The 57,411-nt window shown below is 73.8% G+C and carries 47 protein-coding genes (2 of these 47 running past the window's edge); 26 read left to right on the top strand and 21 right to left on the bottom strand.

What is annotated here, in order from left to right; all coding sequences use genetic code 11:
* Positions 1–971, bottom strand: partial view of a cytochrome P450 gene (locus tag ACFPZN_RS01775; protein ID WP_378279411.1) — the 5' portion only. Its footprint begins 361 nt before the window's first position; only the first 971 of its 1,332 coding nucleotides appear in the window; its start codon is at positions 969–971; the stop codon falls past the left edge of the window.
* A 304-nt stretch (positions 972–1,275) separates the two neighbouring features.
* Here ACFPZN_RS01775 and ACFPZN_RS01770 point away from each other — a divergent pair, with 304 nt between their 5' ends.
* From ACFPZN_RS01770 to ACFPZN_RS01735, 8 genes are all read left to right on the top strand, one after another.
* Positions 1,276–2,322 (top strand): polyprenyl synthetase family protein, encoded by a 1,047-nt coding sequence (locus ACFPZN_RS01770; protein ID WP_378279409.1) that lies wholly within the window; start codon positions 1,276–1,278, stop codon positions 2,320–2,322.
* A gap of 10 nt (positions 2,323–2,332) precedes the next feature.
* Positions 2,333–3,442, top strand: coding sequence for a UbiA family prenyltransferase (locus ACFPZN_RS01765; protein ID WP_378279407.1), 1,110 nt, complete (start codon positions 2,333–2,335; stop codon positions 3,440–3,442).
* A complete protein-coding gene (locus tag ACFPZN_RS01760) occupies positions 3,439–4,155 on the top strand; it encodes a ubiquinone/menaquinone biosynthesis methyltransferase (protein ID WP_378279406.1) in 717 nt (238 codons plus the stop codon). Before ACFPZN_RS01765 ends, ACFPZN_RS01760 begins: the two co-directional genes overlap by 4 nt.
* A gap of 5 nt (positions 4,156–4,160) precedes the next feature.
* A complete protein-coding gene (locus ACFPZN_RS01755) occupies positions 4,161–7,391 on the top strand; it encodes a thiamine pyrophosphate-binding protein (protein WP_378279404.1) in 3,231 nt (1,076 codons plus the stop codon).
* Entirely contained in the window at positions 7,388–8,074 is a 687-nt protein-coding gene (locus tag ACFPZN_RS01750) for a transmembrane-type terpene cyclase (RefSeq protein WP_378279402.1), read from the top strand. The genes ACFPZN_RS01755 and ACFPZN_RS01750 overlap by 4 nt, the downstream gene beginning before the upstream one ends.
* Positions 8,071–8,301, top strand: a complete 231-nt coding sequence (locus ACFPZN_RS01745; RefSeq protein ID WP_378279400.1) for a ferredoxin — start codon at positions 8,071–8,073, stop codon at positions 8,299–8,301. Before ACFPZN_RS01750 ends, ACFPZN_RS01745 begins: the two co-directional genes overlap by 4 nt.
* A 15-nt stretch (positions 8,302–8,316) precedes the next feature.
* Positions 8,317–9,516 (top strand): cytochrome P450, encoded by a 1,200-nt coding sequence (locus ACFPZN_RS01740; RefSeq protein WP_378279398.1) that lies wholly within the window; start codon positions 8,317–8,319, stop codon positions 9,514–9,516.
* Positions 9,517–9,627: 111 nt separating this feature from the next.
* The gene (locus tag ACFPZN_RS01735) at positions 9,628–10,404 is read left to right on the top strand and encodes an aldo/keto reductase (RefSeq protein WP_378279396.1); all 777 of its coding nucleotides are present in this window, start codon (positions 9,628–9,630) and stop codon (positions 10,402–10,404) included.
* A gap of 18 nt (positions 10,405–10,422) precedes the next feature.
* Here ACFPZN_RS01735 and ACFPZN_RS01730 read toward each other — a convergent pair whose 3' ends face one another.
* On the bottom strand, positions 10,423–13,755 hold the full coding sequence (locus tag ACFPZN_RS01730) for a DUF4132 domain-containing protein (protein WP_378279394.1): 3,333 nt from the start codon (positions 13,753–13,755) through the stop codon (positions 10,423–10,425).
* A 75-nt stretch (positions 13,756–13,830) separates the two neighbouring features.
* Positions 13,831–14,760, bottom strand: coding sequence for a VOC family protein (locus ACFPZN_RS01725; RefSeq protein WP_378279393.1), 930 nt, complete (start codon positions 14,758–14,760; stop codon positions 13,831–13,833).
* Positions 14,761–14,840: 80 nt separating this feature from the next.
* Here ACFPZN_RS01725 and ACFPZN_RS01720 point away from each other — a divergent pair, with 80 nt between their 5' ends.
* The gene (locus ACFPZN_RS01720; RefSeq protein ID WP_378279391.1) at positions 14,841–15,419 is read left to right on the top strand and encodes a TetR family transcriptional regulator; all 579 of its coding nucleotides are present in this window, start codon (positions 14,841–14,843) and stop codon (positions 15,417–15,419) included.
* A 12-nt stretch (positions 15,420–15,431) separates the two neighbouring features.
* On the opposite strand, the gene ACFPZN_RS01715 is transcribed toward ACFPZN_RS01720, so the two are convergent.
* From ACFPZN_RS01715 to ACFPZN_RS01680, 8 genes are read right to left on the bottom strand one after another with little or no spacing between them, the layout of a single operon-like run.
* Positions 15,432–16,061, bottom strand: coding sequence for a LysE family translocator (locus ACFPZN_RS01715; RefSeq protein WP_378279389.1), 630 nt, complete (start codon positions 16,059–16,061; stop codon positions 15,432–15,434).
* 39 nt (positions 16,062–16,100) lie between these two features.
* Entirely contained in the window at positions 16,101–16,868 is a 768-nt protein-coding gene (locus tag ACFPZN_RS01710) for an SDR family NAD(P)-dependent oxidoreductase (protein ID WP_378279387.1), read from the bottom strand.
* Positions 16,865–17,302, bottom strand: a complete 438-nt coding sequence (locus tag ACFPZN_RS01705; protein ID WP_378279385.1) for a nitroreductase family deazaflavin-dependent oxidoreductase — start codon at positions 17,300–17,302, stop codon at positions 16,865–16,867. The genes ACFPZN_RS01710 and ACFPZN_RS01705 overlap by 4 nt, the downstream gene beginning before the upstream one ends.
* Positions 17,303–17,325: 23 nt before the next feature.
* Complete coding sequence (locus ACFPZN_RS01700; protein WP_378279383.1) at positions 17,326–18,087, bottom strand: sugar phosphate isomerase/epimerase family protein; 762 nt, start codon at positions 18,085–18,087, stop codon at positions 17,326–17,328.
* Position 18,088: 1 nt separating this feature from the next.
* Positions 18,089–19,090 (bottom strand): TIGR03621 family F420-dependent LLM class oxidoreductase, encoded by a 1,002-nt coding sequence (locus tag ACFPZN_RS01695; RefSeq protein WP_378279381.1) that lies wholly within the window; start codon positions 19,088–19,090, stop codon positions 18,089–18,091.
* Entirely contained in the window at positions 19,087–20,283 is a 1,197-nt protein-coding gene (locus ACFPZN_RS01690) for a DUF1214 domain-containing protein (RefSeq protein ID WP_378279379.1), read from the bottom strand. The genes ACFPZN_RS01695 and ACFPZN_RS01690 overlap by 4 nt, the downstream gene beginning before the upstream one ends.
* A 5-nt stretch (positions 20,284–20,288) precedes the next feature.
* Positions 20,289–21,431, bottom strand: coding sequence for a sulfotransferase family protein (locus tag ACFPZN_RS01685; RefSeq protein WP_378279377.1), 1,143 nt, complete (start codon positions 21,429–21,431; stop codon positions 20,289–20,291).
* Positions 21,432–21,436: 5 nt separating this feature from the next.
* Positions 21,437–22,354: an NAD-dependent epimerase/dehydratase family protein gene (locus ACFPZN_RS01680; RefSeq protein ID WP_378279375.1), complete on the bottom strand. Its 918-nt coding sequence runs from the start codon at positions 22,352–22,354 to the stop codon at positions 21,437–21,439.
* Positions 22,355–22,439: 85 nt separating this feature from the next.
* On the opposite strand from ACFPZN_RS01680, the gene ACFPZN_RS01675 reads away from it, so the two are divergent.
* The gene (locus ACFPZN_RS01675) at positions 22,440–23,342 is read left to right on the top strand and encodes an acyl-CoA thioesterase (protein WP_378279373.1); all 903 of its coding nucleotides are present in this window, start codon (positions 22,440–22,442) and stop codon (positions 23,340–23,342) included.
* A 20-nt stretch (positions 23,343–23,362) separates the two neighbouring features.
* Positions 23,363–23,938, top strand: coding sequence for a VOC family protein (locus ACFPZN_RS01670; RefSeq protein ID WP_378279371.1), 576 nt, complete (start codon positions 23,363–23,365; stop codon positions 23,936–23,938).
* A 23-nt stretch (positions 23,939–23,961) separates the two neighbouring features.
* On the opposite strand, the gene ACFPZN_RS01665 is transcribed toward ACFPZN_RS01670, so the two are convergent.
* The 6 genes from ACFPZN_RS01665 to ACFPZN_RS01640 form a co-directional block, all read right to left on the bottom strand.
* Entirely contained in the window at positions 23,962–24,630 is a 669-nt protein-coding gene (locus ACFPZN_RS01665) for a GntR family transcriptional regulator (protein WP_378279369.1), read from the bottom strand.
* A 143-nt stretch (positions 24,631–24,773) separates the two neighbouring features.
* Positions 24,774–26,699: a sulfate adenylyltransferase subunit CysN gene (cysN, locus tag ACFPZN_RS01660; RefSeq protein ID WP_378279367.1), complete on the bottom strand. Its 1,926-nt coding sequence runs from the start codon at positions 26,697–26,699 to the stop codon at positions 24,774–24,776.
* A complete protein-coding gene (cysD, locus tag ACFPZN_RS01655; protein ID WP_378279365.1) occupies positions 26,699–27,598 on the bottom strand; it encodes a sulfate adenylyltransferase subunit CysD in 900 nt (299 codons plus the stop codon). Before cysD ends, cysN begins: the two co-directional genes overlap by 1 nt.
* Positions 27,599–28,339: 741 nt before the next feature.
* On the bottom strand, positions 28,340–29,707 hold the full coding sequence (locus tag ACFPZN_RS01650) for an NtaA/DmoA family FMN-dependent monooxygenase (protein WP_378279363.1): 1,368 nt from the start codon (positions 29,705–29,707) through the stop codon (positions 28,340–28,342).
* Positions 29,704–30,810: an LLM class flavin-dependent oxidoreductase gene (locus ACFPZN_RS01645; RefSeq protein WP_378279361.1), complete on the bottom strand. Its 1,107-nt coding sequence runs from the start codon at positions 30,808–30,810 to the stop codon at positions 29,704–29,706. Before ACFPZN_RS01645 ends, ACFPZN_RS01650 begins: the two co-directional genes overlap by 4 nt.
* Before the next feature lie 175 nt (positions 30,811–30,985).
* Positions 30,986–32,218 (bottom strand): hypothetical protein, encoded by a 1,233-nt coding sequence (locus ACFPZN_RS01640; RefSeq protein WP_378279360.1) that lies wholly within the window; start codon positions 32,216–32,218, stop codon positions 30,986–30,988.
* A 142-nt stretch (positions 32,219–32,360) separates the two neighbouring features.
* On the opposite strand from ACFPZN_RS01640, the gene ACFPZN_RS01635 reads away from it, so the two are divergent.
* The 11 genes from ACFPZN_RS01635 (at position 32,361) to ACFPZN_RS01585 (ending at position 45,474) form a co-directional block, all read left to right on the top strand.
* Positions 32,361–33,341 (top strand): ABC transporter substrate-binding protein, encoded by a 981-nt coding sequence (locus ACFPZN_RS01635; RefSeq protein ID WP_378279358.1) that lies wholly within the window; start codon positions 32,361–32,363, stop codon positions 33,339–33,341.
* Complete coding sequence (locus tag ACFPZN_RS01630; protein WP_378279356.1) at positions 33,338–34,348, top strand: FecCD family ABC transporter permease; 1,011 nt, start codon at positions 33,338–33,340, stop codon at positions 34,346–34,348. The genes ACFPZN_RS01635 and ACFPZN_RS01630 overlap by 4 nt, the downstream gene beginning before the upstream one ends.
* Positions 34,345–35,421 carry a FecCD family ABC transporter permease gene (locus tag ACFPZN_RS01625; RefSeq protein ID WP_378279354.1) on the top strand — a complete coding sequence of 359 codons (1,077 nt, stop codon included), beginning with the start codon at positions 34,345–34,347 and terminating at the stop codon, positions 35,419–35,421. Before ACFPZN_RS01630 ends, ACFPZN_RS01625 begins: the two co-directional genes overlap by 4 nt.
* A 60-nt stretch (positions 35,422–35,481) precedes the next feature.
* Positions 35,482–36,342, top strand: coding sequence for an ABC transporter ATP-binding protein (locus ACFPZN_RS01620; protein WP_378279352.1), 861 nt, complete (start codon positions 35,482–35,484; stop codon positions 36,340–36,342).
* A gap of 76 nt (positions 36,343–36,418) precedes the next feature.
* The gene (gene amiA, locus ACFPZN_RS01615) at positions 36,419–36,535 is read left to right on the top strand and encodes a streptamidine family RiPP (RefSeq protein WP_378279350.1); all 117 of its coding nucleotides are present in this window, start codon (positions 36,419–36,421) and stop codon (positions 36,533–36,535) included.
* 114 nt (positions 36,536–36,649) lie between these two features.
* Positions 36,650–37,555, top strand: coding sequence for a hypothetical protein (locus ACFPZN_RS01610; protein ID WP_378279348.1), 906 nt, complete (start codon positions 36,650–36,652; stop codon positions 37,553–37,555).
* The gene (locus ACFPZN_RS01605) at positions 37,552–39,111 is read left to right on the top strand and encodes a CocE/NonD family hydrolase (RefSeq protein ID WP_378279347.1); all 1,560 of its coding nucleotides are present in this window, start codon (positions 37,552–37,554) and stop codon (positions 39,109–39,111) included. The genes ACFPZN_RS01610 and ACFPZN_RS01605 overlap by 4 nt, the downstream gene beginning before the upstream one ends.
* Entirely contained in the window at positions 39,108–40,535 is a 1,428-nt protein-coding gene (locus ACFPZN_RS01600; protein WP_378279345.1) for a YcaO-like family protein, read from the top strand. The genes ACFPZN_RS01605 and ACFPZN_RS01600 overlap by 4 nt, the downstream gene beginning before the upstream one ends.
* A 15-nt stretch (positions 40,536–40,550) precedes the next feature.
* Complete coding sequence (locus ACFPZN_RS01595) at positions 40,551–41,999, top strand: nitroreductase family protein (protein WP_378279343.1); 1,449 nt, start codon at positions 40,551–40,553, stop codon at positions 41,997–41,999.
* Positions 41,996–43,717 (top strand): ABC transporter ATP-binding protein/permease, encoded by a 1,722-nt coding sequence (locus ACFPZN_RS01590; protein ID WP_378279342.1) that lies wholly within the window; start codon positions 41,996–41,998, stop codon positions 43,715–43,717. Before ACFPZN_RS01595 ends, ACFPZN_RS01590 begins: the two co-directional genes overlap by 4 nt.
* Positions 43,718–43,734: 17 nt before the next feature.
* Positions 43,735–45,474 carry an ABC transporter ATP-binding protein gene (locus tag ACFPZN_RS01585; protein WP_378279340.1) on the top strand — a complete coding sequence of 580 codons (1,740 nt, stop codon included), beginning with the start codon at positions 43,735–43,737 and terminating at the stop codon, positions 45,472–45,474.
* A gap of 18 nt (positions 45,475–45,492) precedes the next feature.
* Here ACFPZN_RS01585 and ACFPZN_RS01580 read toward each other — a convergent pair whose 3' ends face one another.
* The 3 genes from ACFPZN_RS01580 to ACFPZN_RS01570 all read right to left on the bottom strand — a co-directional run bounded on the left by ACFPZN_RS01580 (position 45,493) and on the right by ACFPZN_RS01570 (position 52,462).
* Positions 45,493–46,908: a tetratricopeptide repeat protein gene (locus ACFPZN_RS01580; RefSeq protein WP_378279338.1), complete on the bottom strand. Its 1,416-nt coding sequence runs from the start codon at positions 46,906–46,908 to the stop codon at positions 45,493–45,495.
* 84 nt (positions 46,909–46,992) lie between these two features.
* A complete protein-coding gene (locus tag ACFPZN_RS01575; RefSeq protein WP_378279337.1) occupies positions 46,993–48,933 on the bottom strand; it encodes an arabinofuranosyltransferase in 1,941 nt (646 codons plus the stop codon).
* A 1-nt stretch (position 48,934) separates the two neighbouring features.
* Positions 48,935–52,462 (bottom strand): bifunctional glycosyltransferase/CDP-glycerol:glycerophosphate glycerophosphotransferase, encoded by a 3,528-nt coding sequence (locus tag ACFPZN_RS01570; protein ID WP_378279335.1) that lies wholly within the window; start codon positions 52,460–52,462, stop codon positions 48,935–48,937.
* 220 nt (positions 52,463–52,682) lie between these two features.
* Between ACFPZN_RS01570 and ACFPZN_RS01565 the strand changes: the two genes are divergently transcribed.
* Genes ACFPZN_RS01565 through ACFPZN_RS01550 form a run of 4 tightly spaced genes read left to right on the top strand, consistent with a single transcriptional unit; the run spans position 52,683 to position 56,540 of the window.
* Complete coding sequence (locus ACFPZN_RS01565) at positions 52,683–54,995, top strand: hypothetical protein (RefSeq protein WP_378279333.1); 2,313 nt, start codon at positions 52,683–52,685, stop codon at positions 54,993–54,995.
* A 44-nt stretch (positions 54,996–55,039) separates the two neighbouring features.
* Positions 55,040–55,402 carry a metalloregulator ArsR/SmtB family transcription factor gene (locus ACFPZN_RS01560; protein WP_378279330.1) on the top strand — a complete coding sequence of 121 codons (363 nt, stop codon included), beginning with the start codon at positions 55,040–55,042 and terminating at the stop codon, positions 55,400–55,402.
* Positions 55,399–55,902, top strand: coding sequence for an SRPBCC family protein (locus ACFPZN_RS01555; protein WP_378279328.1), 504 nt, complete (start codon positions 55,399–55,401; stop codon positions 55,900–55,902). Before ACFPZN_RS01560 ends, ACFPZN_RS01555 begins: the two co-directional genes overlap by 4 nt.
* A complete protein-coding gene (locus ACFPZN_RS01550) occupies positions 55,899–56,540 on the top strand; it encodes a class I SAM-dependent methyltransferase (RefSeq protein ID WP_378279327.1) in 642 nt (213 codons plus the stop codon). The genes ACFPZN_RS01555 and ACFPZN_RS01550 overlap by 4 nt, the downstream gene beginning before the upstream one ends.
* Before the next feature lie 21 nt (positions 56,541–56,561).
* On the opposite strand, the gene ACFPZN_RS01545 is transcribed toward ACFPZN_RS01550, so the two are convergent.
* Positions 56,562–57,411 carry the 3' portion of a hypothetical protein gene (locus ACFPZN_RS01545; RefSeq protein WP_378279326.1) on the bottom strand. 155 nt of this gene lie beyond the right edge of the window, so the window shows 850 of its 1,005 coding nt (coding positions 156–1,005); its start codon lies beyond the right edge, outside the window — the gene reads right to left on this strand; its stop codon occupies positions 56,562–56,564.

The raw sequence follows: 57,411 nt of genomic DNA, 5'->3' as shown, positions 1-57,411 counted from the left end.
AAGGTGAAGTCCTCGGCCGCCTTGCGGGCGCCGGCCATCGCGGGCGGGTGGAGGCGCAGCGTCTCGGAGGTGACCCAGTCGAGGTACGGGAGCCCGCGCAGCAGGCCCAGTTCCGGGGTCCGCGCGCCGAGCCGCTCCCGGACCTCGGACCTCGCCGCGGCCCAGGCCCGCCGGTCCGACCACAGGGCGTAGACGGCCCAGGACAGGGCGGCGCTCGTGGTGTCGTAGCTCGCGACGATGAGGCTGACCACCATGTCGCGGAGCTCGGTGTCGGTCATGGCGGGCCCGCCGCCGTGGGCGCCCAGCAGCAGGCCGAGGATGTCGTCGCCCGGGTTGCCGGCGTCCCGCCGCCGGGTGATCTCGGCGCGGACCCGCCGGTCGATGCGGGTGAGGGCGGCCTTGGCGCGCCGCCAGAGCGGGTTGGGGACGGCCTGGAGCAGCTGCTGCTTGGGCGGTGAGTAGTTCAGCAGGCGGAGCACCTCCTCCAGGTCGGCGCCCAGCGGCGCCTGCTGGGCCGCCAGCTCCGGTCCGAAGAAGCCCCGGACGGTGGACGAGCGGACCAGCGAGCGGAAGGTCCGGTAGAGGTCGATCCGGTCCCCGGGGCGCCAGGAGTCGAGCGTGGCGTCCAGCTTGTCCAGGAGGACCGCGAGGTAGCCGGCGACCGGCTCGCGGTGGAAGGCGGGCTGGACGAGGGTGCGCCGGCGGTCGTGGCCGGGCCCGTCGCTCACCAGCAGGGCCGTCTCGCCGGCGAGCGGGATCAGGGTCTCGAAGCCGCCGCGCCAGCGGAATTTCGCGGAATTGCGAAAGAGGAACTCGTTGGCTTCCGGCCCGAAGAGGAACGTTGTTTTCAAAGGCCCGAAACCGTAGGTCGCGACCGGTCCCGAGCGTCGACTCAGATCGCGCATCGCATAGGCCATCCGCCGGTCGAATTCCCGGGCCAGACGAAGGTCGTCAAGAAGGGTGAATTGCATTCGGGCACCTCTCTCCGAGAGTGATTCGAGCGCAGACACGGGCAACGTTTCCACTGTCCACACGCCCTTTGCCCGAGTCAACGCCAGACATTTCTCGCTCCTCGGCGAGTTTACAGCCAGATCTTGCCATGTTATTTGTGTGCGCGATTATAGGGCATTTTTGTTAACGTCACGGAAACCTTTTCGCACCGCCTCAGGCAATTGCAATCCGCGAAATATCGGAGGTAATATCGCTGGCGTTGTTGATCAAGGGAGGTGCAACGTGGATTCCTTGTTGCAGGCAATGCCGCCCTCACCTGGGAATGTGGGGGAAGAACCCGGCGCGCACGTTCTCCGGCTGCTGGGGCTCGAACCGCACCGGCTGGTCGCCGGCTTCGCCACCGAGGAACGGCTCGCGGCCGACCTGCGCGCGTGCGTCGACCTGGTGCGCGAGGAGGCCGGGAGCGGGGACGAGCTGATCGCCCGCTCGCTGGCCGGCGTCGTGTCCGGCGGCAAGCGGCTTCGCCCGCTGCTGGCGCTCGCCACCGCCTACGCGACCCGGATCGGCGCGCCGGGCCCGGACCGGCCCGCCGACCGCGAACGGGCCGTTCGCGCCGGGGCGGCGGTGGAGCTGCTGCACGTGGCCAGCCTCGTCCACGACGACGTCATGGACGAGGCCGACGTCCGGCACGGCGTGCCCACCGCCAACGTCCGCGAGGGCAACATCCGCGCCGTGCTGGCCGGGGACTTCCTGCTCGCCCGCGCGGTCGCCGTCGCGTGCGGGCTGGGACGGCGCGAGGGCGCGCTGGTCTCGGAGACCTTCGCCCGGCTCTGCGACGGGCAGGCGCGTGAGTCCGCCCTGCTCTTCGACGCCGCCCGCACCGAGGGCGACTACTACGACGCCATCACCGGCAAGACCGCGGCCCTGCTCGCCACCTCGTGCCGGCTGGGCGCCCTGGCCGCGGGCGCCGAGACCACCGAGGCCCTCACGTCCTACGGGCACCACCTCGGGCTCGCCTACCAGCTGGTGGACGATCTGCTCGACCTCACCGGCTCGGAGGAGCGGCTCCGCAAACCGGCCGGCCACGACGTGGCCATGGGCGTCTTCACGCTTCCCGTGCTGTACGCGCGGGAGGAGGACGCGCGGCTCGCCGGCCTCCTGGACGCGGTCCGGCCGGAGGACGGCGGCACCGTCCGCGAGGTGGTCGACCTGGTCAAGGACTCCTCCGCGCTGCGGCGGACGCGCGCCGCGGTGGAGGAGCAGACCCGGCACGCCGTGGGCGCCCTGTCGGGCGCCGCCGCCGGGCTGACACCCGCCGGGTCGGCGATGCTGTCGGAACTGGTGGCATGCCTCGCCCGCCGCGCGCACTGAGGGGGCGTCGATGACGACCTCGACCCCCTCCGCGCCCCCGGCACCGCTCACCGCCCGCGGCTTCGTGGCCCTGCCACCGGCCGAGCAGGTCGCGGCCATCCGGGCCCAGGGCGGCACGGCGTCGCCGGGCACCGTCCTGCGGCTGCTGGTGGCGCTGGGCCGCCCGCGCACCTGCGTGCCCGGACTCGTCGCCTACGCGCTCGGCCTCGGCTACGCGCCCGCGCCGGTCCCGCCGGGCCATGCCGTGCTGGGCGCGGTGCTGGCCCTGCTCGTCGGCTTCTCCGCCAACCTCCACAACACCTACACCGACGTCGAGGAGGACAGCCGGAACCTGCCGGGCCGGATGTGGATGCTCTACCGGCTCGGGCTGCGGCGGCTGGCCTGGACCCTCGCCGGGCTCAACGCGTTCATGGCGGGCGCGGCCGTGGTGTACGGGCCCGGCTTCGTGGTCTTCATGGTGATCGGGCTGATCGGCCTGCACCAGTACTCGTTCCGGCCGCTGAGGCTGAAGGCGCGGCCGCTGCTCGGTCTGTACGTCTTCGCGCAGGCCGTCGCGGGGCCGTTCCTGATCGGCTGGTTCATCGGCCAGGGCGGCATGCGCGCCCTGCCCGGCCCGGTCTGGGGCATGTTCGGCTTCCTGTGCGCCTGGTTCGTCGCGAAGGGCCTGGTGAAGAACGTCCCCGACTTCGACGGCGACCGCGCGGCCGGGCTGCGCACCTCGGCCACCCTGTTCCCCAGCCGGGCCGCCGCCGCCCGCTGCGCCGCGCTGGTGACCGTGGCGGCGTACCTGTGCCTGCCGGTGCTGCCCGTCGCCGGCGCCTCCCCGGCGGCCGTGCTGTGGGCGCTGCCCTGGACCCTCGTCGCCGCCTACCAGGGCTTCCGCCTGGTGCGGTCCGGGGACGCGGCCGCCGCCAACGCCGTGCTGCGCCGCGACATGGTGCTGTCGAGCGGCTTCCTGGCGACCGTGCTGCTGCTCCAGGAACCGGGCTGGAGCAGCGTCGCCGTCATCGCCTCCGGCGCCCTGATCATCGCCGCGAGCGACCTGCTCGCCGTGGATTCCCGCCGCGACACCGACACCGGCACCGGTCCGACCCCGACCCGTGAGGAGCCGACCGCATGAAACCCCCGACCGGAGCATCCGCCCGTCCCGCCACCCCGCAGGAGCTCTTCGACCGGATCGCGCCCCGGTACGACCTGTTCAACTCGCTGCTCAGCGCCGGTTCCGACCGGCGCTGGCGCCGCGAGGCCGCCCGCCGGCTCGCGCCGCCCCCGGAGGGGGACGTCCTGGACGTGGCCACCGGCACCGCGAGCCTGGCCATCGCCGTCGCCCGGCACCGCCCCGGCGCCCGCGTCGTCGCCTGCGACATCAACGCCTCGATGCTCGCGGTGGCCGCCAGGCGGCTGGAACGGCAGGGCCTCTCCGGCCGGATCACGCTGAGAACGGCGCCCGGTGAGCGGCTCCCGTTCCCGGACGCCTCCTTCGACGCGGTCTGCATCGCCTTCGCCATCGACGACATGGCGGACCGGCGGGCGTGCGCGGCGGAGATGGCGCGGGTGCTCCGCCCCGGCGGGCGCCTGGTCCTGCTGGAGCTCGGCGTCCCCGAACAGCCGCTGCTGCGCTCGCTCTACCTGGGCGGGCTGGGCGTGATGAGCCTGCTCGGGCGGGCCCGCGGCATGAGCGGCTACCGGCACCTGCGCGAGGAGATCACCACCTACCGGGGACCCGAGGCCGTGCGCGCCCTGCTGCTGGACGCGGGCCTCACCGGATACACGCGATTCCCCCTGACCGGGGGCATCGCGGTCGTGCACGCCGCCGTCCGAGAGAAGGGCTGACCGGGATGCAGGCCAACCGACATGTCTACAGCGAACTGGCCGGACGGCGCAGGTTCGCCGACGCGCTGGTCGCGGCACTGGCCGGCGCGGGCGTGAGCGCGGTGTTCGGCATGCCCGCCGAGTCGCTCAACGCCTTCGTCGACGCGCTGCGGCGCGACGGCCGGATCCGGCTCGTCGGCGTGCGCCACGAGGGCGCGGGCGCGCTCATGGCCGCCACGTACGGCAAGCTCACCGGGCTGCCCGGCGTCTGCATGGGCACCGCCGGGCCGGGCGCCACGCATCTGCCGCTGGGCCTGTACGAGGCGCACGCCGACCGGGCCCCGCTGCTCGCCGTCTCCGGGCAGGTCCCGGTCGAGCAGGTGGGGCTGGAGTCCTTCCAGGAGATCGACCCGGTGGCGCTGATGGGCGAGGCCGCCCTGTACAACCGCCACGTCGCGGCGCCCGGGCAGATCGGGATGGTGCACCGCGCCATGGCCGAGGCGGCCCTGCGGCGCGGGCCCGCGCACCTCGCCATCTCCTCGGACGTGTTCGCCGCGCCCCTTCGCGGCGCCCCCGAACCCGTGGTCCGGCGGCCCCCCGCGGCGGGCGGCGCCGCCGACAAGGCCCTCCTGGAACAGGCGGCGGACCTGCTCTCCGGGGCCAGGACGGCCGTGATCGTCGGCGCGGTGCCGTCCGATCTCGCCGGGGACATCGACGCGCTCGCCGAGCGGATCGGCGCGCCCGTGCTCGTCCTGCCCGAGGGTTACCGCTACTTCGCGGCGCCGCACGACGACCGCGCCCTGCCCGTCCTGCAGGGCAGGACCGCCGACTGCGCACGGGTCCTGGAAGGCACCGACCGGCTCCTTCTGGTCGGTGCCTCCAGCTCCGCCGCGCGCGGGCTGGCCGGCGGGCACCCCGTCCTGCAGGTCGCCGACGGCGCCGAGCGCTCCCACCCCGGCCGCCCCGGCTGGACGCGGCTGCTCGGCGACCCGGCCGAGATCCTGCGGCAGCTGCGCGCCCTCTCCCCCGCCTCCCCTGACGGTGACCTGGCCGCGGACGTGGACGGCCTGCGGACCGAGCCGTCCGGCCTGCCCTTCTGGGAGGCTCTCGACCGTTCACTGCCCGCCGACGCCGTGGTCGCCCTCGAACCCGGACGGATGCTCGACGGCGCGTTCGGCGCCCTGCCGGTCCGTGACAGGGTGCTGACCTCGTCCTACGGGCTGCGCGTCGCAGGCGCCGCCCTGCCCGCCGCCATCGGGGCGTCCTTCGCCCACCCCGACCGCCGCGTCCACGCCGTCACCACCGACCGCGGCCTCCAGGACTTCGCCGCCGAGCTGCTCACCCTGGCCCGCTACCGCCTGCCCGTCTCGCTGGTGTGCGTGGAGGAGGACCGCCGGACGGACGTGCGCCGCCTCGCCGCCGGGGGCGGGCTGGCCGCCGAGCGCGCCGCCTCGGTCGCCGACCTGGAGCGGCTGCTGGCGGCGCCCCCGGACGGGCCCTCCGTGATCACCGTCCCGGCGGACGGGCTCGTCGAGCCCGCGCGCGAAGAGGTCACCCTGACGACCCCGGCCGCCGGTTCGACCCGATCCGTGCTCGCCGAGGTCCTGGCCGGTCTCGACGTCGCCGCCGCCTACGTCCGGCCCGGCGCGGGCACCGAGCCGCTCGCCGCGCTGTGCCGCGACGCCGGGATCACCGTGCACGCCGTCCACCATCCGGAGTCGGCCGCGATGACGGCCTCGGCGGTCGCCAAGCACACCGGACGGCTCACCCTGTGCCTGACGGCCGCGGACGCCGACACGGTCCTCCAGTTGAACGGCCTCTACGACGCCTCGTTCGACCACGCCCCCCTCGCCGTCCTCGGACCGCCGGGCACGGTGGTGGACGGCACCAGCCTCCTGGCCGACGCCGCCCGCACGCTCCGGGTCGGCGACGACCCCGGCGCCGTCGCGGAGGCCGCCCACGCGCTCGGCACCGCCGCGTCCGAGGGCCGCGCCGTCTACCTGGAGATCGACCCCGCCGTCCTGGACCGGCCGGTGCGAGGGCCCCTCCCGGCCCCCGCACCCCCGGCCGCCACGGCCGTCCTGCCCGGGAACACCGAACTCGACGCCGCCGCCGCGCGCCTCGCCGGCGCCCGCCGGCCGGTCATCCTCGCCGGGCGGGGCGGCCGGGGGGCCGGGGCGGAGATCGCCGAACTGGCCGGCGCGCTCGGCGCGCCCGTCGTCAGCACCATGCCGGGCCGCGGCGTCCTGCCCGACCACCACCCGCACTACGCCGGGGCGGTCGGCTCGTCCGGCCACCAGTGCGCGACCGAGACCCTGGAGGCCGCCGACGTCGTCGTCGCCTTCGGCGTCTCACGGCGCGGCGCCTCCGCCTTCGACCTGCCCGGCGGCTACTTCCTCGTCCAGGTCGACCACGACCTCGGCCGGCTCGGCGGCGCCGCCCGCGCCGACGTGGCCCTGCACGGCACCGCCCGGCACACCGCCCAGGCGCTCGCCGAGCGGATCGGCACCGCCGCCCCGCCCGAGGCCGGCCGGCAGGCGTTCGTGCGCGCCCGGCACGACAGGTTCCTGGCCACCCGGCGGCGGCGCAGCCGCATACCCACCCGGGCGAGCAGCCCGATCAGGCCGTCCGCGCTGGCGCTGGCGCTGGCCGACGAGCTCGCCCGGGGCCCCGCCGCTCCCCTGATCACCGTGGACGTCGGGCTCACCACCCTCTGGATCTACCGCTACCTCACCGGCCGGCAGGACTTCGTGTGGACCAGTTCGTTCGCCACGATGGGCTTCGCCGTGCCCGCCGCCGCCGGCATCGCCGCGTTCACCGACCGGCCCGTGCTGGCCGCCGCCGGCGACGGCGGAGTCGCCGTCACCCTCGGCGAGCTGGCCACGCTGCGCGACCTCGACCGGCCCGTCGTCGTGGTGGTCTTCGACAACGGGCGGCTCGGCGCCATCAAGTTCGAGCAGGAGATCATGGGCTGGCCCGAGTACGGCTCCGCCCTCCACAACGGCGACCTCGCCGAGATCGCCCGCGGCTACGGCCTCGCCGCCGAACGGGTCACCACGATGGCCGGGCTGCGCGCCGCACTGCGGGTCGCGCGCCTGGCGCGGCGCCCCTACCTGATCGACGTCGTGTGCGACGACAACGAGATCCCGGCGCCCGCGCAGCAGCGGCCCGCCGCCGCCCAGATCGTCGGCTACGCGCTGGCGCTGGCCCGCGAGGCCCGCCGGGGCCTGAGCCGATCCGGAGGTACGACGCGATGACCGGCATCATCATCCAGTCCCTGGCGGGCGTGATGTGGACGCTCGCCTACATCCTGATCATCCTGCGGTCCCGCCGCGACCGGATCTACGGCATGCCGCTGGTGGCGCTGTGCGCCAACCTGACCTGGGAGTTCTACTACACGCTGGTCGAGCTGCCCCCGCACGACGACCCCACCAAGCTGGCCGCCCAGTTCGTGGTCAACTTCGTCTGGCTGGTCTTCGACCTGGTCATCCTCGTCCAGGTGCTGCGCTACGGGCCGCGCCAGTTCGGCTGGCTCTCCCCCGCCACCTTCTACGGGCTCTTCGCGCTCACCCTGGCGATCACGGGCCCGACCATCGTCCTGCTGAACAAGGAGTTCGACGACATCTACGGGGTCCGCGCCTCGTTCGTGCAGAACCTGGCCATGTCCGCGCTGTTCCTGGTCATGCTCAACGCCCGCAGGTCGGACGCGGGCCAGTCGGTCGGCATCGCGGTCTGCAAGATGACCGGCACCGCCCTGGCCGCCCTCGGCGTCTACCTCTACCCGCCGGCCCCGGTCTACGACGAGTCCGTCCTGCTGCCGTTCCTCTACCTCGCCATCCTCGCCCTCGACCTCGTCTACACGGTCATGCTCGTGCGGATCCGCCGCGCACGGGCCGCCCGGGACGAGGCGTCGCCCGCCACGGAGGCGGTGCCGGCGTGAGCGAGGCGAACTGGAACGTCGAAGTGACCGCGGCCTGCATCGCCAGCGGGATGTGCGTCGGCACCGCACCCGGCCACTTCGAGCTGGACGGCGACCGCAACCGGTCCGTTCCCCGGTCGGCGCACCCCGCCCCCTCCGACCTCCTCCTCGCCGTGGCCGACTCCTGTCCGCTCGAAGCCATCCGCGTCCGCGACGCCGACGGCACACTCCTGGCACCCCTCGACTAGAAGGGCATCACCACCGTGACCGACAACGCCCCCGGCTACCCCTTCGGCGACGGAACCGGCCTCGCCCTCGAACCCGAATACGGGCACCTGCGCGCCGACGAGCCCGTCAGCCGCGTCCAGCTCCCCTTCGGCGGGCCGGCCTGGCTCGTCACCCGCCACGCCGACGTGCGGAAGGTGCTCACCGACCCCAGGTTCAGCAGCCGGGCCACCACCGCCAACCCCGACGGCCCCAGGTTCACCCCGCAGCCGCTGTTCCCGGCGGGGGTGATGAGCATGGACCCGCCCGAGCACACCCGGATCCGCAGCCTGGTCTCCAAGGCGTTCACAGGCAACAGGGTGGAGGCGCTGCGCCCCCGCATCGCCGAGATCGCCGGCGGCCTCGCCGACGCGATGCTGGAGCACGGCCCGCCCGCCGACCTGGTCTCCATGTTCGCGCTCCCGCTCCCGGTGACGGTGATCTGCGAGCTGCTCGGCGTCCCCTACGCCGACCGGGACCGCTTCCGCGAGCTGTCGGACGCCCTGCTGTCGACCACGGCGCTCCCGCCCGAGGAGATCTTCGCCGCGGTCATGGCGCTGAACGAGTACCTGGCCGGCCTGATCGAGGAGCGGCGGGCCGGGCCCCGCGACGACATGCTCAGCGATCTCGTCCGCGCCCGCGACGAGGACGACCGGCTCTCCGAGCAGGAACTGGTCGAGTTCGGCGTGGGCCTCCTGGTGACGGGCCACGAGACCGCCGCCACCCAGATCGGCAACTTCGTCTACATGCTGGCCCGCAACCCCGGGCAGCTCGCCGCCCTGCGCGCCGACCCCGCCCTCGTGCCGCGGGCGGTCGAGGAACTGCTGAGGCACACCCCGCTCGGCGCCGTCAGCGGCATCCCCCGCGTCGCGGTCGAGGACGTCGAGCTGTCCGGCGTCACCATCCGCGCCGGCGACTCGGTGATCCCGTCCATCAACTCGGCCAACCACGACGAGTCGGTGTTCGAGGACGCCCACCGCCTCGACGTCCACCGCCCGTCCAACCCCCACATCGCCTTCGGCCACGGCGTCCACTTCTGCCTGGGCGCCCAGCTGGCCCGGGCCGAACTCCGGACGGCCCTGGAGACCCTTCTCGTCCGCTTCCCCGGTCTCGAGCTCGTGGCCGGCGACGACGCCGGGCTCGCCTGGAAGAAGGGCCTCCTGATCCGGGGCTTCTCCGAACTTCCCGTCACCTGGTGAAACCGCCGCATCGGGCGCCCGGTCCGCACGGACCGGGCGTCCGATGCGGATCGGCGACAGGCGCACCGCCGTTGCACCGAACCGGAGGTGCCAGGGGGCACAATGCGGTGCATGATCCGCACTGTGAACCTGCCCGGCGGCACCGCGCTGCCGTTGATCGGTTTCGGGACCTGGGAGCTGCGGTCCAAGACCGCCTACGAGTCGGTGCGCGCGGCGCTCGATATCGGTTACCGGCACATCGACACCGCGACGCTGTACAAGAACGAGTCGGAGGTCGGCAGGGCCGTCAAGGACGGCGGCGTGGACCGGGAGCAGGTCTTCATCACCACCAAGCTGCGCCCCCAGGACGCGCGGCACGCCCGCCGCGCCCTGGAGTCGAGCCTCCGGCTGCTCGACACCGGCTACGTCGACCTGTGGCTGATCCACTGGCCGCCCGGCCGGGACGCGCTCGTCCCGGCGTGGGAGGAGCTGCTGGCGGCCCGGGACGCGGGACTGGCCCGCAACGTCGGGGTCAGCAACTACAGCCCGGCCCAGATCGACCTGCTGACCGAGGCCACCGGGCGGCGGCCGGCGGTCAACCAGATCCCGTGGAGCCCGGGACAGCACGATCCGGCCCTGCTGGACGAGCACCGCCGCCGCGGCGTGGTCGTCGAGGGCTACAGCGGCCTGAAGAACACCGACCTGAACGACCCTGCCCTCACCGAGATCGCCCAGCGGCACGGTGTCACTCCCGCGCAGGTCGTCCTGCGATGGCACCTGGAACACGACATCGTGATCCTCCCCAGGTCCTCGCACCGGGAGCGCATCGCCGCCAACTTCGACCTGGAAGGCTTCGACCTCACCGCCGAGGAGGTCGCCGCGATCGACACCCTCACCCGCACCGGCTGATCGGGCCCGGCGGTGCGTTCACTCCGCCGAGCCTTTCAGCTGGATCAGGTCGTCGAGGAGCTCGGAGGCGACGATCGGGTCGAGGTCGCCGAACCGCAGGGACGTGGGCTCGTCTCTCCGGTAGTGGTAGGGGTGCTGGGCGAGCCGGACGTCGACGAGGGTCTGCGGGCCGTTCTCGTCGGGCATGCCGATGCTCATGCCGGGATCGAGGGTGAGGACCAGGTGCCGGTCGTCCGCGACACGGCGGGAGATCCAGTGCTCGATGCCCGCATCCATCGGCGCCCCGCGCTCCCAGCCGCGCCGGACGAGGCCGAGAAGGGCACCGGCCGGGACTTCGAGACCCTCGAAGCGGGTCAGGCGCCCCGCGTCGCGCTCGTCCTCGTCGAGGGTGTGGACCGGATGCTCGAGCTGCGGGAACGGCTGCAGGATCTCGTAGTCGGCGAACAACTCCTTCCAGGCGGACAGGTCGTCGCCGAGGTCGATGGGGTGCGCGACGCCGATCCGCGCGGTCTCGGGGAGGGTGACGGTGTCGTCGACGGCGTTCGCGTACGTGCCGTCCTCGGCCACGCGGAAGGCCGCGGTGGCCCCCTCGCCGTTCTCGGCGACCCAGACCAGGCGGCGGACGATGTGCCCGACCAGCGGGTGCGCGACGAGGAACTCCCGGAACTCGCCACCGGGCCAGCGGCGGCCCGTGACCATGGCGGTCCTGAAGCGGGTGAGCTGGTCGGCGGCGGCCGTGCGGACGTCCTTCTTGAGGTCCGAGAACCGCTTGTACGCGGCGGGTGCCAGCTCCGGATCGTCTCCCTTTCCCGGCTTCGGGAGCGACCTGCGGGGCCTGCCGTCCTCGTCGGCGACGGTCGGCCTGAGCGACTCGTCGAACCCGATCACGAAGCGGCGGGGGCCGTAGTCCAGGAGCATCGTGCCGGACGCGGCCAGGCCGAAATCGGGGACGAGACGGTCGGCGAGCTGGTCACCGGTGAGTTCGAGCCCCGCCGCGACCTCCTCGATCTTCTCCCGGGCGCGGGCCTTGAGGCCCTTGAACTTCACCCGCTGGGAGATCGAGTGCAGGTGGATCAGTGCGCTGCCGGTGCCGATCGCGGCGAGGACGTCCAGGCCCGTCACCGCCCTGGCGTGACCGCCGTCGCCGGGCCACGCGCGGATCAGCGGGGTCAGGCGGCGGACGGTCCCGTCGTCTCCGGTCAGCCCCAGCTGGGTGAACGCCCAGTTCTCCCTTGAGTCGGCGCCGCACAGCTCCCACCAGCGGAACAGCGCCCACCCGAACTCGGCGAGCGACGCCGGGTCGCACAGCTCGCGGACGACCCGCACCCCCGCGTACACCTCGCGCGGCTTCGACATCGCCAGCATGGTGAGGACGTGCCCGACGGCGTCGTCCGGGAGGGTCTGCGCGCGGTCGCGCAGGAGGATCCGCGGGAGCATGCGCGGGTCGACCCAGCCGACGGCCGGGACCTTCGCCGGCACGTTGTCCAGCGGGCCGTCGGGGAGCATGGCCTCGATCGCGTCGGCGGCCTTGTCGCCGTGGCGGCGGGCGGCCTCGACGATCGGGGCTCTGCCGTGCCGCTCGGCGAGCATGCGCAAGGCCCCTTCGGCCGCGCGGCGAGCGGGGCCGGCCTTGCCGAGCGCGTCCGGGACGAGCGCGGGGACGGCGGCGAGGCCGTGCCGGGCGAACCAGGCGCGGGCGGTCTTGTCCAGCTTCTTGCGGCGGACGAGCCAGTCCGCCATCGTCCGCGCGATCTCGTCACTGAGCAGAGGCATCAGGGCCGCTCCGTCGGCGGCCTTGTCGCGGCGGGCGATGAACAGGGCGCAGTCGGCGGCGTCGGCCCCGAAGCGCGCGACGATGGCCAGGATGAACCGGTTCACGTGCCAGATGGCGCCGGGTTCCCAGCGCGCGAGCAGCGGGCGGGCCAGCTCGTCGGATCCGTTCATGAGGACGGCGGCCTGGTGGAAGGAGGAGATCTTGTCGAACTCCTCGGCCCACTCCTCGATGAGGTGGTCGGGTTTGTGCTCGGCCTCCGCCGCCCACGACTCCCGCTCGCCCGGCTCCCAGGCGGTCGCGCGGAGGCCGGGCATGGGCAGATCCCTGATGACGACGGGCTTGGCCTTGGGGCGGGTCCACGGCGGCGCGACGAGCAGGGGCGGCAGGTCGGTGGCGCTCGGGAAGCGGGTCGTGGCGTCCAGGATCTCCCGGACCCTCGCCCCGGCCTCGGCGGGAAGGCCGGGAAGCACGGTCTCGGCGAGGGACGGGTGGACGCGGACATGCGCGTTGAGGAGGTCGGCGGCCCGCGGAGCCTTCGACCGGGGCAGCAAACGCATCGCACGGGCGGGGTAGCGGCGGGCGGCGGCCACGAGAGCGGGCCCGACGTCCAGGTCGGGGCCTCGGTCGATGAGGGCCTGGAACGCCTCGTCCAGGGGGAAGGTGAGGAGGATGTCCTGCGGAGGCGGGGCGTCGTACCCGACGGCCGACCGGTCCACGGCATCGGCGAGGAGCGGCACGGCGGCCTCGGGGCCGACGCCGTCGATCAGCGAGGCGATGACGTCGATACCGTGCCCGGCGTCGAGCCGCAGGCCCAGCTCGGCGGGCTGGTGCGGCCCACCGAGTGCGCAGAACGGCATCCACCGCTGGAACGTTTCGGTCGCCGACGGTTCGGTGTTCGCGCACAGGTCGTCGACCCAGTCGTCTCTGGTCGGCACCAGGTAGGCGGTGATGAGCCGCTGCAACTGGTGCCCGCGTCGCGCCTCAAGGCATTCGACGGCCTCGGAGTAGACGTCGTCGGGCGCGGCGGCGAGAAGGGTGCGCAGCCACTTCACGGGCGTGCGGTTCAACCACCAGCCGGCCCGATGCTCGTTCGCGTTCCGGTACCGCACGCCCGTCCACCGGAACACATCGCGGAACGGCTCTCCCGGCGCCGGTTCCCTGACGGTTCGGCCGTCGGCCCAGATGCCGGCGAAATCCGCGTACGCGGCGACGGCGAAGGCGACGCCGTGATCGATGACCCAGGCGTCCGGGGCCGCGACAGGTTGTCCCGTCCTGTCCATCGGGCGCGCCGGGAAGGTGGCGACGAAGGCGACCGTCGCGGCACCGAGGGGATTCGGGTCGCCCTTCAGGTGGGCGCGGGCGGCGTCGGCGAGCTCCGGCACGGTGCCGGGGAGGGCGATGACCTCCTCGATGAGGTCCCGGGCTTGGTCCACGAGGGACCGCGCGTGTTCGGCGGCGGCCTCGTCCGGCGCGGCCAGCCGCGGAACGCCAGGACGGTCGCGGCGCGGGTGCCGCGCGCCGAGCCAGGAGTCCGGCATCACGAACGTGGTCTCATCGATCTCCGAGGCGTTGATCACGGTAATGACCGTAAAGGAGATCACCGACATCCCGCCGCAAATCACCGCGCGGCACCCGGCCGCGATCGGCTGCGCTCAGGCGTCCTGGCGGAAGGTGATCGCGGTGCCCAGCGCGGCGGCGGCCGGGACGAGGACTTCTCCCCGGCCGGTTCGCGTGGCCGGTACGCCGTTGCCGCGCAGCAGCCGCTCGGTGGCGGCGATGTCGCGCACCGACACCGCGTACCCGGCGAACGCGGGCAGGGCGGCGGGACGCTCGCCGGGCAGCAGGCCGGCGAGCGCCGACGCGGGCACGACGGTGAGCTTCGCCCGGTCGAGCCGCTCCCCGAAGTAGGCGCCGTAACGATGTTCCGTTTCGGGCAGGTCCCGGTCGGCGACGCACAGCACGCACCCGGCCAGGCCGGTCGCGCCGTTGGGATGGTCGATGTGCGGCTGCTCGCCCGGGGCGTTCTCGGCGAACCCGATCCTGCCCTCCGGCACGCGGCCGGCGGGCAGGCCGGGAGCGGAGATCTCCAGGTAGCGGGCCGGCTCCATCCTCGTCCCCGCGCCGGTCTCGACGGGGCGCTGGACCGCGTGCACGCCGCCGTGAACGACCCCGGCCGACGCCAGCCGCGCGGCGACGCCGTCGATGTCCGGAGTGTCGGCGATCATGATGTGGAGGCCCTCGAAGCGTTCGAGGAAGGACGTGATGTTCGCGGCGGTGGCGCGGATCGCGGCCGTCAACCGCGGCCGCTCGTCGTCGGGCACCCGCAGCGGGATCGGGCGGGCGCCGGCGGGCATGCGACCGGTGTCGTCGACCACGGCCACCAGTTCGACGAAGCCGCCGGGGAAGTGCACATGCGTGTTGGCCACCCCGAAAGGCTCGGCGGGACCTCCCGCGACGCGCGGCAGCACGGGATAGGCGGGCGCCGGCACGGTGAAGCCGAGCCGGCGGTACAGCTCCATGGCCTCACGCATGTCCCGCACGATGTGCCCCACATGATGCAGGCCGTTGATCGCGTCGCCCACCCGTCCACCTCCATAGAATTTGATAGTCGACCTTCAAATGAGAGGCTAGCATCACTTGAGTGCGCGATAGGGTTCGGCGCATGGGTGAGAGCGGGCTGCGCCAACGCAAGAAGGCCAGGACCAGGGAGACGATCCTGAACGAGGCGTTCAGGCTCTTCCGCGAGCGCGGCTACGGCGGCACCACCGTCGAGCAGATCGCCGAGGCCGCCGAGATCTCCCCCGCCACCTTCTTCCGCTACTTCCCGACCAAGGAGCACCTGGTCACGCTCGACCGGTTCCTGCCCCTCGCCGAGGCCCTGGCCGCCCAGCCGCCGGGTCCTCCGGTCACCGTGCTGCGCGGCGCGTTCCGCACGGCGTTCGCCGCCCTGTCCGCCGAGGAGATCGCCGGCGGGCACGCCCGGGAGGTGTTCGCGGCCACCGTGCCCGAGCTGCTGGTGGCCAACCTGCGCAGGAGCCCCGGCGTGATCCGCGAGGTCGGCGAGGCCGTGGCGGAGCGGGCCGCGTGCGCCGCGGACGATCCACGGCTGCGGAACGCCATCGGCGCGGTCTTCGGAGTCGTTGCCATCGTCTGGCTGCAGTGGGCGCATGACCCCGGCATGGACGGGCCCGCCGAGATCGACGCCGCGCTGGCGCACCTGGAGTCCGGCCTGAGCCCGTAGCCGGGGCGCCGGTCAGCTCTCGGCGGCGAGGGTGACGCCCATGCCGATGAACACGCTTCCGGTCGCCGCGTCGATCCTGCGGCGGACCGCCTTGCGGCCGCGCAGCCAGCCGCCGATCCGCCCGGCCAGGACGCCGACCGCGCCATCGGCCAGGAACTCCAGGACGATCAGGACTCCCCCGAGAATCGCGAACTGCAGCCAGACCGGCCCCGCGGCGGGGTCGATGAACTGCGGCAGGAAGGCGACCATGAACGTGAACGTCTGCGGGTTGGCCGCCGACGACACCACGCCGTTGAGGTAGGCGCGCCGGCCCGACATCCCGCCGGCCGCCGGATCGTCGTCCAGGCCGTTCCTCCGCTTGCGGATCATCTGCACGCCGAGGTGGATCAGGTACGCGGCACCCGCGATCCGCAGCACCGTGAACGCGACCGGGAAGGCCGTGAGCAGCGCGGCGAGCCCGGCGGCCGCGGCGGCGATGTACAGCGCGTCCCCCGTGATCACGCCGAGCGTGGCCAGCAGCCCGGCGCGGGCGCCGCCCCGCACCCCGCACCCGAGCACGAAGAGCATGTCGGGCCCCGGGGTGATGAGGGCGACGATGGTGGTCACCGTGAACACGGCGAGCAGCTGCGGGTCGATCGGCATTCCCTGATGATCTCACCCTCCCGCCCGTTGCGCCCGCGCTCAGCGCATGGTCGCGCCGCCGTCCACGCTGAGGATCTGGCCGTTGACCCAGGCGGCGTCGTCGGAGAGCAGGAAGGCGACGGCGGCGGCGATGTCCGCGGGTTCGCCGAGCCGGGTGGACGGCAGCGCGGCGAGGGAGCGTTCCAGGACGGTCGTGTCCCCGGCGGCGCGGGCGAGGACGCCCTCGGTCAGGACGTGGCCGGGCGCCACGACGTTGGAGCGGACGCGCTGCTTGCCGTAGGCGTGGGCGACGTGCCGCGACAGCGACAGGATCCCGCCCTTCGACATCGCGTACGCGCCGCGCCCCGACGTGCCGGTGACGGCCGCCGCCGACGCGGTGTACACGATGCTGCCGCCGCGCTCGCGCAGCTCGGGCAGGACGCGTCTCGTGACGAGGAGATGGCCGCGGAGATTCACCGCGATGGTGCGGTCGAAGACCTCCAGCGGCACCGCCGCGGGGTCGGCGTCCCGCCCGAGCGTGCCCGGCAACAGGTCGGCGGCGTTGACGTGGACGCCGTCGACGCGGCCGAAGGCGTCGAGCGTCCGCCGGACGAGCGCGTCGACCGACGGCTCGTCGGCGATGTCGAACGGCACGGCGATCGCGGAGGCGCCCTGCCCGATCCGGTCCGCGACCCGTTCCGCGTTCCCGGCGTCGAGGTCGCCGACGACGACCGACGCGCCCTCCTCGGCCAGCCGCACGGCGGTGGCGGCGCCGATCCCGGAACCGCCCCCGGCGACGATGCAGACCTTCCCGGCGAGGCCTCTCATCGCGGACTCAGCACCACGACGGGGATGATCCGGTCGGTGCGCGCCTGGTAGACGTCGTAGTTCGGCCACAGGCCGGTCATGATCTTCCAGAGGCGCGGTTTCTCGTCCTCCGCCGCGGTGCGCGCCGTGACCTGGAGGATCTCCCGCCTGACCTGGATCTCGGCCTCCGGGTCCGCCTGGAGGTTGAGGTACCAGTGCGGATGCTTCGGCGCGCCGCCGCGCGAGGCGACGAGCAGGTGATCGGCGCCGACGCGGCCGTAGATGATCGGGATCGTCCGCGGCAGGCCGCTGCGGCGGCCGGTGGTCGTCAGCAGCAGGGTGGGGGCGCCGTTCCAGATGTAGCCGACCTCGCCGCCGCTCTCGCGGTACGCGCGGACGTGGTTCTCGCCGAGGAGCGAGTAGTCGTGCTCGCCGGGGAAGTCGGGCTTTGTCATGACACTCCTGGTTCCACGGGGGCTCATCGCCAGTACCGGACGGTGGTCTCGAAGGCCAGTCTCGAGAATTCGGGGACGGGGAGCTCGCGCAGCCGGGCGTTGAGCACCTCGACGCTCACCAGACCCGACCAGCCCCGCTCCAGCAGGGTCGAGGCGAACCGGTCGAGCTCGAAGGTCCCGTCGCCGGGCATGACGCGGCGGTGCATCGTCTCCTTCATCGCGCCGTCCGACACCGCGGGCGGGGCGTCGTCGAACTGGACGTAGGCGATCCGGTCGAGCGGCACCCGCTCCAGCTGCTCCCAGGTGCCGTCCCCGCGGAAGAAGTGCCAGGAGTCGATCAGCACCCCGGCCCTGGCGGCGCCGGCGGCCTCGACCACGTCCAGGGCGGCGGAGATCGAGGTGACCGCGCCGAGCGGGCTGAACTCGACCGCCATTCCCGTGCCGGCCTCGGCGAGCACCTCCGCGCATCGCCGGATCAGCGGGGCGGTGGTTCCGTCCAGCGGCACTGTGAACGTGGTCAGCACCCACGGCGCCTTCACGGCCGCCGCCGCCTCGGCGAGCCGGCGCGTGTGGCGCAGCGTGGACTCCTCGTCGCCGGTCACCACCAGGGCCAGCACCTCGTGGCACCGCAATCCGGCATCGGCCAGTGCCCTCGCGCAGGCGGCATCGGCATGCCGGGCGAGCATTCCGACGGCGGAGAAACCGGCGCCGGCGGGCGCCGCGGCAAGGCCCGCGCCGTCGACGTCCCACGTGCCGTCCGGGGTCAGCGCGAAATCGATCGTCATGTCACCGCCCCGACAGCCGTTCGATGACCGGTGCCAGCGATTCGGGCCTCGCCCCGATCGGGGCCATGAGATAGCTGATCCCGAAGCGCTCCCGGGTCAGCAGGAGTCTCTCGCACACCTCGTCCAGCGTCCCGATCGCGAGCAGCGGCGAGGCGCGGAGCTCGTCCCGGGACGGGACCGCGTCGCCGAGCCGCCGGCCGAACCGCTGGAAGAAGACCTCGAAACGCTCGTCCGGGTCGTCGGTGATCGCCAGCTCCAGCAGCTGGGCGCCCAGTTCGATGTCGTCGAAGCGGTCCCCGGCGGCCTCCCGGATCCAGCCGATCCGCTCCTCGTAGGCGTCCGCGGTGAACGGGCGCGGCCCGCCCGCTCCGGCTCCCGTCGATCCGGTGCCCGCTCCCCCGAGAGGGCGGGGCAGGATCTGCACGATGTCGGCCTGGCGACCGGCGGCCGACAGCAGCCCGCGGCCGCCGCCGCCGATCATGATCGGCGGGTGCGGGCGCTGCACCGGCTTCGGCGTCCCGTCCAAGGCCGCGATGGTGACGTGCTTCCCGCCGAAGGTGAAGGGGCCCTCGGCGAACAGCCCCTTGAGGACGGCGACGACCTCCTCGAGCCGCTCGATCCGCGCCGGCGCCGAGTCGAAGGCGATGCCGGCCTGCTCGTACTCGGCACGCATCCAGCCGGCGCCGATCCCGATCTCCAGCCGGCCCTCGGACAGCACGTCCAGCGTGGCCAGTTCCTTGGCGAGCACGGCGGGGTGCCGGAAGTCCTGGTTCAGGACGGTCTGGGTGACCCGCACGGTGCTCGTCGCGTCGGCGACCGCCTGCAGGGCGAGCAGCGGGGCGAACGGCATCGTGAAATGGTCGGGCAGGGCGAAGGTCGCGTAGCCGAGCCGCTCGATGGTCCTGCCCGCCTCGACGAGCGCGGCGCGGTCGGGAAGCCTGCCCGGGCCGGCGCAGAACCGGAACGGCCGGACGGCGGCCGCGGCACGCCCGCTCCGCCTCACCAGATCCGCCGGAGCTGCGCGCCCTCACGCCGGGCGCGCAGCTGCTCCCGCCGCTCGGCCGGCGTCAGGACGGGCGTGCCGGACGGCAGGTGCTCGCGCACCTCGGCGAAGGGGACCCTGGTGACCGTGGCCTCCGGGTACGCGTTCGCCCGGTAGAAGCGCATCTGGATGATGCCCCAGCGGAAGTCCGCCTTGTCCAGCCAGTTGTGCACGCCCGGGTCCTGCTTGGAGATGACGACGCGGAGCGTGCCGTCGCCGTCGACGCGCGCCTGCAGGTCGTTGAGGCTCGACTGGCGATTCACCCAGTCGACGGTGGCGAAGCGGTCGTCGGCGACGAGGATCTGCCAGTAGTGGCACCGCTCGGGGAGGGGCACCTCGACGATCAGGGCCTCGTCGTCGCCGATCTCGTGGATCCCGTCGTAGTACGCCTGCTTCGCCAGCCCGCCCACATCCTCGATCCACTGGGAGCGCAGCAGGACGTTGATCCCGTGGTGCTCCCTGTAGTAGCGGACCAGCAGCATGTCGAACTCGATCATTCCCTGGATCCACACCGCCATGTCGGAGAAGCGGCGGGCGATCTCCTCGGGCGTCATGTCCTCGCCCGGATCGTCCAGGCGGTTGACCGCGACCCGGGCGTCCTCCTCGTGCTTCCAGTCGCACGAGCACTTGCGCATCAGCAGCCGCCGGGTGCGCGGGTCGAGCGGCCACCAGTCGCCGGTGTGGCCCTCGGGCCGCTCGGCGCTGACGATGACGCTGAAGTAGCCGTCGTCGCCGAGGGTGAGCTCGTCGAGGTCGTTGGTGACGCGCAGCGGCGGTCCGGTGCGCGGCTCGGTCAGGAGCTTCGGGGTGGTCATCTCCGGTTCCTGCTGCGTGATCTCCACGAAGCGGGTCGTCCCGCGGTACCCCGAGATCTGGTAGACGCCTTCCGGGTCGACCTCGATCATCGAGTACACGTAGTCGGGGTTGGGGCCGCCCTGGTTGCACGCGTAGTTCCACAGCGGCATGAACACGGGGCGGCGGGCGTCGGTGTACACCCGGCACATGTACCCGCAGGCGAGGATCGAGAGCGCGAGCTTGTTCATGTCCTGCACCTCGGCCTCGGTCGCGCCGTCCGGGCGCCAGGTGGCGAGGAGGTCGTCCACCACGCCTTCGAGGGCCTGCATCTGGTCGGACCAGGTCGGGAGTTCGCTCATCTTCGTCAGCCCTCCAGCGCGACGTCGAACCGGCGGATGTAGGCGTCGTAGTCGGAACGGATCTGACCGGTGCTGAGGCCGAACCGCTCGGCGGTGTACCGGTGGGTGCCGTGGGCGCCGACGCGGTTGGCCTCCTGCCAGTCGCGGATCGACTCCTCGACGGGCGGCGTGAGCTCCATGCCGAGCCAGTCGTACACGTCGCGGACGGTGCCCATGGGGTCGGCGATCAGCCGCCGGTGGTGGACGTCCAGGAACCGGTCCTCGCCGATGCGGGAGCGCGCTCCGATGGCGTGTTCCATGCCGATCCGCAGGTGGTCGCAGATCTCCCGGCCCAGCCTGGCCAGATCGCGCTCGCCGTCGGCGGGCGGGGTGATCGAGGAGACCAGGCTCGCGTACGACGGCACCACCTTGGCCGGGTCCCGGTGGGTCATGACGAAGCGGATGTCCGGATAGGCCGCCGCGAGCGCCTCCAGGTGGAACTTGTGGTGCGGTGCCTTGAACAGCCACAGGTCCGGCGGGCGGCGCGACCCCAGGAGCTTCACCACGCGCCGGTGGTAGCGGTAGGTCTCGGTGAGGTCGGCCTCCCGCCACCAGTCGCGGTAGCCGGGCACCGGCAGCACCATCTGCTGGCCGTGGAAGGCCATCCCGAGGAGGTCGGTGTCCTCCATCGTGGCGTCGAGCTCGAAGATGTGCATCGCGCGGTGCTCGGCCGACTGGTTCTCCCAGTCCCTGGCGAACTTCACGCGCCGCGGGTCGGCGGCCTCGTTCTCGCGGACCGGGGGCGGGCAGGGTCTGGCCTGCTCCCAGCCCCGCAGGCAGCGGAACCGGGGGTCGAGGGAGAGCATGTCGGCGAGCGCGGTCGTGCCCGTCCGCGGCAGGCCGTTGATGTCGACGGGGCCGCGCACGGCGACGTCCTCGACCTCGGGGTGCCCGGCGTACCACGCCTCGACCTCGAGCCGGTTGACCAGCCGCCTGCGGAAGTCCCCGATCACCTGCGCGTCGGCCTCCGGGCAGAGGTCGCCGTCGCGTTCCAGGCTGCCGAGCAGGACCTCGAGGCCCTCGCGGAAGTCCCCGGGGCCGAAGTCGGAACGACCGGCTTCCTCGATCGCCTCGGCCATCAGCCGTTCGGCCGTCGGATAGCGTCCCATCGGCCTCAGCCCGCCTTGACGCGGTCGGGGTAGAAGCGGGCGGCCATGCGGCGGAACCCGTCCCGCCAGTGCACCCGGCACGGACCGGTGATCGAGGACCGCCTGGTGTGGTCGCCGACGGAGCCGATCGACGCGCCGGGCACGGGCTCGACCACCACCTCGGCCTCGGTGCCGAGCAGCTCGGTGAAGTACGCCGACCACTGCTGCACGCTCACGGCCTCGTCCCCGGCCCAATTCACGATCGCGGCCGGCACGCCCGCCGCGTCGAGCAGCGGCTCCAGCTGGGCGCCGATGTCGTCGTCGTGGATCGGCGTGTAGGGCAGCGGATCCCAGCGGGCCGTCACCTTCTGACCCGCGGCGATGGCGTGCAGGTAGGAGGCGGGGAGGCCGCCGCGGTCGCCGTAGGCGCTGCCCATGCGGGCGATCGTGACGGGGAGGTCGAACGCCCGGGCGCAGTAGCGCGCCACGGCCTCTTCGGCGATCTTACCGATCGAGTACGGCTTCGGATGCGGCAGCCCGGCGTCGCCCAGCGGGTCGTCCTCGGCGAAGGGGTGCCAGGGATCGGGGTGCGGCTTGTACACGGTGACCGTCGACATCACCAGGGCGGCCTTCGCGCGGCGGCAGTGCGCGAGCAGGAGCCCCGTGCCCTCCGCGTTCACCCGCAGGGCCCGCTCGTAGTCGTCGCCGAAGTCGGCGGCGATGTGCAGGAGGTAGGTGAAGTCGGACGGAAGGTCGCCGAAGTCGCCGCCGCCGATGTCGACGGCGCGGGTCGTCACCCCCAGCGCCTCGACCTCCGCGCGGGTCGCGGGGTCGCCGAAGCGGGCGATCCCCCAGACCTCGTTCGCGGCGGCGAGGGACCGGGCGAGGCCGAACGCGATACGCCCGGCGGGCCCGGTCACCAGGATCTTCTCACCGCTCAGCATGGGACCACCGGACGAGACCACCGCATGAGACCGCCTTTGATCTTTGAGCTTTGATCTTTGATCCAACTTGCGCCACAATAACAGGGTGCTCACCGATATCGGCAACCCCCTCGGGCCGGCGATCCTCGCCTCGCTCGACGGCATCCTCGCGGCGCTGCGGCTGCGACCGGCCGGAGACGACAGGTTCCGGGTGCCGTCCGAGCCCGGACGGTTACAGGACCGCGTCTTCGGCGGTCAGCTCCTCGCGCAGGCGCTGCTCGCGGCGGACGCGACGGTGTCCGGGAAGGCCCCGCACTCCCTGCACGCCGCCTTCGTCGAGGCCGGCGCACCCGGCCGTACGGTCGACCTGGCGGTGGAGCGCGTGCGCGACGGGCGGTCGGTGTCGACTCGCCGGGTGACGGTGCTCCAGGAGGACCGGCCGCGGCTGGTCGCGATCGTCTCCTTCCACGCCGGCGCCACCGAGCCGGACGTCCACGCCGCGCCACCCGACGTTCCGCGCCCGGAGGAACTACCGCTGCTCCAGCACTGGGCACAGGCACTCCCCGCCGAGCAGCGGGAGGCGGGCCGCAGCTGGATCGACCGGCCGCCTCCCCTGGAGATGCGCATCGGCGAGGCGCCGACCTTCCTCGGAGGCGCCTCGGCGGACGGGCCCCGGTCGCACTGGATGCGGCTCCCGCGCGACATCGGCGACGACCGGGCGCTGCACTCCGCGCTCCTCGCCTACGCCAGCGACTTCCTTCTCATGGACATGGCCTTCCGCTCCCACCCCGGCGGGACCGGGGTGGGCAGGCTCACCGGCTACAGCCTCGATCACGCCCTCTGGCTCCACCGGCCGGTCCACTTCGACCGCTGGCACCTCCACACGCAGGAGACGATCGCCCTCACCGGCGACCGCGGCCTCACGCGAGGCGCCATCCACGACTCCGACGGGCGTCTCGTGGCGAGCGTGACGCAGGAGGTACTCGTCCGGCCCCTGACGGCACGATGAACGGGACAGGTCACGACGCGATGGGCGAAACGGCGCACCCACTGTTCGACCAGGATTGGCCGGAGGGCGAATACCGGTTCTTCCAGCTCGGCTTCCTCGTCGACGATCTCCTGGACGCCGCGGCGACGTGGGCCCGCGTCTTCGGCGTCGGCCCCTTCCACGTCCTGCCGGTCGTCGACCAGCACGCGACGTACCGCGGGAAAGCGGCGACGGTGACCCTCCAGGTCGCGGTGGCGCAGGCGGGTCCGGTGCAGATCGAACTCGTCCGGCAGCACTGCGACCGCCCCAGCATCTTCCGGGAATGGCACCGCGGCCGGGTCTCCGGGCTCCACCAGCTGTGCACCGTGACCGAGGACTACGAGGGCAAGAGGGCGCACTACGAGCGGCTGGGCTACGAACTCGCCGCAGAGAGCGACAACGGGAGCTTCCGCGTCGCCTACTTCGACACCGCCGCCGACTTCGGCTTCTTCACCGAGGTGGTCGAGCACACGCCGGGCTTCCTCGTGCGGCTGGACCGCATCGCGCGGACCTGCGCGGCGTGGGACGGCACCGACCCCGTCCGCCTGCTCACACGCGACGGCTACCGGGTCCCCTGAAGCACGTCCGGCGCCGCCAGTGATCAGGCGCCGCTGAGGACGCCGCGCCGCTCGAGTTCCGCCACGACCCGCCTGCCGGCGTCCCGGAAGTCCTCCAGCCGGTGCCGGGCCGCCTCCTCGCCGTCGCCGGCGACGATGGCGCGCACCACGAGGTCGTGCGCCTCGACGGTCCTGGCGTGGCTGCGGCCCGCGCCGACCCGGAACGCCTGGGGCAGGTATCCGTGGTAGGAGCGCAGTTCGGCGCGCAGCCGGCGCGACCCGCCGGCCCGCTGCTCCAGCGTGATGATCTGCTGCACCAGCTCGAAGACGCGGTCCCGGTCCTCGGGGTCGGCCGAGCGCAGCTCCTCGACGAGGCCCTGGAGGGCGGCGATGGTCTCGGTGTCCTGCTTCTCGGCGAGCCGGCGCACCGCGATGCCGCTCAGCACCCCCATGATCTCGAAGTCGTCCATGATCGACTCGGCGTCGAAGGGTTCGACGTAGACGCCGCGGTGGTACTTGGTCGAGACGATCCCGTCCCGTTCGAGCATCACGATCGCCTCGCGGACGGGGAGGCGGCTGACGCCGAGCGCCTCGCAGACCTCGTCCAGGTCGATCCGGTCACCCGACTTGAGCCTTCCCTCGAAGAGCTCCTCGAGCACGTAGTCGACGACGACAGCACGTGTCTTCGTTCGAACGAGACGGCGCTGTTGCACGTTCGCAGTTGCCTTCCACTCGCACACCCCGAGGGTGCTGGGCGGTTACGGCGGACAGCTGTCATCGTAGCGGGCCGGGTGACACGCCGGCCTGCGCCTTTCCCGGTCGCGATCAAGGAGTCGTGCCGGGGACGGCGGCACCCTCAGCGGTCGTCCGCGGGCGGTTGGAGCAGCCCGGCGCGGCGGAGGTGCTCGACGACGAGGCCGGCGTTGTCCTCGGCCGGCACCGTCCCGCCGGCGTCGAGGCGCAGCTCCGGCGCCTCGGGCGCTTCGTACGGCGAGTCGATGCCGGTGAAGTTCACGAGCTCGCCGCGGCGTGCCTTGGCGTACAGGCCCTTGCGATCACGGCCCTCGGCGACCTCGAGCGGGGCGTCGACGTGCACCTCGACGAACTCGCCGTCCCCGAGCAGCTCGCGGGCCAGCCGGCGCTCGGCGCGGAACGGGGAGATGAACGAGGCGAGCACGATCACCCCCGCGTCGACCAGCAGCCTGCACACCTCGGCGACCCGGCGGACGTTCTCGACCCGGTCGGCGTCGGTGAAGCCGAGGTCCTTGTTGAGCCCGTGGCGCACGTTGTCGCCGTCGAGCAGGTAGGTGTGGAACCCCTGCTCGTGGAGCCTGCGCTCGACCAGGTTGGCGATGGTGGACTTCCCGGCGCCGGACAGGCCGGTGAACCAGACGAGGGCCGGCCTCTGGCCCTTGATCCGGGCGCGGGACCGCTTGTCGACGTCGACCGCCTGCCAGTGGACGTTGTGCGCGCGGCGGAGCGCGAAGTCGATGAGCCCCGCGCCCACCGTGTCGTTGGTGAAGCGGTCGATGAGGACGAAGCCGCCCATGTCGCGGTCGTCGGCATAGGGGTCGAAGGCGATCGGCCGGTCGAGATTGATGGTCGCGACGCCGATCTCGTTCAGTTCGAGCGTCTTGGCGGCGGTGCGTTCGAGGGTGTTGACGTTGACGCGGTACTTCGGGCGCGCGATGCTCGCGCCGGTGGTGCGGGTGCCCATCTTGAGCAGGTAGGGGCGGCCGGGCAGCATCGGCCGCTCGCTCATCCAGACCAGATGGCACTCGAACTGGTCCGCGACGGCGGGCGGGTCCGTGGCGGCGGCGATGACGTCGCCGCGGCTGGCGTCGACCTCGTCGGCGAGGGTCAGCGTCACCGACCGCCCCGCGGCGGCCTCGTCGAGATCGCCGTCGTAGGTCACGATGCGCGCGACCGTCGACTCGCGGCCCGAGGGCAGCACCCGGACCCGGTCCCCGGTGCGGACGGCGCCGCCCAGGACCCGGCCGGAGAAGCCGCGGAAGTCCAGGTCGGGCCGGTTGACCCACTGCACCGGCATCCGGAACGGACGGCCCTTGGGCTCGTCGTCGATGACGACGGTCTCCAGATGGCCGACGAGCGTGGGGCCGTCGTACCAGGGCGTGTTGGGGCTGGGCTCGGTGACGTTGTCACCGCGCAGGGCGGACATCGGGACGCAGGTGATGTCGGTCAGCCCGATGCTCGCGGCGAAGCCGCGGTAGTCCGCCTCGATGGCCTCGAAGACCTGCCGCGAGTAGCCCTCCAGGTCGAGCTTGTTGACCGCGAGGACGACCTGGCGGATGCCGAGCAGCGAGACGAGGTAGCTGTGGCGGCGGGTCTGGGTCAGCACGCCCTTGCGCGCGTCGACGAGGATCACGGCGAGGTCCGCGGTGGAGGCGCCCGTGACCATGTTGCGCGTGTACTGCTCGTGGCCGGGGGTGTCGGCCACGATGAACTTGCGCTTCCCGGTGGAGAAGAACCGGTAGGCGACGTCGATGGTGATGCCCTGCTCGCGCTCGGCGGCGAGACCGTCGACGAGCAGGGCGAAGTCGAGCTCGCCGCCCTGGGTGCCGACCTTCCTGGAGTCGGCCTCCAAGGCGGAGAGCTGGTCTTCGAAGACCAGCTTGGAGTCGTAGAGGAGCCGCCCGATCAGCGTGCTCTTGCCGTCGTCGACGCTGCCGCAGGTGATGAACCGCAGCATGGACTTGCGCTCGTGCTGCGCCAGGTAGGACTCGATGTCGCCCGCGATGAGGTCGGAGCTGGCGTGCGCCATCAGAAGTAGCCCTCCTGCTTCTTCTTCTCCATCGACCCGGCCGAGTCGTGGTCGATGGCGCGGCCCTGGCGTTCCGACGTCGTGGTCAGCAGCATCTCCTGGATGATCTCGGGAAGCGTCGACGCGGTGCTCTCGACGGCACCGCTGAGCGGGTAGCAGCCGAGGGTGCGGAAGCGGACGCTGCGCATCCGGGGCTCCTCGCCCGGGTGCAGGCGCATGCGGTCGTCGTCGGCCATCACCAGCATCCCGTCGCGCTCGACGACCGGGCGGGGCTCGGCGTAGTAGAGCGGGACGATCGGGATGCCCTCCTTGTAGATGTACTGCCAGACGTCGAGTTCGGTCCAGTCCGACAGCGGGAAGACGCGCACGCTCTCCCCCGGGTGCTTGCGCGCGTTGTAGAGGCGCCACAGCTCCGGCCGCTGGGCCTTGGGGTCCCAGCGGTGCCGGTCCGAGCGGAAGGAGAAGACCCGCTCCTTCGCGCGCGACTTCTCCTCGTCCCGGCGCGCCCCGCCGAAGGCGAGGTCGAAACGGTGCAGGTCCAGCGCCTGTTTGAGCCCCTCGGTCTTCCACATGTCGGTGTGCAGCGCGGAGCCGTGGTCGAAGGGGTTGATGCCGCGCTCCAGGCACTCGGGGTTCTGGTGCACCAGCAGCTCCAGATCCAGCTCGGCCACCGTGGAGTCGCGGAAGTCGTACATCGCCCTGAACTTCCACGTCGTGTCGACGTGGAGCAGGGGGAACGGGGGCTTCGACGGGTGGAACGCCTTCATCGCCAGGTGCAGCATCACCGAGCTGTCCTTGCCGACCGAGTACAGCATCACCGGGCGCTCGGACTCGGCCGCGGCCTCGCGGAGGATCTGGATGCTCTCCGCCTCCAGCCGCTGCAGGTGGGTCAGCCGCATCGTGTTCGTCCGTGATCAGGCATGTCGCGAGTGTTCCCTTCTCCGCACCTCGGGGGAGCCCCGGCCCATCCCGAGCAAGGTAACAGATCAAAGATCAAAGATCCATGGACGCGCTACCGCCTGGTGGCGCCGCTGGGCTCACCGGGACGTGAAGCCCAGCTCGCCCGGGTTCATCGCGCCCGAGCGGCTGCGCGATGAGCCCGCCGGACCGGCGTCGGACCTGTGGTCGCCGGCCGCGCTCGGTGCGGCCCTCGCCGGGGAGGTCCCGTCGCCCGTCCGGGCGGGAGCGCCAGCGCTGCTGCTCGGGCGGCTGCTGGACAAGGATCCCGCGACGCGCATCGGAGGCCGGGGCCGCGCTGCGCCGCACCGCGGCGGGCGCCGTGGCGGCGAGCGTTCCCTTCACGCGCGGCCACGGCGCCGATCCCGAGGCCGACGGGCGGCCGTGGATCGTGATGGAGCTGCTGTCGGGCCGGTCCACGCGGGCCGCACGCCGTTCGCCAGGTCGACGGCGATGGGCGTGCTGGGCGCGGTAAGGACCCTGCCGACCGTCTCACCACCGCGCAGGCTCGGCGCGAGCTGGCCGGGCCCGCCACCCGGCCGCGTGGTGGCGGGACCTCCGGCGAGCGGACGTTCCGGGATTACGAGGCCGTCGTGGTCCTCCGTACCGGCAACCTGGTGTTATGGACGGCCGCCGCCCTGCGCACCGGATGCCCGGTGGCCTGAACGGCGGGCGGCACGTCCTCAAACGACCGGCGGCAGCCCGAGGTGTTCGCGCAGGGTCGTGCCCTCGTAGTGCGTACGGTACGCACCGCGCTCCTGCAGTTCCGGGACGAGCTTGTCGACGATCTCCTCCAACTGGGACGGGATCAGATGCGGGCCGATGTTGAACCCGTCCACCGCCCGGGTGCGAACGAACCGCGTCCACTCGTCCGCGACCTGTGACGGCGTGCCGACGAACCCGGAGTGCCGGGGCGCCACCTCGCGGGCCAGTTCCAGCAGCGACAGCCCGCGCTCTTCCGACAGTTCCCGCCAACGGGCGATGGTCCGGAACTTGCCGGTGCGCAGCTCGATCGGGATGGTGCCGCGGGACGGGTCGAGCTCGCCCTCGACGGGGTCGATGCCGGGCAGCGGCCCGTGCGGGTCGTAGCCGGACAGGTCGGTGCCCCAGTACTGCTCGAAGAACGCGATCGCGCGCACTGGTGACATCTGTTCATCGCGCACCCAGCGCGCCTTCTCCTCGGCCTCGCCGGGCGTGTCGCCGAGGATGACGCCCGCGCCGGGCAGGATCCGCACCGCGTCCACCGGGCGGCCGTGCCGGACCAGCCGTTCGCGCAGGTCGGCGGCGTAGGCGGCGGCCTTGGCATAGTCGGTGTTGGCGGAGAACACGACGTCGGCGTGGGCGGCGGCGAGCTCCCGCCCGCCGGCCGAGTCGCCCGCCTGGAACAGCACGGGGCGGCCCTGCCGACCGGCCGGGACGGTCGCCACCGCCCGGAAGTCCACGAGGTCGGTGTGCCGGGCGACCTCGCCGATCGAGCCGGGACGGGCCCAGCTCTTGGCGCCCCCGGAGTCGGCGACGGCGTCCGGCTCCCAGGAGGCCCACAGCGCCTTGGCGGCCTCGACGAACTGGGTCGCCCGCTCGTAGCGGCGTTCGTGCTCCAGCCAGCCGCCGCGCCGGAAGTTCTCCCCCGTCCAGGCGTTGTCGGTGGTGACGATGTTCCAGCCGGCCCGGCCGTCCGACAGCAGGTCCAGGCTCGCCAGCCGGCGGGCGAGGTCGGCGGGGTGGTTGTAGGTGGCGTTCTGGGTGGCGACGAGCCCGATCCGCTCGGTGGCGGCGGCGAGGGCGGACAGCTGCGTGATCGCGTCCGGGCGGCCGGAGATGTCCTGATCGTGGATCCTGCCGCGGTTCTCCCGGACCCGCTGGCCGTCGCCGAGGAAGAACGCGTCGAACAGGCCGCGCTCCAGCAGCCGCGCGACCTCGACGAACGTCTCGATCGCGACGTGGTCGGCGCAGGCCGGATCGGTCCAGATCAGCTGCGGTCCGACGCCGGGGTAGAAGACCCCGAGGTGGACCTGGGCGTTCGGGTCGTAGGGGGCGCCTGTCTCGGTCATCGGGCGGTCACCTCATTCCGCGGCCCGGCCTGTGCGGCGGCGAACCGATTCGCGGGCCGGGGCAGGCCGAGCGCGGCGCGGAGCGTCGCGCCCGGCTCGGGAGGCCGGTGCAGGCCCGCCGCCGCGAGCGCGGGCAGCACCGCACCGGCGAGTACCGGCAGGTCGGCGGCGAGGACGGCGGGACGCAGCCGCACCCCGTCCACAACGTCGGCGAGAGAGGACAGCAGGCGGGTGAGCTCCTCCGCCGTTCCGGTGAACCGGAGCCCACCGCCGTCCGGCCACGGCGTGTCCTCGTCCAGCAGAGCGGCCCGCTCGGCGGCCGTGGCACCGAGGACGACCTCGATCTCGGCGAACACCAGCGGGACGCCGGTCTCCCGGGCGCGTCCGGCCCGCTCCTCGATCGCGCCGGGATCCGGTGCGGCGACCAGAGCGATGTCGGCGCGCCCACCGAGGCCCAGCGTGTCGGGGGCCAGCACCACGACCTGGCCTTGCGGTGGCCGGGGCGTGATCAGCGGGCCCTTGACCGTGAACGTCGCACCCTCGAAGTCGACGTGGTGCACCTTGTCAGCGTCCAGGTAGCGCCCGGACGCTGCGTCCCGGATGACCGCGTCGTCCTCCCAGGAGTCCCAGAGCAGCCGGGACACCTCGACCACGTCGAGCACCTCCCGCCGCAGTGCCTCAGGAGCGGGCGGCTCGGCGCCGATCGTCGCGAACGCGTCCGGGTCGGCGGCGGCGCCCACGATCCATGCCGCACGGCCTCGGCTCGCGTGATCGAGGCTCGCGAGCTGGGTGGCGGTGTGGAAGGGCTCCGTCGTGGTGGCGTGCAGGGTGGGCGCCAGGCCGATCCGGCCGGTGACGGTCGCGGCGAACGCCGCGCGGGTGCCCGCCTCCAGCCGACCCGCGGCGTTCGGGCCGCCGGACGGGGGCAGCGGTCCGTCGTCGAACGTCACCAGCGCGAACCCCGCCCGTTCCGCTTCGGTCACCGTCGCGCGCAGCGCGCTCCCGGTGAACACGGCGCCGGGCGGGCGGCCCGAGTGCCGCCACGCGGCGGGGTGGGCGCCGTCCCCGTCCAGGTCGATGGCGAGGTGCAGAGGCCTGGTCATCCGAGCGTGCCCGGCGCGGTTGCGGATGCCCGAAGGCTCGACGTTCTCACTGAAAGGCTCTCCTCGTCAGCTGCCGACCACACGGCCCACGGCGGGACCCGGCAGGGGTGTCCGCCGACACGGTAGGCACCAAGCAGGTTACCCGTCAATACCTACCTATATAGTAGGGATACGTTCAGCGGCCGACGGTGTCCTTCGCCGAGTGGTCGCCGACTGCGACCATGGCCATGTGGCCGCCCTCGTCAAAGGGTGTGGGCAGGTCGAGTGTGCGCAGGTCGGTGCAGGCCTGGGCGTCGATGAGGTGGATCTGCCCATGTCCGCCGCGGGTGACGGCGACGAGGGGGGCGGCGGGTGAGGCGGCGATGGCGCGGCGTTGCACGCCGTCCCAGGGAGTGCCTCCTCGGCGCGGGGCGCCGTCCATCGGCGGAAGCGGGACGCGGGCGAGCACCGCGGGCCGGTCCGCGCCGACCACGATCAACTCGTCCCCGTCGGGGTGAACGCGGGTGAAGACGACGCGGTCGGCGCCGAAGGCGAGCCGGAAGACCAGGCCGGGTCCGAGGGGAACCCGTCCTGTGGTGCCCTCGTCCAGCCGGTGCCACCAGGCGTCGTTGGTCCACTGCGGCCACCGGTCCGGTTCGGCGGGTCCGCCGCGCACGGTGCTCCACAGGGTGCGGTGCGCCGCGTCGAGCCGCAGGTAGTAGCCCCGTCCCCCGCTGCGGTGCGGCGTATCCCAGGGCAAGGGCTCCTCGGGGCGCAGGTCGGAGCCGCGGAGGCGGGCGCGGTGCACGCCGGTGCCGGTGGCGGCGAACACCTGTCCTGTCGCGGGGTCCACGGCGTCTCCGTGCCCGTCGTCGGGGAGGGGAAGCCGCAGGAGCGGCTCTGCCGCCGGGCAGGCCGGGGGCGCTGCCAGCAGTTCGTGCAGGCGGTAGACGTCCAAGGAGCCCGGCATCCGGTGCCGCAGGACGACCAGGGGGTCGGGGCCGGCCAGGAGGGTGACGCCCGGTTCGCCGATGCGGGTCCGCACCCGCACCGAACGGGGACGGACGGGCCGGCCCAGGTCGACGACGGTGAGCAGGTCGCTCCAGGGCTCCCATGAGCGGCCGCAACCGCTGGTCACCGCGACGTAGCGGCCGCTGGGGTCGGCGGCCAGATGCTCGGCGGGGACGGCGACCGGGGCGGTCGCCACCACCGGCGGATCCGCGGTCCCGGCGGCGAAGGGATCGAGGACGACCAGTTCGCCGGCGAGGTCGTCGACGAAGGCGAGCCTGCCTCCGGCCAGGTGCAGGAAACCCGCGTGCTCGGCGAGGTGGCGCCCCTCGAGCCGGGCCAGTGGGCGGCCGGTGGACGGCTCGATGACGTGGACGACGCCGGCGACGTGGTCGGCCGCGACGAGCCGCACAGATGCCACGGATTGCCTCCCGGGAAGAGCTGGTCCGATGTACAGCGACAATGAAAACGATTATCATGCCGGGACGTTGTGCGGATAGGGCTTGCGTCACGCAGGCCGTCCGCCGCGTGCGTGACCGCCCCCTGACGAGAGAGAAACGACCATGCCGCGCACCCTGAGCCGCCTTCTGCGGCCTGCCGTCGCGCTCGCCGCGGCCGGCGCCCTGCTGGCCGGCTGCGGCGGAGCCGCAGACGACCGCACCGGCGCCGGTGCGGGCGACCCGAGCGTGGCGGGCCTGCCGCCCGTCCAGCCGGTCGCCGACGCCGACAGCATCACCGACGTCCGCGGCAAGAGGGTCGCGCCCAGGCGCACCCCCGAGCGCGTGGTCTGCCTGGTCGCCCTCTGCGACGACATGCTGACCGAGCTCGGCCTCGTGCCGGCCGCCACCAACTCCGCGCTGCTCGCCCACCCGCGGTTCCTCGGCAAGCAGCGGGCGGCGCAGGTCCCGGTCGTCCCGGGCGGCTTCATCGCCCCGGAGGTGGAGGCGATCCTGTCCCACAAGCCCGATCTGGTCATCGGGCTGGAGGACACGCACGGCAAGCTCGCCCCCGCGCTGCAGGGCGCCACCACCTTCTGGCCCCTGCAACCAGCCACCTGGCAGGACAGCGTCGCCTACCTGCGCTCGCTGGCCGCGCTCACCCGCCGCGGCGACAGGGCGGTCGCCGCCGAACGGCGGTTGCGCGGCAAGCTGGCCGCCGCTGAGAAGGCCCGGAGCGGCAAGACCGCACTGATCGTGTTCGGCAGTGACGAGAACTTCGGCGTGGCCACGCCGGGCAACGACGTGGCGGCCGGGCTGTTCCCGCGTTTCAGCGACTACCCGTGGAAGAGCCGCGGCGTCGAGGGGACCTACAGCCTGGAGGAGATCCTGGCCAAGGACGTCGACGTGCTGTTCGTGGAGACGATCGCGTTCGGTGCGCCCGGCGCGAAGCTGTCGGAGAAGATGGCCCGCAACGCCCTGTGGTCGCAGATCCCCGCGGTCAAGAACGGCAAGGTGGTCGAGGTCGACCCGGAGGTGTGGGCCAAGGGCCGGGGCACGCGCTCCCTTGAGGTCGTCCTGGACGAGGCGACGGCCGCCCTGCGATGAGCCGGACGGTCGTCCTGGCCGCCGGGTTGCTGGCCGCCGCGGCCCTGTGCGCGCTGTGCCTCGGCACGCCCAACATCGTGCCGTCACGCCTGGTCGCGCTGCTGCCCGGCGGCGCCGCGGACGGGCTGGAGACGGTGGTGGTCCGGGAGGTCCGGCTGCCCCGGCTGCTGCTGGCCCTGGCCGCCGGGGCCTGCCTGGGAGCCGCGGGGCTCGTCATGCAGGAGGCGCTGCGCAACCCGCTGGCCGTCCCGGAGATGCTCGGCGTCTCCTCCGGGGCGGCGCTGGGGGTCGCCGCTCCCCTGGTCCTCGCGCTGACGCTGCCCGGCTGGTCCTACCCGCTGCTCGCCCTGGCGGGGGCCGGGATCGGCGGCGCGGTGACGCTCGTCGCCGCCGGTTTCGGCCGGAGCCCGTCGGCGGTGCTGCTCACCGGGGCGGCGGTGGCGGCCGCGCTGCAGGCCGCGCTGCTGGTGCTGATGGTGATGGCCGACCAGCTCGACCTCCAGGTGATCTTCCGCTATCTGCTGGGCAGCCTCTCCGGCCGCACCTGGGACGCCTGGCACGACGTGTGGCCGTGGCTGCTGGCGGCGGTACCGCTGCTGGTGCTGTGCGCGCCGATGCTGTCGGTGCTGCGGCTGGGCGATGAGGACGCCGGCGCCCTCGGGTTGCGGGTGCGGCACGCCCGGCTGGGCGCGCTGGCCGTCGCCGTGCTGCTCATCGCCCCCGTGGTCGCGGTCTGCGGCCCGATCGCGTGGGTGGGGTTCCTGGCCCCGCACCTGGCGCGGCGGCTGCGCCCGGACGCCGGCGTCCTGCGGTGGCTGCCCTGGACGGTGGCGTGGGGCGCGGTGATCACCGTGTGGGCCGACCAGGCCGCGCGTCTGGTGCTGAAACCGGTGGAGACTCCGGCCGGGGCCTGGACCGCGCTGATCGGCGTGCCCGTGGGGGTGGCGCTGCTGCGCGGCCCGCGCACCGAGCCGCGCCGTGCAGAACCTGGGGGCGATGCCCGATGACGCTCATCGAGCGGCGGGAGTCCTTGACCGCGTCCGGCGTGCTGCGCCCGGCGCGACGGCGGCGCCGGCCACTGCTGGCCTTCGGTGTGCTGCTGCTCGCGGTCCCGCTGGTGTTCATGACCGATCTGGTCGCGGGGCGCGCCCTGACGGTCGGCGAGACCTGGCACGCGTTCACGGGCGGCGCGGCGGACCCGACCGTCCAGCATCTGGTCTGGCGGGTCCGACTGCCCAGGGCGCTGGTCGCGCTCGGCGCCGGTGCGAGCCTGGGCCTGGCGGGGCTGATCCTGCAGGCGGCGCTGCGCAACCCGCTGGCGGCGCCCGAGGTCACCGGAGTCACCCCGGGCGCGGTGCTCGGCGCGGTCGCCGCGACCGGGACGGGCCTGGCCGACTGGGCGTCACCGGCCGCCGTCGTGATCGCCGCGGTGGCCGGTGGATGCGGCGGGGCGGGGCTGCTGTGGCTGCTGACCGGAAGGGCGCGCTCGGATCCGGCCTCGGTCGCGGTGCACGGCGTGCTGGTGTCCGCGGCCCTGGGCGGGCTGACGGCGGTGACCCTGCTGGCGGCACCGGGCGAGATCGGCAGCGTCGTGCAGTGGATGGTCGGCACGACCGAGGCGCGCACGTGGCAGCACTGGAATCTGCTGTGGCCGTGGACCCTGTGCTGGGGCCTGGTCGCCTGCCTGACGGCGGGCCCGCTGATGCTGCTGCGCTGCGGCGACGGGGTCGCCGAGTCGGCGGGGCTGGCTCCGGCGCGGGCACGCGGGTTCGCGCTGTTGTGCGCGGTGGCCCTGACCGCGGGCGCGGTGGCCTCGGTGGGGGCGCTCGGGTTCGTGGGGCTGGTCGTGCCGCACGCGGCGCTCGCCCTGTTCGGGGCCGACCTGCGGGTCGCGCTTCCGGGGGCGGTGCTGGCCGGTGGGATCGCCGTGTGCGGGGCCGACGCCGTCGCCCAGCTGGTCTCGCGAGCGGTCACCGCCTGGGGGGCCGAGCATCTCAGCGTTCCGGTCGGCGCGGTGACCACCTGCGTCGGCGCGGCGGTACTGCTGGTGATCGCCCGCCGGCACGCCGTCGAGCCGTGACCCGGCGCCCGAACATCCCCCCGGCGAACAAGGCTCCCCAGGTGAGCAAGGAGTGAGATCGTGTCCGAACTGATCGGCGCCCCCGGCACCACGGCGGCGGCGCCCGAGGCGGCCGAGGGGCGGACCGGCTCCGGGGCCGCCATGCTGCACATCGATCGGGTGCGGTTCGGCTACCCCGGACGGCGCGTGCTCGACGAGGTGAGCCTGCGGGTGCGCCCCGGCGAACTGGTCGCCCTGGTCGGCCTGAACGGGTGCGGCAAGAGCACCCTGCTGCGCCTTGCGGCGGGCGTGCTGCGCCCGGAATCCGGACGCGTGCTGGTGGACGGCGCCGACATGACCCGGGTCTCCCGCCGCGACGCCGCCCGCAGGGTCGCCCTGCTGCACCAGTCCGCGCCCGCCGTGCCGGGCCTGACGGTACGCCAGATGGTCCGCCAGGGACGCTATGCCGCGCGAGGCCCGCTGGGCATGCTGCGCGTCGGTGACGACGCCGTGACCGTCCGGGCGATGCGCGACGTCGGAGTGGAGGGGTGGGCGGACCGGCCGGTGGAGGCCCTGTCGGGCGGAGAACGCCAGCGGGTTCGCCTCGCCTTGGCACTGGCCCAGGACACACCCGTGCTCCTGCTGGACGAGCCGACCACCTACCTCGACCTGCGGCACCAGCTGGAGGTGCTGCAACTGGCGGCCAGGCTGCGCGAGGAACGGCGGCTGACCGTGCTGATGGTGCTGCACGACCTGGGCCTGGCCGCGCGCTTCGCCGAACGGCTGGTGGCGCTGCGGGACGGGCGCGTGGCCGCGCAGGGCCCGCCGGAGCGCGTGGTGACACCCGAGCTGCTGCGGGAGGTGTTCGGCGTCGAGGGGAGGGTCGGCCGGGATCCCGAACACGGATGGCCCATCTGTTATCCCGACAAACCCACCTATTGATATTGATAACCGTTTTCATTATTGTTCATTCTGGCGCCCACCCGGGGTGCCGCTCCCCGACTCCTTGGAGGAACGTATGGAGCAGCAGCAGCCGGTCTTCACCCCGATCGCCGAGCAGGCCCAGCTCGCGCACCTGTCCGCCACCCACTCCAACGCCCTCGTCGAGAACCCCTTCGACGACGACCAGGAGTAGGCGGCGCAGGCGGGCCCGTCCGGAGCCGCTCCGGACGGGCCCGTCCCCGTCCCGGCCGCCCGGCCCGCACGAGGCTCATGAGGACACGAGGACACGAGGACACGAGGAGGAGACTTGCCGCGGCCCCGACTCGCCCCCGGCGTCGACATCGTCGCCGCGCACGGGCATCCCTTGGCTGTGCGCACACCCGACGGCGAATTCCTGCGCCTCAACACCTCCCCCGAGGCCGCCGCCAGGCTGCTGGAGCTGCTCGGCACCCCGGTCAACGACGAGGTCCCGTCCAACGGTGACGGCCCCCAACGCGCTCGGCCAGAGGAGAGCGAGGAGGTGCAGCGGCTGCTGGACGCCTTCGCCGAGGCCGGGTACCTCGACGCGCCTCCCTCCTGGCCGTCGCACCGCTCCGACGTGCTGGTGCTCGGCGACGAGCGGCTGACCTCGCCGCTGGTCGATTTCCTGTCCTCCGCGGGCGCGTGCCCCCGTCCCGCGACACCGCAGGAGGTCGCGGCGCTCGCCGGCACACCGGCACCCGGCGGACAGCGCTCCCGGAGGCGGGAGCGCGGGCCCGCGGCGGTGGTGTGGTGCCTGGATCGTCCCGTCCCCCCAGGTTTGTGGGAGGAGGCCGACCGGCTGCCCGAGCGGGGAATCGCCTGGGCCCGCTGCCATCGCGAAGGCCGGCAGGTCTGGATCGAACCGATCGCCGCCGCCCCGGGCGACGTGCTCTCCGCCCACGTGGCCGCGCGCCGCCTCGCCGCCACCCCGGCCCATCACGAACTGGCCGCCTACTGGGCCGGAGCCGCCGCGAACGGCGGGCACCCGGTGACCGGGCCCGCGCAGGCGGCGGCCATCGCCGCGCTGCTGGCCGCCGACCTGGCCGCGTGGGCCCACGGCAGCACGCCGAGGGAGGGCCGCACGCCCCCTCGCCGCCGCCTGCGCAGGCTCGACCTGCGAGATCTGACGACCACCGAGCACTGCGTCCTGCCCGTCCCGCGGGTCGCCCCGATCAGCGGACGCCGCGCATGACCCGGTGCCACGACATGCACGTCACCACCGACGACGGCACGACGCTGGCCGCCGACCTCTGCCTGCCCGAGGGACCGGGGCCGTTTCCCTGCGTCCTGATCCGCACTCCCTACGGCCGCGGTTCGCACCTCGCGGAGCTGCGCGCCTGGGCACGCCGGGGTTTCGCCGCCGTGGCCCAGGACGTGCGCGGACGGCACGGCTCCAGCGGACCGTGGCACCCCTATCTCCACGAAGCCGACGACGGCGCGGCGACCGTGCGGGTGCTGCGCCGCCAGCGGTGGAGCGACGGCGTGATCGTGGCCTGCGGGTCCTCCTATGCGGCGCACTGCGCCCTGGTCATCGCGCTGCACGCCGATCCGGACGTCCGCCCCCATGCGGTCATCGCCGCCGTGCCGGCGCTGGGCCTGGCCGAGACCGCACGCGAGTCGAGCGGAGTGGAACGGCTGCTCGCGCGCGCGGGCTGGTGGGCCGCACACGGCGACCGGTGTGACAGCGACCCCTCCGCGCTGGAGCGGGCCATGACCGCCGATCCCGCCCTTCTCGACCACCTGCCGCTGCTGGACCTGCCCCGGCGACTCGGACGACCGCTGCCCTCATGGGAACGGCTCTGGTCCGCCGAACGCTCAGGCGACGCCGCCGGAACGCTCGGGACCGGCACCGGTTCGGACGGTCACAGGCTGCGCGCCGAAACGGGAACGGTCCCCCTGCTCGCCGTAGGCGGAAGTTACGACCCCTTCATCACCGACGTCATGGCGCTGTGGCGGGCATGGGGGCGCCAAGGCTCGGGAGCCGCCCGGTTGCTGATCGGCCCTTGGGGCCACGCGCTCACCGCGTCCCCCGGTCCGGGGGCCGGTGCGGGCCACCGGCTCGCGCTGGGACCGCTGTACGTCAGGTTCGCGCGGGCAGCACTGGGCGGGTCGCTCAAGGGACGGCGCGGCGCGGTGGGCCTGGCGGGCACCGGCCGCTGGCTGGCCGCCCACGAACTGGATCGTCCGCCACGGCACGTGGGCATGGATCTGCGGGTGGTCCGGGGCGAGGAGTTCGTCGCGGACCCGGAACATCCGGTGCGGTCGGACCGTCTCGACGTGCCCGCGAGCGGACGGCCTGACCGGTTCCTGGCCGTCGGCGAGCCCCTCCCCGACGCCCTCGACCTGGCCGGGGACGGCGAAGCCCGGATCCTGGCCACCGCGGACACGCCCACCGCCGACTGGGCCGCTCGCCTGATCGCCCTCACCCCGCGCGGCACCGCCGAGCCCCTGGCCGCCGGCATCGTACGCAGCCGGGCACCGGCCGGGTCGCCCAGCCGGATCAGCATCCCGCTGGGTCCGCTGTTCCGCCGCCTGCCCGCGGGCGCCCGGCTGCGACTGGAGATAGCGGGACACCATTTCCCCGCCCACGCCCGCAATCCGCACACCGGGCACGACCCGGTACGCGCCACCGACCTGCGGCCTTCCCTGCGCACCGTCGTACCGGCGCAGAGCCGCCTGCTGCTGCCCGCCCTCGTCCCGGACGCCACGGCCCTCCCCATCAACCCCGCCGAGGAGATCACCCGATGACCGCCCGCACCGAGACCGCCGCCGAGACCGCCGATGCCCCCGCCGACGCGCCCGCGTCCTCGCTCCCGGTGGAGGCTCTGGTCGACCCGGTGTGCGGGCTGGTCCGGTCGGTGGCGCCGGTGGAGCACCCTGCCGGAACCCCGGCCCGCTATGTGGCGATGACCGCTGAGGTCAGCGATGCCCGCCGGTTCGGCGCCTGGCCCGCCGATCGGGTCGCCCTGGGCACCACCTTCGACGACCCCGGCGGAGCCCGTGTGGCGGCCATCGCCGAAGCGGTGGAGCGCTACTGCGGCAACCGCCTGCCGCCACCCGGCGAACCGGGCGCACCGCTGCGCGCCACCGCCGCCGACCTCGCCGGTCGGAACCATCTCACCCCCGCCGAACTCCCCGACTACGCCCCATGGCAGTACGACCGGCCGCGCTTCCCCTACCGGCGGTTCACCGACACCACCGAGGCCCTGTGGGCACTGGGCACCGAGCACCTGCCCGGCGGCGGTGAGCGCGACTGCCTGGCCCCGGTGGCACTGACCCATCTCAACTGGCGGCAGGGCGACCTGAGGTCGCTGCCACGCACCCACCACCTCAACTACGCGGGCATCGCGACCGGAGCCGGCCTCGACGACGCCGTCGAACGCGCGCTGCTTGAGGTCGTCGAGCGCGACGCCCTCGAGGTGTGGTGGCACCTGGACGGTCCGACGCGCGGCATCCACCTGGACAGCGTCCCCGGACTGCCGGCCGACCTCGCCGGGTCGCCGCTGCGGACCTGGGTGGTGGAGATGCCCAACGAGTTCGCCCCGGCCATGGCCGCTCTGGTGCACGACGCCGATCGCGGGCTGTACGCGGCCGGGTTCGCCTGCCGGTACGACCCCGCCGAGGCCGCCCGCAAAGCCGTCCTGGAGGCCGTGCACACCTGGGTGTTCACCCAGGGCCTCACCGACCCCGGCGGATGGGTGTTCCAGGCGATCGACGCCGGAATGCTCGCCAAGGGCCTCTACCTGGAGCACCGGCCGGACCGCCGCTACCTCGACGACGCGGGGGAGCACTTCGGCCGCGTCCGGGACCTGGGTGCCCACGTGCAGGTATGGCTGGACGATCGCATGGCGCCCTTGGCTCGGCGATTCACCCACCCCGCCGAGTCCGTGCCGGTCGACCTGGTCGCGCCCGGCTCGCCCGAACGTCTGCGAGAACGGCTCGCCCGCGGCGGGCACCGCGTGGTCACCTTCGACCTCACCACGCCCGACGTGGCCGAGACGCCGCTGCGGGTGGCCCGTGTCCTGGTCACCGGTCTGGTGCCCAACGCCCCCGCCGCCTTCGCCTACTGCGGGTGCCCGCGCTTCGGGCAGGCGGCGCTGGCCCGCGGATGGCGCACCACCGCCCCTGCCTCACCCGGCGAGTTCACCCTCGCCCCTCCCCCGCATATGTAGAGGTGCGACACGAGCATGACCGTCACCCCCACCTCCGACCGGCTCGCCGCCGACGCGCTCGCCGAGGCCCGTTCCACCCGGCCGGTCGCCCCCGACACCTCCGCCGGACCGGCCGGGCAACGCTGGACAGGCGACCCGGCCGGCCTCGCGTCGGGCGCGCACCCCGGGGCGGGCCCGCTCGACCTGGATCCGCTGCTGGCCTACTCCCTCAAAGCCGGGCCGATCACTCGCGGCGCCCTCGACCGGGACGAGCATGATGCCGGTGGCCCCGCTCCCGGAGCGCTCTCGACGCGGCTGCGGCCCGTGGCCTCCGCCGGCGGGCTGCACCCGGTCAACGCCCATCTCCTGGTCGGGCCGGGATGCTCGCTGCCGCCGGGACGCTACGCCTACGACCCGCTGGAGCACCGGGCTCACCGCCGCGGCCCCGCACCGCTGGGCGCTCCCGGCGGCACGGTCGTCGTGTTCACCGTCACCGCCCAGCGCACCGCATCCCACTACGGCCACCGTGCCTGGCCGCTGCTGCTCCTGGACACCGGACACGCCGTGGCCGCCTTGGCGATGGCCGCGCTCGCCCACGGCCACCGTGCCCGCCTGACCCTGGACGCGGACGCATCGACACTGGCCGGCGCCGCCGGGCTGCCCCCACCCGACCGGTGGCACACCGAGTGGCCCGGCACCACACCGGAGCACCCGCTGGCCGCCGTCCAAATCACCGTTCGGGCCCAGGGCCATGGCCCCGGCCTCACCGCCCCGTGCCCGCTCACCGCCTGGACCGACGAGCCGCCGGCAGCGCCTCCGGCTCCCGGCCCGGCACCCGGCCCTGCCGGGCGGCACGCCGGAGCGGTCCTGGCCGCCCTCACCCGTGACACGGCCGCCGCCACCTGGCAGCCGGCGGAGTCCCCGATCACGGGTGAGGACTCGTTTCCCGCGAGGGCCATCGCCGACCGCCGCAGCGCGCCACCGCCCCTGGACGGCGAGCCGGATCCGGGCGACCTCGCCACCGTGCTGACCGCAGCCGTCAAAGCCGGTTCCCTCGTCCCCTCCCCAAGCGGCTTGTCCTGGTGCGCCGCCGTCGGCGGGCGTTCCCCGGGCTTGGTGACCGCCGACCCGGCGCGGCCCGGGACGCCGCGTCCCGTCGCCGGTGGAGAAGCACGGCCGACCCTGGCGGTGTGGGCGGCCGCGCAGGGCTGGATCGCCGAGGCGGGAGCCGTTCTGCTGGCCGACGGCATCCCGGACTCGGCTCCACCCGGGCGGATACGCACCGAACACTTGGCCGCGGGCTACGCCGTGGCCTGCGCGGAACTCACCGCGACCGCGCTCGGCCTGCGCACCCGCCCCGTGGGCTCCTGGCAGGGCGCCGACCTGGGAGCCGCGCTCGGCGGGCCCGCCCGGCAACGGTGGCTCGTCCACGGCCTCGCGCTGGCCTCCGCCTCCCCACCTTCTCTCCGGAGTGACCGCCGATGATGCTGCACCCCGAGTTGCTGCGCGCCACCCGTACCGCGCCGGGGCCGCTGCTGCGCGCCACGGCGTTGCTCACCGCGGTCACGGCCGGCCATGTCGCCCAGGCGGCGCTGCTGGCCGTCACGCTGGCCGACATCGCCGCCGGCCGCACCGGCCGGCTGCCCGCCCTGCTCGGCGCGGTGGCCGCCGTACTGCTCCTGCGCGCCTTCCTCACCTGGCGGCAGCGACTGGCCGCCGCCGAAGCCGGGGCGCGGATCCGGTCGGCGCTGCGTGACGAACTGCTGGTCCAGCTCGGCCATCTCGGCCCGGCCCACAGCACCGCCGCCCGGGCCGGGGCCCTGCGCGCGACCGTCGTCGACGGCGTGGAGGGCGTCAACACCTACCTGTCGCGCTACCTCCCTCAGTTCGCCGTCGTGTGCCTGGTCACCCCCGCGCTCCTGGTGTGGATCGCCACCCTCGATCCGTGGGCGGCGGTCGCCCTGTCCGCGGCCGTCGCCGCGGCCCTGCTCCTCCCCCGCCTCTGGGACCGGGCGCTGGCCGAGCGCGGCAAGGACCACTGGGACAGCTACGAGGACCTGGCCGCCGACTACCTGGAATCGCTCCAGCACATGGCCACCCTGCGCGCGACCGGCGCCGCCGGGCGCAGGCGCCGGGTCCTGGAGGACCGCTCGCGACGGCTGCACCGCGCCATCGTCGCCAAGCTGCGCGTCTCGCTGGTCGACACCGCCCTCACCGACCTCGCCATCCAGGCGGGCACCCTCGCCGCGGTCCTGCTGGCCTGCGCGTCCGCCGCCACCGGCCATGCGACCGGGGCCGTGTCCTACCTGCTGCTGATGCTCGCCTCCGAGTGCTTCCGGCCGCTGCGGGACCTGTCCAGGGAATGGCACGCCGGCTACGTGGGCCTGTCGGCCGCCGACAGCATCGCCGCGCTGCGCACCGCCCGGCCCGCCGTGCCCGACACCGGCACGCTCGCACCCGTCCGGCCCTCGGCGCCCGCCCTGTCGTTCACCGGCATCCGCTTCGCCTACCCGGGCACCGACCGCCCCGCCCTCGACGGCGTCGACGTCCACTGCCCGGCCGGACGCACCACCGCGCTGGTCGGCCCGTCGGGGGCAGGCAAGTCCACGCTGCTGGCGCTGCTGCAACGCCACCACGACCCCGACGCCGGCGCGGTGCTGCTCGACGGCGTCGACGTCCGTGAGCTGTCCCTGGCCGCGCTGCGCCGCACGGTCGCCGTGGTCTCCCAGGACACCTACCTGTTCGCCGCCTCGATCGCCGACAACCTGCGCCTGGCCGACCCCGGCGCCTCCGCCGACAGGCTCGTCGCCGCCTGCCGCGACGCGGGCGTCCACGACGAGATCACCGCGCTCCCCGACGGGTATGCGACCGTCCTCGGCGAACGCGGCGCCACTCTGTCCGGCGGCCAGCGGCAACGCCTGGCGCTGGCCCGCGCTCTCCTGTGCGACGCCCCCGTCCTGGTACTGGACGAGGCCACCAGCGCCGTGGACGAGCAACGCGAACACCGCATCACGCTGGCGCTGCGCCGCGCCGCGCACGGCCGGACCTGCCTCATCATCGCCCACCGCCTGGCCGCCGTCAGGCACGCCGACCAGATCGTCGTCCTGGACGGCGGCCGCGTCGACGCCGTCGGCGACCCCGCGGCCCTGGCCGGCGACGGCGGCGTCTACGCCGCGCTGGCCACCGCGGACCTGCGCGACTGATCCACCCGAGGACTGCCATGAACCCCCAACCGCCCGCCCGGCGCGTCCTGCGCGGCCTGCTCCCCGCGCTGCGGCCGCACCGCCGGATGGTCGCCCGCACGATCCTCGCCTGCCTGATCGACCAGGCCGCCCTCGTGGTCCTGATCACCTGGCTGGCCCACACCGTCGGACGCGCCGTGATCGACGGCGCCGCGCCCGGTCCCGGCACCGCCTGCGCGCTGGCCGGGCTGGTCCTGCTGCGGGCCGTCGCGACCTGGCGGCAGATGGACCTCTCGCACGACCTGGCCTACCGCGTCCTGGCCGAACTGCGGGTGCGCATCTACGACGGCCTGGCCCGCAGCGCGCCCGCCCGCGTCGCCGGACGGCGCAGCGGCGACCTGGCGGCGACCGCGATGAACGACATCGAGGCGCTGGAGTTCTTCTACGCCCACACCACCGCCCAGCTCCTGGCCACCGGCATGGTCTTCACCGCGGGCACGGCCGTCCTGGGCGTACTGCACCCGTGGCTGGCGGCCGCCGTCCTTGCCGTGGCCATCGCCCTGGCCGCGCATCCACTGCTGGGAGACCGGGGCCGCAACGTTCGCGGGGAGCGCGTCCGAAGCGCCACGGCCCGCTTGTCCGCCGACGCCGTCGACACCACCGACGGCATCCGCGAACTCCTCGCCCACAACGCCCTGGACCAGCGCCGCCGCCAACTCGCCCACGCCGCACGCCGCCTCGCCCAGGCCCAGCGCGCCGAGGCCCGCCACGACGGCGCCTTCACCGCCGTCCAGGACATCCTGGTCGTGCTGGCCCTGATCGCCGTCGTCGCCGTCGTCGCCACCGCGGACGGCCGTCCGCACGGCGCCTGGGCCCCCGCCACGCTGGCCCTGGCGATCTCCATCCTGGCCCCCGTGGCCGCCGGGGCCGACGCGCTCCGCCAAGCCGGGGCCCTGCGTGCCGCCGCCGCGCGGGTCACGGCGGCGATCGGCGCACCGCCGACCGCGTCACCCCCGGCCCGCCCCGTCCCACTGCCCCGAGGCCCGCTCGGCGTCCGGCTGCGCGACGTCCACTTCTCCTACGGCACCGATCCCGTGCTGCGCGGCCTCGATCTCACCGTCCCTCCAGAACGCACCATCGCCCTCGTCGGAGCCTCGGGAGCGGGCAAGACCACCCTCGCCCATCTCCTCGCCCGCTTCTGGGACCCCTCCAGCGGCGCCGTGGAACTCATCACCGCCGACCGCACCGTCGACATACGTGACCTCACCGACGCCGACCTGCGCTCCGCGATCGCCCTGGTCGGCCAGGACGCCTCGCTCTTCCACGGCACGCTCAGAGACAACCTGCGCCTGGCCGCGCCCCATGCCGATGACGACGACCTGGAGCGGGTCATCAAGGGATGCGGCGTGGATCGCATCGCGGCCGCCCTGCCCGACGGCCTGGACAGCATCGTCGGAGAACGCGGCGCTACCCTCTCCGGAGGCCAGCGCGCCCGCGTCGCGCTCGCCCGCGCCCTGCTGACCGACCCCAGGATCCTGATCCTCGACGAAGCGACCGCGCACATCGACAATGTCGGCGACGCCGAACTCGCCCGTCTCCTCGCCGGGCGCGGCACCACCACGATCGTCATCGCCCACCGCCCGGCCACCATCCGCCGCGCCCGCCACATCGCCGTCCTCCACGACGGCCACGTCACCGAACAAGGCACCTGGGACACCCTCGCCTCGTCCGACAGCGCCCTCTCTCGCCTCCTGGCCGGCCACACCAGGCCGACATGACGCTCGCACGCTCATCGTTCACCGGTCGTGGCCGGGGACGGAGGTTCTCAGGCCGTCCGCGCGGGTCCGGGCCGCGGCGGCCGCGGCGCGGTCGCCCAGGGCCTCGGTCACCTCGGCGTGCTTGAGCCAGTTGAAGGGGCTGGTGGGCCGGAGGTTGAGGCGTTCGCTGACCAGGACGCGCGCCAGGTCGGCGTGTCCCGATCTGATCGCCGATTCCAGCAGCGTGCGCTGGACGACGTCGCGCTGGGCGTGGCTGCCTCCGAACTCGTTGACGTGATGCCTGACCGGGTAGAGGAGGTCCACGACCTCCTCGTGCTCTCCGCGCACGTACCGCACGAAGGCGCGGCAGACGGGCAGGCCGACGCGGGCGGTCATGGCCTGGTTGGTGACACCGGGGCGGTCCTCGGCCAGGTAGGACTCGCGGTCGGCGATCAGCCGCTCGGCCTCGGCGACGCGGCCGGAGGCGGCGAACGCCATCACGGCGTGCATGTCGTTGAACGCGTAGAACGCCTCCCCGGCCTTGGGCGCCCAGGCGTCGGCCAGTGCCGCCCAGCGCTCCGCCTGGTCGTCGCCCTCCAGAAGGAGCCGCCAGAGGAGGGCTGCCGCGTCGAGCATCTCCAGCGCGGTGCCGGTTCTGTCGGGGCCTTGTAGAACGGTGTCGTAGATGTGGAGGGCGCGGGCGGTGTCCCCGGCCTCCAGCGCGTAGAGGCCGTAGTGCCACCAGTTGTGGACGTTGAAGAACGTGCCGGTCGACCAGTCGTCCAGCCGGTCGTCGAGGTAGCGGATGCCGTGCTGGAAGCGTCCCTGCATCTCGTAGGTGTGGACGACCGCGTGGATGCCCCAGACGTCCCGGGGATCGAGTTCGACCGCCCGCAGCCCGACCTCCTCGGACCGGTCGTAGTGCCCGGCCTCCTCCAGGCCGAACGCGTACATGCCCAGGACGTTGCCGAAGTGCCGGTCGTCCTCGTGCCAGGCCGACAGGGCGCCGCCGATCCGGTCGCGCAGGGCGCGGGCGTCTCCGGTGAAGAAGTCGATCTGGTGGCCCGCGGCCAGGGCGAGGGCGTCCCGCGGATACTCCTCGGTGATGCGCCCCAGCAGGGCCCCGCAGGTGGTGAAGTCGCCGTCCAGCAGGGACTCGACCGCCTCCACGTGGGCCCGCTCGCGGGGCGGCAGGCGGGAGGTGTCGAGGTCCGCGCGGAACGGCGCGAAACGCTCGCGCGCGGCGCGGGCGTCGTCGGGTTCGGTGGTCAGCAGGCCCAGGTACGCCGCCAGGACGTGCCCGAGCGGGAAGCCCGGGTCCTCGTCGAGGGCGAGGCGCGCCTCATCGACGACCTCCGCGCGGAAGTGCAGGAGTTCGTGGATCGCGTTGTCGTAGTGCCGGACGGCCGCCGGGCTCGCCGATCCCAGTGCCAGGCCGTGCTCGTCGATCGCCACAGTGCTCCCCGCCCCGTCCGTCGAAGGCCGTCACGTACGGCTCCATCCTCACGCCGATCCTGCCGCACGCGTGCGCCTTCCGTCTCACCGGCCGGGCCGGCGGATCGCCACGACCGTGTTCTCCGGAAGCCCGGGGATGACGGCGAAGGCGGCGGGATCGAACTGGCGGGGCGCGAAGCGGATGTCGCCCCAGGTCCAGCTCCCGCCCTCGGTCCGGAGGACGAAGAGATCGATGCGGCCGAAGGCGGTGCGCGCGGCGGCCCGGGAGAAGGCGGCCGGATCGGTGACGGCCGCGAGCCGGGCGAGGGCGGCTCGGCGCTCGTCCCAGCGGACGAGGCTGCTGGCGGAGGTGCGGTCCGCGGTGGTGTAACCGGGCCAGGGCAGGTACGAGAACAGGCGCTCGTCGTAGGAGAGGGTCCGCGGTGCGGCGCCCGGCCCGAGCACGCTCGCGACCGCGTTCCGGATCGGGGTCACCGGGAACCAGGGCACCTCCGGCCGGGCCGGGGCGTACCGGGGACGCCTCCCGTCCGGCAGCGGCTCGGTGTGCGCGCGTGCCGCGTAGCCGCCCGGTGAGGTGCGGGCGGCGCCGGGATCGGGTTTCCACGCCTGCCAGTAGACGGCGCCGGTCCAGGCAATGAGGACGGCGAGAGCCGTGGCGGCGAACCCGGCGGGCGCGGCGGGGCGGCCGGCCAGCCGCCGGGCCAGCCCCGGCCCCGCCCGCACGATGGTGAGCACGCCGGCGACGATGAGCGCGAGGCCGACCATCCGGGTGGAGTGGTAGAAGAGCCCGGTGTGGCCGGTGACCGCGAAACGGACCATGCCGATGACGCGGTACGCGTACGTGCCGGCGACGAGACACAGCAGCGGCGCGGCCCACCAGGCGGTGCGGCGGTACCAGAGGAGCCCCGCGAGCCCGATCGCCTCGAGCACGCCGGGCGGCGTCATGGCCGTGAAGGGGAACGGGTTCTCGTCGATGGCCGGGGCGCGGTACAGGTCGGCGACGAGCTGGCCGCCGTCGCGGGCCAGCGTCCAGGCGTACGGAACCAGGTACCAGGCGGACACGGCGGCCGCGACCAGCGTCAGCTTCACCAGGTGCAGCAGGCAGGCCCGGCGGTCCTCGGCGGCGCGCCAGGTCAGGGCGGCGAGCGCGACCAGGCCCAGGGACGCCCAGAGGAGGTATCCCTGGTAGGTGAGGACGAGCAGCCCGCCCAGGAGGCCCGCGGGCAGCCAGTGCCAGCGCCCGCGCGGGGGCGTGCCGATCGCCGCCAGGACCCACGGGACGAAGACGAACAGGGCGATGACCTCGTACGCCTTGCGCGGGTCGGCGAACACGGCGAGCCCGGCCGCGGCGACGGCCAGCGCCACCGGTGCCCCGACGAGCCGCCGCCACAGCAGGAAGGACACGAGCACCGCCGCGGAGACCGTCAAAACCTCGGCCTCCCCCAGCAGCCGCCAGGCCGGGACGTCCGCCAGCGCGGCGGTGCGGCCGATCAGCCACGGGTACAGCGGCGGGTACTCGCCGGGAACGTCGGCGACGATGCCGTCCGCGCTGGCCGCCGTCGCGCTGTACCGGGTGGCCAGCGCGGTGAGGCGGCCCATGTCGCCGGCCAGGCCGGCGAACCCGAACGGCGTGCCGTGCAGCATCGTGCGCAGCATGAGCGCCACCCACGCGGCCAGCGCCCCGGCCGCCGCCCCCGCGAGGGGATCGCGCAGCGGCCGCCATCTCCCGCGGGTCAGGGCGCAGGCCGCGAGACCTCCTGCCGCCAGCATTCCCATCAATGCGAGCGGCAGGATCGTTCCCCTGGGCGTGAACGGATCGGCGCGGGCCCATGACGGCAGTGACATGGCCACCGGAAGCAGCACCGCCCAGGAGACGACCGCGGCGACCTCCGGGCGGCGGAACGCCCGGACCGCCCTCGGCGGCGTGCGCCGGGGCCACCGGACCGAAGCACCGTCACCCCGCGCCGCCCCCGGTACCGGTGCCGGCGCCGATCCGCGCACGGGCCTGACCGCGTCGTGCGGCATGTCAGCCGGTCCCCAGGAGCCGGTCGACGACGCGGATGGCCGCCTTGCCGTCGTCGAGGTCGCAGAACCGCTCGGTGAACCGGTGGTGGCGTCCCGCGTGCGCGCGCGCCACGTCGTCGAGCGACCCCAGCGCGTCGATCACCTCGTCGGAGGTGGCCAGCAGCGGGCCGGGCGCCTCCCCCTCGAAGTCGAAGTAGAACCCGCGGAGCTCGTCGCGGTACCGCTCCAGGTCGTAGGTGAAGAACAGCATCGGACGGCCCGTGTTGGCGTAGTCGAACATCAGCGACGAGTAGTCGGTGAGCAGCACGTCCGCGGCCAGGAACAGCTCCGCGATGTCCGGGTAGTCCGAGACGTCGCGGACGAAGCCGTCGCCGGTCTCGGGCACGGTGTCGACGACGTTCGGATGGCGGCGCACCAGCAGGACGAAGTCGCCGCCCAGCGCCGCCGCGGCCGCCTCCAGGTCGAGGCGGAGGTCGAGCCGGTACCTGCCCGGCCCGTAGAAGCTGTCGTCGCGCCAGGTCGGAGCGTAGAGCACCGCGCGCTTGCCCTGGGGCAGCCCGAGGCGGCGCCGCACCCGCTCCCCCAGCAGGTCGCGGTCGGGGTCGCGGAGGACGTCGTTGCGCGGATACCCGGTCTCGATGATCTCGCCGCCGAACCGGAAGGCGCGGCGCAGGATCGGCGTGCTGAAGCGGTTCGGCGAGATCAGCCCGCTCCAGTGCCGCACTTCCTCGGCGAGCTTCTCCAGGTAGGCGGAGTCGGCGAACTTCACCTCCCCGATGTCGAAGCCGATGCGTTTCAGCGGCGTGCCGTGCCAGGTCTGCAGCACGACCTGGCCCTCCCGGCGGCGGAACCAGTGCGGCAGGTGCGCGTTGGTGACGATGTAGCGGCTGCGCGCCAGCGCCTCGTACCACTCCCTGCCCCACAACCGCACCGGGCGGGCCGTGTCGGGGACCACCACCTGGGCGTCGCGGACGACCCACAGGTGCTCCAGGTCGGTGCCGCGCCGGGTCAGTTCCTCGTGGACGGCGCGCGGACTGTCGGAGTACTGCCTGCCCCTGTAGCTGTCGTAGAGCACCGCGGGCCGCGGGGGCGCCAGGCGGCTGGGCAGGGCGTGCGGGAGCCGGTAGTGCCGGACCCGTACGCGGCGCTGGGCGTACGGGCCGCGCTCGTCCGGGCGCAGATCGGACGAGACCTCCAGCACCACCTCGTCCGGGCCGTTGTCCCGCAGGCCGTAGCTCCGCCCGTCCCTCTCGAACTCGATCGGCAGCCCGTCGCGGAACCCGGGGCCGGGCCGCGCGGCGGGCATGGGATCCGCGGCGGCCGCGCCGGCGGCCCGGACCCGCATGATCCACTTGCCCGCGCGCAGCGGAAGCACCCCGGCCGGGGTGGTCAGCGCCGTGACCGGAAGCTCGGCGCGGAACCGCCCGTCCTCGACGATCATCGGAAAGGCCCGCTGCTCGGTGCGTTCCCGGCTGGACAGGACGATCGCGTGGCCGCTCCCGCCGGCCCCCGCGCACTCCCCTGTGATCGTGAGGGTCCCGTCGGGTCCCCAGGCGGCGCCGGTCACCACCGGGCGCGATATCCCGGCGGACAACCGCGCGTAGCCCTCGCGGCACCGGGACACGATGACCTCGCGGCCGGGGACGGCGTGGCGCGCCTCGCCGAGAGCCTCGTCCAGGACGAGGCGCAGCGGCTCGTCCTCGGCGTGGCCGGCCAGTTCGAGGCGCCAGGCCGACTCGCCGGGCTGCTCGTCCGCGCTCCCCGTCCCCGGCAGGTCGCGCAGGGGGATGCGGGCGGTGAAGGACGTGCCGGCGGCCTCGGCGGCGGTGGTGATCGGGCACGTCAGGGCCACCGTGCCCGCCTCGCCCCGGAGCAGGAGTGCGTCGCCGTGCCGGGTGCCGGCGCAGACCGTCCCCGAGACCTCCAGGCCGGTCCCGGAAAGGCGGTGGCCGGTCACCTTCGCGCGGACGTTCTCCACCTTCAGCCGCAGCGTCCCGCCGCGAGTGATCAGCGGGATGACGCGGACGTCGGCGGCCACGTAGTGCCAGGGAGGGTGCGCTCCGCTGCCCGAGGCCGCCGCGGCCAGCGCGCCGCGGCGGAACACGCCGCGCCCGTAGACCCCGACCGCCACGAGCCAGGTGCCGTCCACGTAGCGGTCCCCGTCGCGCAGCCGCTTCGGGTCCAGGGCGAAGGAGAAGCCGGCGCCGTGGTAGCTGAACTGCGCCTGCCGCGAACCGGCGGTGGCCTCCGGGCACCGCCGGGGCCGGGCCGGCAGCAGCGTGGTGCGCCCGGTGCGCTCCTCCCGCAGGGCGACGGCCTTGAGCGCGGACCAGGGCCACGGCATGCCGACGTATCTGATGTACGCGTGGCCGGACACCCGCAGCCTGCCGCCCCGCCACCCCACCTCGTGCAGCCGGGCGCTCATCGCGAGCTCCTCGCGGAGCCGGAAGATCCGCTTCGGGATCCGCAGCCCGCGGCGCCGCTTCCAGAACGGGTACTTGGCGTAGCGGCGGTGCAGGCGGCGCGCCACCGGAATCCTTCCGCCGGCGCGCTCGGACTCGATGACCTCCCGCACCTCGTCCAGGAGGCCGCGGCCGACCAGGTGCCACTTGAGCTTCATGATCGCGGGCAGGCGGTCCAGGACGCCCGGCTCGGCCCGCCGCAGGAAATCGGCGGCGAGCTCGCCGAAGCGGGCCCGGAACGCCGCGTCGCCCTCGGGCAGGACGTTCAGGAAGATCCGCAGGTCGCTGCGCAGCGCGACCTGCTCGTAGGCCTTCTTGTGCGGGCGGTGCCCCGGGCGGGCGCCGAGGAAGTCCCGCACCGCCTCGACCGCGGCGAAACGGTCGTCGAGGGCCTTGATCTCCGTACGGCGCTGGGTGATGGACGGATCGCCGCCGTCCCGCCGGCGCCAGTGGTAGACGGGCTCGTCCACCACGTCCACGGCCGACGCCAGGAAATGCGCCGGCAAGGTCACCGGAATGTCCTCGTACAGCACGCCCTCGGGAAAGCGAAAGCCGTGCCGCCGCCAGAAACTCCGGCGGAAGACCTTGTTCGGGACCAGCCGGTCGTACATCAGGAGCGGATCGCGGGTGATGTGCGTCCGCATCCGGGTCGCGCCCATCGGCCGACGGTGCATCGGCGACTGCAGGAGGCCGGCCGGGGTCAGCAGGAGGGTGTTGCCGGAGGCGAAGTCCGAGCCGGTGCGCTCCAGCGTCCCGACGAGCAGTTCGTAGGCGTGGCCGGGCAGGACGTCGTCGCTGTCGACGAAGGCCAGGTACTCGCCGCGCGCCTCCCGGGCCCCCGTGTTGCGGGCGTGGCCGAGGCCGTGGTTGTCCTGGCGGATCAGGCGGAACCGGCCGTCCCGGGCGGCGTGGGCCGCCGCGATCTCGGCGCTCGCGTCGGTCGAGCCGTCGTCCACCATGACCACGTCCAGGTCGCCCAGCGTCTGCGCCGCGATGGAGTCCAGGCATTCCTCGAGATATGGCGCGACATTGTAAATCGGGACGACGACCGTTACCCGTGGCTTCATGCGCCCTCCACAGATCACCCCGGCCCGGCCGAAAGCGCGCCAAGGCCCCCGTCCACATGCTGTCAGGAGACGGGCCTGCTTTTGTTGAAGGAACGCTTCATAATTCGTCTTGGATTCTCAGAAGCGCAAAACATAAACTAAACGGGGTTAATGGGGAATTCCGGGGGGTAAGTGGATAAGTTGGTGTCCGGCAGCGCATACTTTGCCCCGGAGGCGCCACATGGGGATAGGACAGTGGAAGGCCGAGCGGCTCGTGCGCCGGGCCTCGGAACCGGGCGGCGAGCCGCAGCTGGCCAGGCTGGCCCGGCGGGCCGCGGCGCGCGGTCCGGAGCTGGCACTGGTCGTCGCGGTGGCGGTCAGGAAGGAACATCGGGCGCACCCGCTGCGCGCCTGGTCGCGGGACCGGGTCGTGCGCGTGTGGGCACGGAACCGGGACCCCGTGCTCCGCGCAGTCATACGCAAGCACGGCCTGCTCGCCGACGACGGCCGCGCGCGCTGGACGGCCGCGGCCCTGCATGACCGCCTCCTCGACGAGTGGGCCGACGGCGCCGAACGGGCGATGCCCGCGCTCCTCACCGACGCCGACGAGGACGTGCGCGCGGGCGCGCGGCACGCGTGCGAAGGCGCCGCCGAGCCCGTGCTCGGCGCCCTGTGGCAGTCCCTCGGCGGCGTGCGGGGCGAGGGACGCGGGGCACTTGTGGACGCGCTGCTCCGCAACCCCCGCACCCTCGGGCGCGCGACGCTCGCGCACGCCTGGCAGGGCTGGCTCGACGAGCCCGTACCGGGGCTGTGGGCGTTCCTCCGCGAGATCGGGCGGGAGGCGCCGGGCTCTGACTCGTCCACGGCGCGGCATCTCAGCCGGCTGGCGCTCGGAACCGCCCCGCCGGACGAGCTGTGCCGGGGCGCGCTCGACGACCGCACGCCCGAGCACGTGCGGCAGCTCGTCATCCGGACCTGCGCGGACCGCGGGCTCGTCCCCGACGACCCGGTGGAGCGCGCGGCGTGCCTGCTGGTCACCGGGCGGTACGAGGAGTACCGGGCGGCCGACCCGGACGGCGCGCTGCTGGCCGCCGCGTACGCGGGCGGGTCGGCCGGGCTGCGCTCCCGGATGCGCTCGGCGGTCGCCGCCGCGGGCGAACTGGACCTGGTGCGGGTCCTGGTGGCCACCACGCCGCCGCGGGCGATGAGCGTCCGGGAGCGCGGGTTCCTGGCCGGGCGGCTGGCCGCCGAGGAGGCGTGGCCGGAGCTGTGGCGGCTCGCCCGCGACCTCCCGCCCGCCGAGGCGCTCGCCGCGCTCCGGCCGGTCGCCGGGTGGTGCCCGCCCGGCCTGTCGCGCGAGGCGTTCGACCGGCTGCTCCGCATGCCGCCGGACCGGATCCGGGCGGCGCTGTCCACCCTCGACCTGCGCAGCCCGCTGCGGCCCGCGCTCGGCCTCGCCGTCGTCGAGCAGTGCGCCCTGTCCCCGGACGGGACCCGCCTCGCCGTCGCGGGCAGGAGGAGCCCCGCCGGCCCCTCCGTCCTCATCGAGTACGCCCTGCCCGAGGGCGAGGTCGTCGCCTCGTACACGAGCGCGGGCCGCGCGGAGCAGTGGCGGACGCTGCTCCACACCGGCGACGCCGTGATCGCGATCGTGGGGTTTCCGGGTGGCAGCCTGGTCCGCTACGCCGGCGGTGAACGCGCGTGCCTCATCGACCCGCCGCGCAAGGAGGGGCACGTCCGCGACGAGATCTGCGCCGTCGCGCTCGCGCCCGGCGGCGCGCTCGTCGCCACGAGCTTCCGCCACCTCCACGTGTTCGCACCGCCCCACGACGGCGCCCGGCACACCCTCTCCTTCGGCGCCCTGGGGCTCGCGGAGGTGTGGGGGTTCGCGATGGACGTGGAGCCGGAGACCGGGCTGGTCGCCGTGGGCGGCTGGACCCCCGCGGTGCTGGACGTCCAGGCCGGAACGGTGGTCGCGCGGGGGGAGGACATCCGCGACAGGGCCGAAGGGGTGGCCTTCACGTCGCGGTCCAGGCTGGTCACCTCGGGCATTTCCGGCACCCTGACGGGCTGGCGGCTCGACGGCGGCGCGCTGCGTCCCGAGGTGTCCCGGACGTACGGCCAGGGCGGCCCCGGCCTGGCCTCCCTCCCCGCGCACGGCCGGGTCTGGGCCAAGTCGGGCGGCGTGTACGCCGACGCGGAGACCCTGCGGGAGACGGAGCCGCCGAACGGATCCCGGCCCGATCCCCGGTGGGTCTGGAGCACGCCGTCCGGCGCCCGCTTCGTCGTCGCCGACCTCGACCGGATCGAGGTGCACGGGACGTACCGGGACGCGGCGGCACGATTGCTCGACCGGCCGCTCGCCGACGCCGTCCCCGACGATCTGGCGCGGGCCGACGCGCTCCTCGGCTCCGGACGCTACAGCGGCGACGCGGCCGAGCTGCTGGCCCTGCTGCGCATCTTCCTGGACGAGCGCTACGGCGCCGATGTCGCCCTGGGTCCCGCGATCTCCCCCGGCACCGACACCGACATCGCCCTGGGCCAGGGCGCCTGATCACCACCCGGCAAACACGTAACCAGTATGTTACGCTTCTACGCGTGGACGAGGTGGCGGGAGCGATCGCCGACCCGGTGCGCCGGCAGATCATGGTCATGCTGCGCGAGGGTCGGCTCTCGGCCGGGCAGATCGCCGGGCGCTTCCAGATCAGCAGGCCGGCCGTGAGCCGCCACCTGCGCGTGCTCAGGGAGAGCGGGCTGGTGCGCGACGAACTCGTCGGCAGGCAGCGGCTCTACGAGCTCGACACCGAGCGGCTCGGCGAGCTGGCGGCCTGGCTCGCCCAGTTCGTCCGGCCCCCCGTCGCCGAGCACCACCTCGACGCACTGGAGACAGAGGTCTACCGGACCCGGCGCGACCATCGTGCGGGCTATGCGGCCGACCAGGCAAAGGAGAACACGGCATGACCCCCACCCCTACGGGACGGCTCTTCCGTACCGGCGACGGAAGCGACCTGGTCCTCACCCGGACGCTCCGCGCGCCCATCGACGACGTGTGGGCCGGCGTCACCGAATCCGAGCGCACCGCCCGCTGGTTCGGACCGTGGGAGGGCGACGCCGCACCCGGCGGCTCGATCAAGGTGCAGATGGTGCACGAGGACCAGGCGCCGTGGATGGACATGCGCATCGACGCCTGCGAGCCGCCGCGGAGGCTGGCCCTCTCGGCGACCGACGAGCACGGAAACTGGCGGATCGAGCTGCTGCTGTCCGAAGCCGGCGGCTCAACGCTGCTGCAGCTCGTGCAGCACCTCGAGAACGAGGACGGCCTCGGCGAGATCGGGCCCGGCTGGGAGTACTACCTCGACATGCTCGTCGCGGCCCGGGAGGGATCACCCAAGCCCGACTTCGACGCCTACTACCCCGCGATGAAGGCGTACTTCGACCAGCTGCCCACCAGGGTTTCATGAGCGACCTGTCGAACTTCCAGAACCCCCGATTCGCGCGCGCGTACGAGCGCGTCAGCCGCGAGGCCGAGGCCCGGGGCACCGCGCGGCACCGCGAGCGGGCGCTGGCCGGGCTGACCGGGCGGGTCATCGAGATCGGCGCCGGCAACGGCCTGAACTTCCCCCACTACCCCGGCGGGGTCACCGAGGTCGTGGCCGTCGAGCCCGAGAACCTGCTCCGCGCCTCCGCCGAGCGCGCGGCGGCGAGCAGCGCGGTGCCCGTCCGCGTCGTCCCCGGGCACGCCGGGGCTCTCCCGGCGGACGACGCGGGCTTCGACGCGGCGGTGCTGTCCCTCGTGCTGTGCTCGCTGCCGTCCCCCGCCGAGGCGCTGGCCGAGGTGCGGCGGGTGCTCAGACCCGGCGGCGAGCTGCACTTCTTCGAGCACGTGCGGTCCGAGCGACGGCTGCTCGCCCTGTTCCAGGACCTCATCAAGCCGGTCTGGCGGCTCGGAAGCGGAGGCTGCCACCTCAACCGCGACAGCGCGGGCGCGATCCGCACGGCGGGCTTCGAGATCAAGGAGCTCGACCGGTTCTCCTACGCTCCCCTGCGCTTGGTGCCCCCGCATTCCCACATCCTGGGCACCGCCCAAGCGCCGCACTGACCGAGTCCCCCCGGCGAGTGTTCAGCCGGTGATCCGGAAGATGCCGATGTCATCGTCGGCGGTCCCGTTCTGTGTCGTCTGGTTCAGTGACGCCTCGACGCCCACCCAGCCGTGGAAGCGTCCATCGTCGCCGATGACCTGGAGCATTGGCTTCACATGGGAGTTTCCCGTGTAGCAGATCTCGCCGCGGGCGTCGGCGAGGTTCGTCCGCCAGTGCCACAGGGTGTCGCGCCGGTTCTCGACGGACGTGCCGGCCGGCGCGATGTAGTACATGGTGCGGACCGTGCCGTCGGGCGCGTGGGTCTGGGCCCCCAGGCAGCGCCGATCCCGGCATGGCGTCCAGTGCGTCACCCAGAACGGCTCACCGTCGCCATGGTCGATGTACGGGGTGTAGCCGGTGTCAGCCGAGTACGCGGTCTTCCACAGGTAGTACCGGTGCGTGAAGGCGGTGTGGTCGGCGGCGGCGACCTTGGCCGCCGGGACCCGGGTCGTCCACGAGACGTTGCTTCCGTTGCCGAAACCGTGTGTGGCGCCCAGGCTGTTGCCTTCGAGTTCGACGCCCGCCAGCGTGCCCTTCGCCAGGGATGTGAGCGTCCAGTCCTCCCATTGCCCGTCCTCCCAGGAGATGTGCAGCCTGTCCCCGTCGACTCTGTAGCGCCCCTCCAGTAGCAAGGACGCTTCGGTGGACTGCCATCCGGCCGCCGTCGGCACGACGCAGTCCCGCTCCGTGCAGCCCGCGGCGGCGTTGCCCGTGCTCACCCGTACCGTGCGCGTGAGCTGGGACCACTGCCAGTACTGCTCCGAGACCGTTCCATCGTCGGAGAAGGTGTACTGCCCGAGTCGGACCCAGTTCGCGGTGGAGTCCGCGCGG

It is taken from the genome of Actinomadura rugatobispora (assembly GCF_042656285.1).
GTDB classification, from domain to species: domain Bacteria; phylum Actinomycetota; class Actinomycetes; order Streptosporangiales; family Streptosporangiaceae; genus Spirillospora; species Spirillospora rugatobispora.
Note: the sequence above shows the minus strand (reverse complement) of the source record. Positions and strands in the feature narration are given on the sequence as shown.

Coding starts and splice junctions, on each gene's coding strand:
- ACFPZN_RS01765 (WP_378279407.1), top strand. CDS start 2,333: ATGACGACCTCGACCCCCTCCGCGCCCCCGGCACCGCTCACCGCCCGC.
- ACFPZN_RS01760 (WP_378279406.1), top strand. CDS start 3,439: ATGAAACCCCCGACCGGAGCATCCGCCCGTCCCGCCACCCCGCAGGAG.
- ACFPZN_RS01755 (WP_378279404.1), top strand. CDS start 4,161: ATGCAGGCCAACCGACATGTCTACAGCGAACTGGCCGGACGGCGCAGG.
- ACFPZN_RS01750 (WP_378279402.1), top strand. CDS start 7,388: ATGACCGGCATCATCATCCAGTCCCTGGCGGGCGTGATGTGGACGCTC.
- ACFPZN_RS01735 (WP_378279396.1), top strand. CDS start 9,628: ATGATCCGCACTGTGAACCTGCCCGGCGGCACCGCGCTGCCGTTGATC.
- ACFPZN_RS01720 (WP_378279391.1), top strand. CDS start 14,841: ATGGGTGAGAGCGGGCTGCGCCAACGCAAGAAGGCCAGGACCAGGGAG.
- ACFPZN_RS01715 (WP_378279389.1), bottom strand. CDS start 16,061: ATGCCGATCGACCCGCAGCTGCTCGCCGTGTTCACGGTGACCACCATC.
- ACFPZN_RS01710 (WP_378279387.1), bottom strand. CDS start 16,868: ATGAGAGGCCTCGCCGGGAAGGTCTGCATCGTCGCCGGGGGCGGTTCC.
- ACFPZN_RS01705 (WP_378279385.1), bottom strand. CDS start 17,302: ATGACAAAGCCCGACTTCCCCGGCGAGCACGACTACTCGCTCCTCGGC.
- ACFPZN_RS01700 (WP_378279383.1), bottom strand. CDS start 18,087: ATGACGATCGATTTCGCGCTGACCCCGGACGGCACGTGGGACGTCGAC.
- ACFPZN_RS01690 (WP_378279379.1), bottom strand. CDS start 20,283: ATGAGCGAACTCCCGACCTGGTCCGACCAGATGCAGGCCCTCGAAGGC.
- ACFPZN_RS01685 (WP_378279377.1), bottom strand. CDS start 21,431: ATGGGACGCTATCCGACGGCCGAACGGCTGATGGCCGAGGCGATCGAG.
- ACFPZN_RS01680 (WP_378279375.1), bottom strand. CDS start 22,354: ATGCTGAGCGGTGAGAAGATCCTGGTGACCGGGCCCGCCGGGCGTATC.
- ACFPZN_RS01670 (WP_378279371.1), top strand. CDS start 23,363: ATGGGCGAAACGGCGCACCCACTGTTCGACCAGGATTGGCCGGAGGGC.
- cysN (WP_378279367.1), bottom strand. CDS start 26,699: ATGGCGCACGCCAGCTCCGACCTCATCGCGGGCGACATCGAGTCCTAC.
- cysD (WP_378279365.1), bottom strand. CDS start 27,598: ATGCGGCTGACCCACCTGCAGCGGCTGGAGGCGGAGAGCATCCAGATC.
- ACFPZN_RS01650 (WP_378279363.1), bottom strand. CDS start 29,707: ATGACCGAGACAGGCGCCCCCTACGACCCGAACGCCCAGGTCCACCTC.
- ACFPZN_RS01645 (WP_378279361.1), bottom strand. CDS start 30,810: ATGACCAGGCCTCTGCACCTCGCCATCGACCTGGACGGGGACGGCGCC.
- ACFPZN_RS01635 (WP_378279358.1), top strand. CDS start 32,361: ATGCCGCGCACCCTGAGCCGCCTTCTGCGGCCTGCCGTCGCGCTCGCC.
- ACFPZN_RS01630 (WP_378279356.1), top strand. CDS start 33,338: ATGAGCCGGACGGTCGTCCTGGCCGCCGGGTTGCTGGCCGCCGCGGCC.
- ACFPZN_RS01625 (WP_378279354.1), top strand. CDS start 34,345: ATGACGCTCATCGAGCGGCGGGAGTCCTTGACCGCGTCCGGCGTGCTG.
- amiA (WP_378279350.1), top strand. CDS start 36,419: ATGGAGCAGCAGCAGCCGGTCTTCACCCCGATCGCCGAGCAGGCCCAG.
- ACFPZN_RS01605 (WP_378279347.1), top strand. CDS start 37,552: ATGACCCGGTGCCACGACATGCACGTCACCACCGACGACGGCACGACG.
- ACFPZN_RS01600 (WP_378279345.1), top strand. CDS start 39,108: ATGACCGCCCGCACCGAGACCGCCGCCGAGACCGCCGATGCCCCCGCC.
- ACFPZN_RS01595 (WP_378279343.1), top strand. CDS start 40,551: ATGACCGTCACCCCCACCTCCGACCGGCTCGCCGCCGACGCGCTCGCC.
- ACFPZN_RS01590 (WP_378279342.1), top strand. CDS start 41,996: ATGATGCTGCACCCCGAGTTGCTGCGCGCCACCCGTACCGCGCCGGGG.
- ACFPZN_RS01585 (WP_378279340.1), top strand. CDS start 43,735: ATGAACCCCCAACCGCCCGCCCGGCGCGTCCTGCGCGGCCTGCTCCCC.
- ACFPZN_RS01575 (WP_378279337.1), bottom strand. CDS start 48,933: ATGCCGCACGACGCGGTCAGGCCCGTGCGCGGATCGGCGCCGGCACCG.
- ACFPZN_RS01570 (WP_378279335.1), bottom strand. CDS start 52,462: ATGAAGCCACGGGTAACGGTCGTCGTCCCGATTTACAATGTCGCGCCA.
- ACFPZN_RS01565 (WP_378279333.1), top strand. CDS start 52,683: ATGGGGATAGGACAGTGGAAGGCCGAGCGGCTCGTGCGCCGGGCCTCG.
- ACFPZN_RS01555 (WP_378279328.1), top strand. CDS start 55,399: ATGACCCCCACCCCTACGGGACGGCTCTTCCGTACCGGCGACGGAAGC.
- ACFPZN_RS01550 (WP_378279327.1), top strand. CDS start 55,899: ATGAGCGACCTGTCGAACTTCCAGAACCCCCGATTCGCGCGCGCGTAC.